Source organism: Nonomuraea antri (genome assembly GCF_013283785.1).
Lineage (GTDB): Bacteria > Actinomycetota > Actinomycetes > Streptosporangiales > Streptosporangiaceae > Nonomuraea > Nonomuraea antri.
Genome location: NZ_JABCPZ010000021.1, coordinates 1 through 56,435 on the forward strand (window position 1 = coordinate 1; position 56,435 = coordinate 56,435).

General features: G+C 72.9%; 49 protein-coding genes (1 of these 49 running past the window's edge). 17 read left to right on the top strand and 32 right to left on the bottom strand.

Annotation, left to right across the window (positions count from 1 at the left end):
* Positions 1–133: 133 nt before the first annotated feature.
* The 3 genes from HII36_RS56465 to HII36_RS09905 all read right to left on the bottom strand — a co-directional run bounded on the left by HII36_RS56465 (position 134) and on the right by HII36_RS09905 (position 5,015).
* Entirely contained in the window at positions 134–1,990 is a 1,857-nt protein-coding gene (locus tag HII36_RS56465; protein WP_328807665.1) for a peptidoglycan-binding protein, read from the bottom strand.
* 91 nt (positions 1,991–2,081) lie between these two features.
* Positions 2,082–3,125: an S-methyl-5-thioribose-1-phosphate isomerase gene (locus HII36_RS09900; RefSeq protein WP_173522796.1), complete on the bottom strand. Its 1,044-nt coding sequence runs from the start codon at positions 3,123–3,125 to the stop codon at positions 2,082–2,084.
* 24 nt (positions 3,126–3,149) lie between these two features.
* Positions 3,150–5,015: a CASTOR/POLLUX-related putative ion channel gene (locus tag HII36_RS09905; protein ID WP_173522797.1), complete on the bottom strand. Its 1,866-nt coding sequence runs from the start codon at positions 5,013–5,015 to the stop codon at positions 3,150–3,152.
* 91 nt (positions 5,016–5,106) lie between these two features.
* Between HII36_RS09905 and HII36_RS09910 the strand changes: the two genes are divergently transcribed.
* Both HII36_RS09910 and HII36_RS09915 read left to right on the top strand, forming a co-directional pair.
* A complete protein-coding gene (locus tag HII36_RS09910; RefSeq protein ID WP_173522798.1) occupies positions 5,107–6,693 on the top strand; it encodes a serine/threonine-protein kinase in 1,587 nt (528 codons plus the stop codon).
* Between the two features lie 69 nt (positions 6,694–6,762).
* The gene (locus tag HII36_RS09915) at positions 6,763–7,872 is read left to right on the top strand and encodes a DUF5925 domain-containing protein (protein WP_173522799.1); all 1,110 of its coding nucleotides are present in this window, start codon (positions 6,763–6,765) and stop codon (positions 7,870–7,872) included.
* A gap of 94 nt (positions 7,873–7,966) precedes the next feature.
* Here the strand turns inward: HII36_RS09915 and HII36_RS09920 are convergent, their stop codons facing one another.
* Together HII36_RS09920 and HII36_RS09925 are read right to left on the bottom strand one after the other, a co-directional pair.
* A complete protein-coding gene (locus tag HII36_RS09920) occupies positions 7,967–11,020 on the bottom strand; it encodes a DUF6493 family protein (protein ID WP_173522800.1) in 3,054 nt (1,017 codons plus the stop codon).
* The gene (locus HII36_RS09925; protein ID WP_173522801.1) at positions 11,017–12,348 is read right to left on the bottom strand and encodes an SWIM zinc finger family protein; all 1,332 of its coding nucleotides are present in this window, start codon (positions 12,346–12,348) and stop codon (positions 11,017–11,019) included. Before HII36_RS09925 ends, HII36_RS09920 begins: the two co-directional genes overlap by 4 nt.
* Before the next feature lie 305 nt (positions 12,349–12,653).
* Here HII36_RS09925 and HII36_RS56470 point away from each other — a divergent pair, with 305 nt between their 5' ends.
* The 3 genes from HII36_RS56470 (at position 12,654) to HII36_RS09935 (ending at position 16,441) form a co-directional block, all read left to right on the top strand.
* Positions 12,654–14,516, top strand: a complete 1,863-nt coding sequence (locus HII36_RS56470) for a S9 family peptidase (RefSeq protein WP_236003356.1) — start codon at positions 12,654–12,656, stop codon at positions 14,514–14,516.
* On the top strand, positions 14,513–15,778 hold the full coding sequence (locus HII36_RS09930) for a M20/M25/M40 family metallo-hydrolase (RefSeq protein WP_328807666.1): 1,266 nt from the start codon (positions 14,513–14,515) through the stop codon (positions 15,776–15,778). The genes HII36_RS56470 and HII36_RS09930 overlap by 4 nt, the downstream gene beginning before the upstream one ends.
* Before the next feature lie 66 nt (positions 15,779–15,844).
* Entirely contained in the window at positions 15,845–16,441 is a 597-nt protein-coding gene (locus tag HII36_RS09935; protein WP_173522803.1) for a TIGR03086 family metal-binding protein, read from the top strand.
* Positions 16,442–16,529: 88 nt separating this feature from the next.
* Here the strand turns inward: HII36_RS09935 and HII36_RS09940 are convergent, their stop codons facing one another.
* From HII36_RS09940 to HII36_RS09950, 3 genes are all read right to left on the bottom strand, one after another.
* Positions 16,530–17,273 carry a DUF427 domain-containing protein gene (locus HII36_RS09940; RefSeq protein WP_173522804.1) on the bottom strand — a complete coding sequence of 248 codons (744 nt, stop codon included), beginning with the start codon at positions 17,271–17,273 and terminating at the stop codon, positions 16,530–16,532.
* 77 nt (positions 17,274–17,350) lie between these two features.
* On the bottom strand, positions 17,351–17,938 hold the full coding sequence (locus HII36_RS09945; protein WP_173522805.1) for a hypothetical protein: 588 nt from the start codon (positions 17,936–17,938) through the stop codon (positions 17,351–17,353).
* 89 nt (positions 17,939–18,027) lie between these two features.
* Positions 18,028–18,495, bottom strand: a complete 468-nt coding sequence (locus tag HII36_RS09950) for an adenylyltransferase/cytidyltransferase family protein (protein WP_173522806.1) — start codon at positions 18,493–18,495, stop codon at positions 18,028–18,030.
* Between the two features lie 218 nt (positions 18,496–18,713).
* Between HII36_RS09950 and HII36_RS09955 the strand changes: the two genes are divergently transcribed.
* Entirely contained in the window at positions 18,714–19,184 is a 471-nt protein-coding gene (locus HII36_RS09955) for an ATP-binding protein (RefSeq protein ID WP_328807667.1), read from the top strand.
* A gap of 28 nt (positions 19,185–19,212) precedes the next feature.
* Here the strand turns inward: HII36_RS09955 and HII36_RS09960 are convergent, their stop codons facing one another.
* From HII36_RS09960 to HII36_RS09970, 3 genes are all read right to left on the bottom strand, one after another.
* Positions 19,213–19,791 (bottom strand): GNAT family N-acetyltransferase, encoded by a 579-nt coding sequence (locus tag HII36_RS09960; RefSeq protein WP_173522807.1) that lies wholly within the window; start codon positions 19,789–19,791, stop codon positions 19,213–19,215.
* Between the two features lies 1 nt (position 19,792).
* Complete coding sequence (locus HII36_RS09965) at positions 19,793–20,368, bottom strand: GntR family transcriptional regulator (RefSeq protein WP_173522808.1); 576 nt, start codon at positions 20,366–20,368, stop codon at positions 19,793–19,795.
* A gap of 82 nt (positions 20,369–20,450) precedes the next feature.
* Positions 20,451–21,422 (bottom strand): helix-turn-helix transcriptional regulator, encoded by a 972-nt coding sequence (locus HII36_RS09970; protein WP_173522809.1) that lies wholly within the window; start codon positions 21,420–21,422, stop codon positions 20,451–20,453.
* 193 nt (positions 21,423–21,615) lie between these two features.
* Between HII36_RS09970 and thrS the strand changes: the two genes are divergently transcribed.
* The 4 genes from thrS to HII36_RS09990 all read left to right on the top strand — a co-directional run bounded on the left by thrS (position 21,616) and on the right by HII36_RS09990 (position 26,408).
* Positions 21,616–22,797, top strand: coding sequence for a threonine--tRNA ligase (thrS, locus tag HII36_RS09975; protein WP_173522810.1), 1,182 nt, complete (start codon positions 21,616–21,618; stop codon positions 22,795–22,797).
* Between the two features lie 94 nt (positions 22,798–22,891).
* Positions 22,892–24,964: a TRAP transporter permease gene (locus HII36_RS09980; RefSeq protein WP_173522811.1), complete on the top strand. Its 2,073-nt coding sequence runs from the start codon at positions 22,892–22,894 to the stop codon at positions 24,962–24,964.
* Positions 24,961–25,926 (top strand): TAXI family TRAP transporter solute-binding subunit, encoded by a 966-nt coding sequence (locus tag HII36_RS09985; protein WP_173522812.1) that lies wholly within the window; start codon positions 24,961–24,963, stop codon positions 25,924–25,926. The genes HII36_RS09980 and HII36_RS09985 overlap by 4 nt, the downstream gene beginning before the upstream one ends.
* 26 nt (positions 25,927–25,952) lie before the next feature.
* Positions 25,953–26,408, top strand: a complete 456-nt coding sequence (locus HII36_RS09990; protein WP_173522813.1) for a DUF1850 domain-containing protein — start codon at positions 25,953–25,955, stop codon at positions 26,406–26,408.
* Here HII36_RS09990 and HII36_RS09995 read toward each other — a convergent pair.
* Positions 26,386–27,042 (bottom strand): CorA family divalent cation transporter, encoded by a 657-nt coding sequence (locus HII36_RS09995; protein ID WP_328807668.1) that lies wholly within the window; start codon positions 27,040–27,042, stop codon positions 26,386–26,388. The genes HII36_RS09990 and HII36_RS09995 overlap by 23 nt on opposite strands.
* The gene (locus HII36_RS10000; RefSeq protein ID WP_173522814.1) at positions 27,042–27,755 is read right to left on the bottom strand and encodes a DUF72 domain-containing protein; all 714 of its coding nucleotides are present in this window, start codon (positions 27,753–27,755) and stop codon (positions 27,042–27,044) included. The genes HII36_RS09995 and HII36_RS10000 overlap by 1 nt, the downstream gene beginning before the upstream one ends.
* A 67-nt stretch (positions 27,756–27,822) precedes the next feature.
* Between HII36_RS10000 and HII36_RS10005 the strand changes: the two genes are divergently transcribed.
* Positions 27,823–29,088, top strand: a complete 1,266-nt coding sequence (locus HII36_RS10005; protein ID WP_173522815.1) for a YibE/F family protein — start codon at positions 27,823–27,825, stop codon at positions 29,086–29,088.
* Here the strand turns inward: HII36_RS10005 and HII36_RS10010 are convergent.
* From HII36_RS10010 to HII36_RS10050, 9 genes are all read right to left on the bottom strand, one after another.
* Positions 29,034–29,891 carry an NAD(+)/NADH kinase gene (locus HII36_RS10010; protein WP_217369350.1) on the bottom strand — a complete coding sequence of 286 codons (858 nt, stop codon included), beginning with the start codon at positions 29,889–29,891 and terminating at the stop codon, positions 29,034–29,036. The genes HII36_RS10005 and HII36_RS10010 overlap by 55 nt on opposite strands.
* Positions 29,892–29,908: 17 nt before the next feature.
* Complete coding sequence (locus HII36_RS10015; protein ID WP_173522816.1) at positions 29,909–31,189, bottom strand: hypothetical protein; 1,281 nt, start codon at positions 31,187–31,189, stop codon at positions 29,909–29,911.
* A 40-nt stretch (positions 31,190–31,229) separates the two neighbouring features.
* Complete coding sequence (locus HII36_RS10020; protein WP_173522817.1) at positions 31,230–32,765, bottom strand: S8 family peptidase; 1,536 nt, start codon at positions 32,763–32,765, stop codon at positions 31,230–31,232.
* A 167-nt stretch (positions 32,766–32,932) separates the two neighbouring features.
* Positions 32,933–34,510, bottom strand: a complete 1,578-nt coding sequence (locus HII36_RS10025; protein WP_173522818.1) for a bifunctional 3-(3-hydroxy-phenyl)propionate/3-hydroxycinnamic acid hydroxylase — start codon at positions 34,508–34,510, stop codon at positions 32,933–32,935.
* Entirely contained in the window at positions 34,507–35,202 is a 696-nt protein-coding gene (locus HII36_RS10030) for a dienelactone hydrolase family protein (protein WP_173522819.1), read from the bottom strand. The genes HII36_RS10025 and HII36_RS10030 overlap by 4 nt, the downstream gene beginning before the upstream one ends.
* On the bottom strand, positions 35,199–35,879 hold the full coding sequence (locus HII36_RS10035) for a class II aldolase/adducin family protein (RefSeq protein WP_328807669.1): 681 nt from the start codon (positions 35,877–35,879) through the stop codon (positions 35,199–35,201). Before HII36_RS10035 ends, HII36_RS10030 begins: the two co-directional genes overlap by 4 nt.
* On the bottom strand, positions 35,876–36,814 hold the full coding sequence (locus tag HII36_RS10040) for a hypothetical protein (protein ID WP_173522820.1): 939 nt from the start codon (positions 36,812–36,814) through the stop codon (positions 35,876–35,878). Before HII36_RS10040 ends, HII36_RS10035 begins: the two co-directional genes overlap by 4 nt.
* Complete coding sequence (locus tag HII36_RS10045; RefSeq protein WP_328807670.1) at positions 36,811–37,680, bottom strand: TAXI family TRAP transporter solute-binding subunit; 870 nt, start codon at positions 37,678–37,680, stop codon at positions 36,811–36,813. Before HII36_RS10045 ends, HII36_RS10040 begins: the two co-directional genes overlap by 4 nt.
* Positions 37,677–38,324: a fumarylacetoacetate hydrolase family protein gene (locus HII36_RS10050; RefSeq protein WP_173522821.1), complete on the bottom strand. Its 648-nt coding sequence runs from the start codon at positions 38,322–38,324 to the stop codon at positions 37,677–37,679. The genes HII36_RS10045 and HII36_RS10050 overlap by 4 nt, the downstream gene beginning before the upstream one ends.
* A gap of 71 nt (positions 38,325–38,395) precedes the next feature.
* On the opposite strand from HII36_RS10050, the gene HII36_RS10055 reads away from it, so the two are divergent.
* The gene (locus HII36_RS10055) at positions 38,396–38,890 is read left to right on the top strand and encodes a VOC family protein (RefSeq protein ID WP_173522822.1); all 495 of its coding nucleotides are present in this window, start codon (positions 38,396–38,398) and stop codon (positions 38,888–38,890) included.
* A gap of 64 nt (positions 38,891–38,954) precedes the next feature.
* Here the strand turns inward: HII36_RS10055 and HII36_RS10060 are convergent, their stop codons facing one another.
* The 4 genes from HII36_RS10060 to HII36_RS10075 form a co-directional block, all read right to left on the bottom strand.
* Entirely contained in the window at positions 38,955–40,001 is a 1,047-nt protein-coding gene (locus HII36_RS10060) for an ABC transporter ATP-binding protein (RefSeq protein ID WP_173522823.1), read from the bottom strand.
* On the bottom strand, positions 39,998–41,641 hold the full coding sequence (locus tag HII36_RS10065) for an ABC transporter permease (protein ID WP_173522824.1): 1,644 nt from the start codon (positions 41,639–41,641) through the stop codon (positions 39,998–40,000). The genes HII36_RS10060 and HII36_RS10065 overlap by 4 nt, the downstream gene beginning before the upstream one ends.
* Positions 41,638–42,726 carry an ABC transporter substrate-binding protein gene (locus HII36_RS10070; protein WP_173522825.1) on the bottom strand — a complete coding sequence of 363 codons (1,089 nt, stop codon included), beginning with the start codon at positions 42,724–42,726 and terminating at the stop codon, positions 41,638–41,640. The genes HII36_RS10065 and HII36_RS10070 overlap by 4 nt, the downstream gene beginning before the upstream one ends.
* A gap of 63 nt (positions 42,727–42,789) precedes the next feature.
* A complete protein-coding gene (locus HII36_RS10075) occupies positions 42,790–43,563 on the bottom strand; it encodes an IclR family transcriptional regulator (protein WP_173522826.1) in 774 nt (257 codons plus the stop codon).
* A gap of 49 nt (positions 43,564–43,612) precedes the next feature.
* Here HII36_RS10075 and HII36_RS10080 point away from each other — a divergent pair, with 49 nt between their 5' ends.
* Positions 43,613–44,668 (top strand): quinone oxidoreductase family protein, encoded by a 1,056-nt coding sequence (locus tag HII36_RS10080; protein ID WP_173522827.1) that lies wholly within the window; start codon positions 43,613–43,615, stop codon positions 44,666–44,668.
* A gap of 40 nt (positions 44,669–44,708) precedes the next feature.
* Here the strand turns inward: HII36_RS10080 and HII36_RS10085 are convergent, their stop codons facing one another.
* On the bottom strand, positions 44,709–45,083 hold the full coding sequence (locus HII36_RS10085) for a DUF2255 family protein (RefSeq protein WP_173522828.1): 375 nt from the start codon (positions 45,081–45,083) through the stop codon (positions 44,709–44,711).
* A gap of 172 nt (positions 45,084–45,255) precedes the next feature.
* Here HII36_RS10085 and rph point away from each other — a divergent pair, with 172 nt between their 5' ends.
* A complete protein-coding gene (gene rph / locus HII36_RS10090; protein ID WP_173522829.1) occupies positions 45,256–47,901 on the top strand; it encodes a rifamycin-inactivating phosphotransferase in 2,646 nt (881 codons plus the stop codon).
* A 20-nt stretch (positions 47,902–47,921) separates the two neighbouring features.
* Here rph and HII36_RS10095 read toward each other — a convergent pair whose 3' ends face one another.
* From HII36_RS10095 to HII36_RS10105, 3 genes are all read right to left on the bottom strand, one after another.
* Positions 47,922–48,845, bottom strand: a complete 924-nt coding sequence (locus HII36_RS10095; RefSeq protein ID WP_173522830.1) for an NAD-dependent epimerase/dehydratase family protein — start codon at positions 48,843–48,845, stop codon at positions 47,922–47,924.
* Positions 48,846–48,939: 94 nt separating this feature from the next.
* Entirely contained in the window at positions 48,940–50,070 is a 1,131-nt protein-coding gene (locus HII36_RS10100; RefSeq protein ID WP_173522831.1) for an acyl-CoA dehydrogenase family protein, read from the bottom strand.
* A gap of 56 nt (positions 50,071–50,126) precedes the next feature.
* On the bottom strand, positions 50,127–52,877 hold the full coding sequence (locus HII36_RS10105; RefSeq protein WP_217369351.1) for an AfsR/SARP family transcriptional regulator: 2,751 nt from the start codon (positions 52,875–52,877) through the stop codon (positions 50,127–50,129).
* A gap of 112 nt (positions 52,878–52,989) precedes the next feature.
* On the opposite strand from HII36_RS10105, the gene HII36_RS10110 reads away from it, so the two are divergent.
* Positions 52,990–53,451, top strand: a complete 462-nt coding sequence (locus HII36_RS10110) for a carboxymuconolactone decarboxylase family protein (protein WP_173522833.1) — start codon at positions 52,990–52,992, stop codon at positions 53,449–53,451.
* Between the two features lie 19 nt (positions 53,452–53,470).
* Here the strand turns inward: HII36_RS10110 and HII36_RS55600 are convergent, their stop codons facing one another.
* Both HII36_RS55600 and HII36_RS55605 read right to left on the bottom strand, forming a co-directional pair.
* Positions 53,471–54,283 (bottom strand): vanadium-dependent haloperoxidase, encoded by an 813-nt coding sequence (locus HII36_RS55600; protein ID WP_217369352.1) that lies wholly within the window; start codon positions 54,281–54,283, stop codon positions 53,471–53,473.
* Complete coding sequence (locus HII36_RS55605) at positions 54,280–54,723, bottom strand: hypothetical protein (RefSeq protein WP_217369353.1); 444 nt, start codon at positions 54,721–54,723, stop codon at positions 54,280–54,282. The genes HII36_RS55600 and HII36_RS55605 overlap by 4 nt, the downstream gene beginning before the upstream one ends.
* Positions 54,724–54,883: 160 nt before the next feature.
* On the opposite strand from HII36_RS55605, the gene HII36_RS10120 reads away from it, so the two are divergent.
* Together HII36_RS10120 and HII36_RS10125 are read left to right on the top strand one after the other, a co-directional pair.
* Positions 54,884–55,966: an NAD(P)H-dependent amine dehydrogenase family protein gene (locus HII36_RS10120; protein ID WP_173522834.1), complete on the top strand. Its 1,083-nt coding sequence runs from the start codon at positions 54,884–54,886 to the stop codon at positions 55,964–55,966.
* Positions 55,963–56,435: the 5' portion of a carboxymuconolactone decarboxylase family protein gene (locus HII36_RS10125; protein WP_173522835.1), read on the top strand. The gene runs 22 nt beyond the window's last position; 473 of the gene's 495 nt are visible here — the first part of the coding sequence; it begins with the start codon at positions 55,963–55,965; the stop codon falls past the right edge of the window. The genes HII36_RS10120 and HII36_RS10125 overlap by 4 nt, the downstream gene beginning before the upstream one ends.

Here is a 56,435-nt window from a genome sequence, read left to right on the forward strand (position 1 = left end):
GGACAACGCCCCGCCCGGACAACGCCCCGCCCGGACGACTCCCCTGGCCGGACGACCCTTGCCATCGGTCGGCGGCGCCATCCGGAGTCAGGTGAGTGGCACCGTCCGAGTCGGGCCGGTGGCGCCGTAGTGGTCAGGTCTGTGGCGCCGTCCAGGCCAGGCGCCACGTCACCGGGCCCACGATCCCGTCGTCGTCGACGCCCTGCTGCCGCTGGAAGCGCCGGCACACGTCCTTGGAGTCGCTGCCGTAGGCGCCGTCCACGTCGATCTCCCAGCCGCGTTTGCTCATCTGGCGCTGCCACGTCCGCACGTCCTCGCCGCGCATCACCGGCGGGTACTTCAGCAGCCTGCCGGGGAACGGCGGCACCGTCGGCTGGCCGTCACCGCCGCCGGGCCGCGGCGCGCCCCGCTTGACCCACGCGTACAGCGGCTCGCCAGGGCAGTCGGTGCTGTAGCCGTCGCGGTGCCCCTTGATCTCCTTGCCCGCGCGCCCGCGCTCGCGCAGGTGCGCGACGGCGTCCAGGATGCCGTGCAGCAGCCCGTCGGGCGGCTGCACCAGCCCGGCGTTGCCCACCAGCCCGAGCACCGCGTAGTGCCCGGCGTTCAGCCCAGGCCCGTTGGCGGCCGGCAGATGATGCAACCCGCGCCCCTCGAACACCTTCCGATGCGGACAGGCGATGTAGGTGTTGCCGGTGAAGTACACGGTGCCGTCACGGCGGGCCAGCCAGCTCTGGTTCTCGGTCCTGGGGCACCAGATCTCGCCGTGATACGTCTCTCGGCGGATCTCGAAGCCCGCTTTCCGCTGCGCGGCTTCCCGGGGTCCCACGTATTGTTGCCGCCGGATGTTCACCAGCCACATCTCGCTCTTGCAGGTGTTCGTCGGCGGCTTCCGGCGCAGGGACGCCGATCCGCCCGTCAGCAGCACGGCGAACATGAACGCCTCGGCAGCCGCGCGATCCTTCTGGGCCAGCTTGTCCTTGCCCGCGTTGTCGGCCGCCAGAGACGTCTCGATGAACAGCGAGAGCTGCGCTCGCGTCAGCGACAGCAAGAACTCGTGGCTGGGCACCCGCGCCGGCGCCACCTCGAGGAGCCGCCGGCCGGCGTCCGCCGACAGGTGGAACTCGATGAGATGCCTGTTCGTGGTCTCCCTCCATCGAGGGATGCCGTCCGTCGCCCTGCCCAGTCGCGGAAACCCGGCCACGGGAGGCCCGAAGACCGACATCAAGGCCGCGCGGATCCGGGCCGCGTACATGTGATTCTTCATGGATTGATACAGGGCGACATTGGTCGTACGGTCCCCGTTCCGCAGCGACATGACGTGGCCCTCCGTCCAGAACCAGGCCACGAGTTCGACGAAGGCGTCGGACCACTTGGCCTCGGTCGGCAGGTCCAAGCGGGGAGCCGCGATGGGGATGCGGTCCCAGTACCCCAGCGTCTCCGTGGTCGCCCACAGACGCTCGAACTCGGTGACGGAACGCGGAGACCTGCCCGTGGGCAGCCAGTGCCCCTTGGGACCCTTCTGCCGCGTGGTTCCCGTTCTGCGGCGTCGGCGCTCGACCGGCCATCGATGCTGCGGGGTGGTGAGCGACGAGTGAGAGGTGCCCTCCATCCGCACCATTTCCCTGGGCATCGCAGGGAAGACGCAGACCTCGAGCACGGGCTGCCACTCCGACATGCCCAGGTCGTGGTTGAGGGTGAGGGCCATGTCTCCTTCGCGCAGGTCGCGATACGACTTCCAGCCCTGCTGCGTGAGGATCTCGGTTTCCTCGTCCACGCAATAGCCGATGTCCATCCAGCCGTTGCCGTCCATGTGGTGGCGTTGGATGGACTGGACCAGCGCGACGCAGCCGGCGTGGTCGGTGACGATGCCCGGGTCGACTCTGCCGCCCGTGTAGTGGACCTTCACTCCCTTCGTGGAGTCGAGCTGCGTGTAGTCGCCGCGGGGCGCTCGGGCCCGCCAGTCGCGACGTAACACCAGGTCAATGGCCACGGTGTGCTCCGGAGGTCGATGAGGGGTCGGACACGACGACCGAGCGTAACGCGGGATGTGCGGACAGGTCCTGGAGATGCGATTTTTCGGGTCAGGGCCTGATCACCCGCTGGTCCGTCACGATCGCGGTGATCAGATCGTGCGGTGTCACGTCGAACGCCGGGTTCAACGCCCGAGTTCCCTCCGGGGCGAGGCGTACACCTCTGACGGTGACGATCTCGTCGGCGCCCCGGTCCTCGATCTCGATGTGCTCCCCTGACGGGGTCGCCGGGTCGATGGTGGTCTCGGGGGCGACGACGATGAACGGGACCCCGGCGCGGGCGGCGCCGAGTGCGAGGGCGTACGAGCCGATCTTGTTGGCGGTGTCGCCGTTGGCGGCGATGCGGTCGGCGCCGATGAGTACGGCGTCCGCCGCGCCCCTGGCCAGCAGGTACGGCCCGGCGGAGTCGGTGACGAGGCGGTGCGGCGCGCCCATCCTGGCCAGTTCCCAGGTGGTGAGCCTGGCGCCCTGCAGCAGCGGGCGGGTCTCGAGTGCGAGCACCTCGGCCAGGCGGCCGCGTTCGTGCAGGGTCTGGACGACGCCGAGCGCGGTGCCGCGTTCGACGGCGGCCAGGCCGCCGGTGTTGCAGACGGTCATGACGCGCAACCCGCCGGCCCGGCCGCCGACCCCCTCGCGGCTTCCGGCGCCCTCGCGACTTGTGAGTCCTTCGCGGCTTCCGGCATCTTCGCGGCTTGCGAGGCCTCCGGGGCTGCCGAGGGTTTCGAGGAGGTCGGCGCCGCGTTCGCCCATGGCCAGGCAGGCGGCGATGTCGTCGTCGCGCACCCGCAGGGCCGCCGCCAGCACGGCGTCCGGCCCTTCCGGCAGGTGGGCGGCGGCCCGGTCGACGCCCCAGGCCAGGTTGACCGCGGTGGGACGGGCGGCGCGCAGCCGGGCGACGGCGTCGCGGTCGCCGTGGGCCAGGACGACGCCGAGCGCGCCCGCGACCCCGAGCGCCGGCGCGCCGCGTACGGCCAGCCGCCCGATGGCCTCGATCAGCTCGTCGACGGTGGTCAGCCGGAGCATGACGCACTCGTCGGGCAGCCGGGTCTGGTCCACGAGCTCGACGGCGCCGTCGACCCAGTCAATCGTCCGCATGTGTCCCATTGTTCCGGGTCAGGGTCAGCGCTCGGCCAGGACGATCACCGAGTCGGTCTGGCCCAGCGTGACCGTCCCCGACTTGGACGGGTTCAGCACGATCCCGTAGTGCGGCGGCACGTTCCTGGCCGACGCGTCGCGGTAGCCGATGGCCGTCTCGCCGCGCCTGCGGGCCGCCTCGATGATGGTGGAGAACGTGACAGGCGTGCCCGTCCTGACGTAGTTGGCGGCCGGCCGCGGGTAGATCTCCGAGCCGTGCGAGTCGAACAGGTAGCCGAAGACGTCCGCCAGGTGGCGGTTCTCGGCGAGCTGGGCCAGCAGCAGGCCGATGACGGTGTCGCTGATGACGATGTCGTCGGCCTCGGTCACCTCGGCCAGCGCGCGGTTGTTCTCGTCGTGCATCTCGCTGACGATCGAGTACTGCTCGCCGAGCACGCTCTGCATGTCGCGCAGCTGCAGCAGCGTCATGAGCGTCCTGGTGTCGGCGTGGTGCACGTTGAACCGGTCGTCGGACAGGACGATCACGTGCTGGAACAGCCCGACGCCCAGCGACTCCAGCGCGAACCTGTCGGTGGTGTCGCACTCCTTGACGTTCACCGTGAGGTTCCGCAGCCCGGTCAGGTTCGTGCCGGCCTTGGGGTGGTCGGCGGCGACCTCCAGCACCGAGCCGGGCGCGACGTAGCCGTCGAGGTAGCGGATGATCTGCTCGGCCCGGCCGTTCCAGTTGAGCAGCAGGGTGCGCTCGGGCTGGAGCTTGGCGCGGGCCGCGGCGACGACGGCGGACTCGTCCACGGCGGGCTTGCCGCCGGCCAGGCGGATGTGGGAGTCGTCGTGCGCGATGACGATGACCTGGTCGTCGGCGCCGACGACGGTGTCCATGGCCGGGTTGAGCACGATGCCGGCCGGCCGGCGCAGGCCGATGACGGCGGCGGTCTGGTAGGCGTGCAGCACCTCGCCGTACGTGCGGCCGGTCAGCGCGGCGTCGGAACGCAGGTAGATCTCGCCGTCGTCGAAGTTGAGCAGGTCCATGCAGACCACGGACATGCCTGACTGGCGCGAGGACTGCACGATCAGCCGGGAGGCGGTGTCGTCGGAGTCCACCAGGTGCACGTCGGGCCCGCCGGCCAGGCGCGCGGCGGCGATGTTCCTGCTGGAGGCGAGCGCGGCCACGACCGGCGGGTGCGCGCCCTCGCGCTTGGCGAGCGCCAGCAGGATCTTGATGACGTGCGCGTCGGGGTCCTCGCCCTCCGGCGAGAGGACCACGATGGACCTGGCCGTCTCCAGGTTGAGCAGCGCCAGGTCGTGCGGCTCGGTGGGCCGCCCGGTGCGGCAGACCAGGCGGGTCTTGCCGAGGTCGCCCACGTGCTCGCGGATCTCCTCCTCCATGGCCAGCTTGTCACGTTCCGCCATGACGGCGATGACCGACCTGGGACGGCTGGCCTGCGCCTTGACCAGTTCGGCGACGATCGTGAACACCTGGTCCGACCAGCCGAGCACCACCGTGTGACCGGACTCGACAATCCTGGACCGGCCCCGGCGCAGCAGGTCGACCTGCTGCTTCAGCCCGTTGGAGATCAGTCCGACGAGCATGCTGACGATGAAGAGCCCGCCGAGCGACCCGGCGAACATCACGATCATGTAGCCCAGCGATCCCTTGTCGCTGGCGAGCTTGCTCGGGGTGAGCGCGTGCATGAGTGAGATCCACAGCACCTCGCCCGGCGCCGAGGCGCCTTCCGGCTCATTGGGCGCGAACAGCAGCGTCATCGCGGCGATCACCACGATGAGCGCCACCGACACTACGGCCAGCCAGCCGATCAGCGACGCCGTCCCTTTCGACATGGTGTTGTCGAACCAATAACGAGCACGCTCCCGCAACGTGACTCTCGACACCCCGATACCTCCGCGTAAGGAGTGATTTAACCAACAGCACAAGGTACAGGTGGATCATCCGAAATGCAGGAAGACCGGTAACGTATCGGCCATGGTGACCCCCCTGACACCGGACGACCCGGTCGCGCTGGGCGGCTACCGCCTGGCCGGCCGTCTGGGCGAGGGCGGTCAGGGCGTGGTCTACCTGGCGCATGCCGAGTCCGGCGAGCCGGTGGCGGTCAAGCTGCTGAGCACCGGCGACAAGGAGACCAGGGCGCGGCTGGCCCGCGAGCTGGAGGCGCTGGAGGGCATCGCCTCGTTCTGCACCGCCCGGGTGCTCGACGTGGCCACCGGCGGGCCGCGGCCGTACGTGGTGAGCGAGTTCGTCGACGGCCCCTCGCTGGCCGACCGGGTGGGCGAGCGCGGCCCGCTGCGGGGCGGCGACCTGGAGCGGCTGGCGGTCGGCACGGCCACCGCGCTGGCGGCCATCCACGCCGCCGGGATCGTGCACCGCGACTTCAAGCCGGCCAACGTGCTGCTCGGACCGGACGGCCCGCGCGTGGTCGACTTCGGCATCGCGCGGGCCGAGGGCGCGGCCACGCTGACGTCTGGCCTGATCGGCACGCCCGCCTATCTGGCGCCCGAGCAGATCAACGGCTCGCCCGCGACCGCCGCGTCCGACGTGTTCGCGTGGGCCGCCACCATCCTGTACGCGGCCACGGGGACGAGCCCGTTCGGCGCCGACACCGTGCCTGCCGTGCTGCAGCGGGTGCTGTACGCCGAGCCGGACCTGGGGGTGCTGCCCGGGCGGCTGCGGGGGCTGATCGGGGCGGCGCTGTCGAAGGACCCGGCGCGGCGGCCCGCGGCACGCGACCTCATGGTCGCCCTGGTCAACCCGAACCACCCGGTCCCACCGCCGCCGCCACCGCCTCCCGCCCGGGGACCGATGCCGGGACCAGGGCAGCCACACGTTCCGTCCGGGCCGCGGTACGGGCCGGGTTCCCAGCGCGTCCCGGCCGACGGCGGCCCGCCCACCGGGCCCGGCGGCGTCGCGCGGACCGCCGAGGGCGGGCGGCGCGGCTCGCGTGCCCTGCTGGCCGGGGTCGTGGCGGCGGCGCTGGCGATCGGCGTGGCGGGCGGCACGGTGTTGTGGCTGAACTCCAGGACCCCGCCGCCGAAGACCGGCGACACGGCCTCCACCGCGACCACCGGCGAACCGTCAGACCAGACCTCCGGCCAGCCGTCCGATCCGGCTTCCCAGGCGCCCCACTCCGATCCCCTGGCCGACCTGCTCGGCGCGCTCTCCACCGACTCCCTGTCCACGGCGACGATCTCCGCCGATCCGTCGCTCAAGATCCCGGCCGCCTTCGCGGGCACCTGGTCGGGCACCGCGGACGGCGTCGTCATGCGCAAGCAGTTCAAGGATGACAAGGTCACGATCGTGCTCAAGGCCGGCCAGAACACGGGCACCTGGGAGTCGCCGGGCGAAGACCCGGGCTGCGCCAAGGGCGTCCTGAGGCTGACCGCGGTCACCGGCGAGCGGCTCACGTTCTCCCTGGGCGGCCTGAGCGGGCGGTGCGCCGCGATCGACATGGTGGGCGGCGTCCCTGTCACGCTGGACAGGAAGCCGGGCGACAAGCTCGCCTACGAGCTGACCCTGCTGGGCTCGTCCAAGGGCGAGCTGAGCAGGACCGGCTAGTTTCAGCCGTGCGCGATTTCGCCGGGAAATCCTTCGACATCCGCACCCCGGAAGTGGATCATTGACGGTATGTCTGTGATCAGGGAGGTGCCGTTCCCGGGGCCGGACGAGTCCGAGCTGCCGATGAACATCTGGGTCGACGACACCGACTCCGCCATCGACGTCATCGACGCGCTGGCGCTGTCGCCGTTCGCGACCGGTGTGCAGCCCTGGTCCCGGCTGGCGAACCTGGAACGGGTGCGGCCCGAGGCGACGCTGAGCCCGGCAGGCGCCCGCGTGGTGCGCACCGCGCAGGTCGAGGACGGTTCGGAGTCGCGGCTCATCTGCGGCGACGGCTGGACCCTGCGCGTCGTACGCCATCGCAACCGCTCCGCCACGGTCAGCGTCACGGCCGTGAGCGAGGAGCTGGCCCGCAGCGTGCTCAAGGAGAGCATCGACGGGGCCGAGGAGCCCGCACCCGACACCGACCACGTGGAGATGGGCTTCTGGTGGCGCGGCACGCACGGCGGCGTCCGCTCGGAGAAGCCGATCACGGCCCAGCCGTGGGAGGAGATCAGCAAGAACTACTCGGCGAAGGTCCGGCCCGCGCTCGACCGGCTCATGGCGGTCGACCCGGCCGAGGTGAACGGCCGGCTGATCCTGCTGCACGGGCAGCCGGGCACCGGCAAGACCACGCTGCTGCGGTCGCTGGCCAGGCAGTGGCGCGAGTGGTGCCAGGTCGACTGCGTGCTCGACCCCGAGCGGCTGTTCAACGAGCCCGGCTACCTGATGGAGGTGGCGGTCGGCTACGACAGCGACGAAGACCAGCAGCGCTGGCGGCTGCTGGTGCTCGAGGACTGCGACGAGCTGATCAGCGCGGGCGCCAAGGCGATGGCCGGGCAGGGCCTGTCGCGGCTGCTGAACCTCACCGACGGCCTGCTCGGCCAGGGCCGCGACGTGCTGGTGGCGATCACCACGAACGAGGACCTGACCAGGCTCCACCCGGCGGTGATCCGTCCGGGGCGGTGCCTGGCGCAGGTGGAGGTCGGACCGCTGAGCAGGGACGAGGCGGCGCGCTGGCTGGGCAGCCCCGACGGGGTGGGCCCGGCGGGCGCGACGCTGGCCGAGCTGTACGCGCTGCGCGCCGGCCGCGACCTGCCCCAGGCCCCCGGCGACGACTCCACCGGCCTGTATCTCTGACCGGTCTTCGCCCGGCGGCCCGGAACCCAGGGGTGCGGAACCCGGCGACGCGGGACCCGCGGGCGCGGGTCCCGCGGGCGCGGGTCCCGGGGCCTCACATCAGGCTGGTGTGCAGCCGGCGGGCCGCCCGCACGAAGTTGCTCGACGCCTTGCGCCCGGCGATCTCCGCCACGCACGGCACCGGCCGCGCGGCCCCGGCCCAGCGGGCGGCGCGCAGCGCGAAGTCCAGCGCCCGGGTGTGCCCGGGGATCGGCCGCTCCCCCGGCCCGGGCAGGTACGCCGCCAGCAGCCCGCACATGATCCGCCAGACCTCCAGGTGCGCCCCGTGCTCGGCCGCGCTCTCCAGGGACTCCAGCACCGGCCCGAGCTTGAACCAGGTCCTGCGCAGCAGCAGCGCCAGGTTGCGTCCCACCTCCTCGGCGGGCAGCTCGCCCCTGGCGGCCAGGTCGAGCAGCAGCCGCACCGCCTCGCCCGGCGGCTGCTCCCACGAGCGCCGCGTGGCCAGGAAGTAGGCCAGCATGAGCGCGTACGCCTCGCCCGTGGGACCGTCGGCCGGCGCCAGCGCCGCACCGTACGACGGGTGGATGCCGGCGTGGTCCCACTGGTGGAGCAGGTACGGCAGGTAGTGCTGGGCGACGACCTCCCGGTCTGATGGCAGCACGGCGTGCCACCAGCCCATCGGCCCGTGCTCGTCATGCCGGTGGGCGGGCGCGCCGGACAGCAGGGCGTCGATCAGCTCCAGCCCGGTCGGCTCGACGCTGACGTGCGGCGTCAGCCGCGGGCTCTCGGCCACGCCCGGCTCCTGGTCGTGGACGTAGACGTGCGATTCGTCCGACCACTCGACCCGGGTGACCGGTTCCGGGCGGCCGCCGTTCAGCCAGGACGCCAGCGCGCGTCCGGCGGCGGAGGTCAGCGTGCCCGCGCGGGCGGCGGCCTCGGGCGGGATCGTGCGCGGCAGCCGGAGCAGGGCCTGCTGCAGGTCGGCGGGCATGGCCTCGACACCGGCCCGCTCGTAGCCCGCCAGCCTGGCGACCAGCTCGCCCGGGTCCACGTGCCCGGTGCCGCTGGTGGGCTCGGCCAGCAGGTACGGCGGCAGCGTGCCCGCCTTCAGCCCGGCGTAGACCTCCTGCCAGCGGCGCAGCAGGAACAGGTGCGGCGGCGCGGCCGACCGCCGCCTGGGCAGCCGGTCGGCCGGGGGTCGTTCCGGCTCGGGCGCCGGGTAGGGGACGAAGGTCAGGGTGTGGTCGGCGTGGTGCTCGGCCGGGTTGACGTCCGTCAGGCCCTTCCGCAGCGTGCGGAGCCGGACCGGCCGGCTCACGCGCACCCCTGCCTCGGCGGGCGAGGCGGCCGGGATCTCAGCGCTCTCCCCCGGCGCCGCCCCCGTCGTCTCGTCCGGCGCGCGGGTGCCCGCGGCGGTCGCGGGCTCGGGTTCGCCGCCCGGCTGGACGATCTCCCGCCTGATCGCCTCCGCCCAGTGGCGCGGGTCGGTCCACGTGTCGAGCAGGTAGAGCCGTTCGGCGGTCGCGGCCTGGTACCTGTTCAGCGGAACGATCTCCGCCATCCTGGCCCTGAGCCCGTCGCGGTCGCCGGCGCAGGCCCGGACGACCGCCGCCAGCCAGCGTTCCGCCACGTCCCAGCCGCCGTCGTCAGGGAGGCGGCCGACCAGGCGCGGCACCGGCGCCATCGGCTCCGCGCGGCGCGGCGCGGGCAGCGGCACGGGCGTGAAGTCGTCGGGCGCGGGACGTTCCTCCCGCGCCGCCTCCCCGCCGAACACCGCCGCCAGCGCGGCGCCCAGGTCGGGCGGCAGCAGGCCGATGGCCTCGCGTACGGCCTGCGCGCCCACCGGCGTGAACCGCCTGGCGTGCTTGATGGCCAGCCGCACGGCCCGGCCCTGCACGTCGGGGGACTCGCCGGCGAAGGCGAAGCCGAGTGCCGGGGCCAGCTCGTCGAGGTCGTCGCCGGCCGCGCCGGCCGCCTGGTCGAGCCAGGACAGGCCGGCGCTGACCAGTTTGCGCTCCGGCCGGTACAGCAGTGCCTGGACGGCCTCCACCACCTCGGCGGGTTCCAGGCCGCCGTGCGCGCGCAGGTGTCTCAGCGCCAGGTCGGCGACCGGGCCTGGCGCGGCGGGCAGCAGCCGCAGGTAGTCGCGCTGGCGTGCGGCCACCTCGTCGGCGGTGGGTTCGAGCAGGTCGTGCAGGCGGGCGAAGAAGCGCAGCGTGGTGGCGGTGCCGCCGCGCAGGAACCGGCGGACGCAGCCGTCGAGCAGCAGGTCGCGGGCGATCCTGCCGTCGCGTTCCAGGGTGCGCAGCGCGGCCAGCCAGGGGCCGGACGCGGGCGAGCCCGCCTGTTCCGCGCGCAGCTCGTGGCCGACGCCCTCGGCCTCGAACAGGCGGGTCAGCAGGTGGTCGAGCAGCGGGTCGGCGCGTAACGAGGCGGCGGTCGGCGGCCGGCGGACCCAGGCCACCGTGAGCGGGTCGTGCCCGGGCGGGGTGGCGCCGCTGCGGCGCAGCATGGCCAGGGCGAGCGTGGGCAGCGGGTCGGGCCGCGCGGCCCGCTGCACGCGCAGCCGCAGTGCGGCCCTGACGGCGAAGTCGGCCTGCCACTCCGGCGACCGGCCGGCCAGGACGCGTTCCAGCACGTCGCCGTCGTCGACCGGCGGCCACCACGACCGCACCAGGTCGCGGCGGGTGAGCCAGGCGAGGACGGCCGCGGCCCCGCCGATGGTGGCGGCTCCGGCGACCCGCATCGGGGTGACCCAGTCGTCGGGGCCCGGCACCTTCCAGCCGGGATCCCACTTCACCGACCACAGCCACTTGTCGTCGGCGAACAGGTGCCGGTCTCTGGCCCAGGCCGCCTCGCGTTCCCGGTCGAGCCTGAGCTCGGCCAGCCTGGCCTGTTCGGACGCCCACGCCCTGACCTCGGGGATCCGGGTGGGCAGGTCCCTGGCCACCGCGCGCCTGGCCGCGGGATCGAGCGCGGCCACCCGATCGGCCACGGCCGTCGCGTCACCCGCGCGCACGGCCTCCCGCACGAACTCCCACGCGTCCACCTCCCGCAGGGCCGCGCGGCCGCGTCCAGCCCCCGACGCGCCGTCGCCGTCACGCTCCGGCCCGTCCGCGCCGTCGGGCGCGGGCTCCTCCGGGTTCACGTGGTCACCTCGACCGCCACGCGGGCGGTGATCCTGGCGGCCAGGACGTGCTTGCACGGCCCGCGCGAGCCCCGGTGGTCGAACCACCACGGGCAGGTGCACTCGCCCGACTCGACGCGCACCCGGCGCACCCCGCCGGAGGTGGTGACCTCGGCCGTGTCGCCGTGCAGCCGGACCGCGCCGGCGGCCGCCAGCGCCCTGGCCGCCGTGAGCCGCGGGTTGAGCTCGGCCACCTGTTCCCTGTCGTAGGGCAGCTCGCGGTGGAAGTGCCCGGCCTGGTGCAGGTCGTAGCCGACCCTGCCGGAGGTGCCGAGCTGGGTGAGCGCGGCGCGGACGCGGTCGATGGGCAGGCCGGCGCGGTCGGCGAGGAGGCCGAGTTCCACGGTGGGCTCGAAGTTGAGCAGCATGCCGACCACGTCGGCGTCGCCGGCGGCCTCGTCGGTGGCCAGGTCTTCGAGCACCTGGCCCTCGCCGGAGAAGCCGCGCCACGGCTGGGGTGAGACGGCCAGGGTGTAGCGCATGCCGGGCAGCTCCAGCTCCCAGGCGCTGGCCGCGAACTGGTCGCCGTCGGCGGGGCCGTACAGGCGCAGGGCCTTGGCGAACCTGAGCAGCGGCAGCAGCGTGGCGACGCGCCCGGCGCCCGCCAGGCAGACCGCGCCGCGCGTGTGGGTGGCGGACACGCGCAGGTCGCGGCCGGTGGGCACGGCCCAGACGTTCGCGGCGGCCCGGCGCGGCAGCGAGCGCAGGAAGCGCACCGCCTGCGGCCCCTTGAGCTCGGCGCGCAGGTCGAAGCCGGAGGCGATGACCTGGACCTCGGCGAAGCCGCGCAGCCAGCGGGTGGGCAGCGGCACCTTCTTCTCCACGACCGCGCCGTCGAGGGTGGTGACGGTCAGCTCGTCGGGGCCGACGCCCAGGTGGAGCGGGTCGCGGCCGCCGACCCTGGCCAGCGACTCGCGCAGCGGGCCGTTGACGTCGACGTTCGTGGTGCCCCGGTCGAGCACCTCGCCGTCGATCGCGTCGACGTCGAGGCGGGCGTAGACGCCGCCGCAGGCGGAGAACGACTCGAACCTGAGCCGGTCGCCGTCGCACGTCACGACCGGGTCGCGGGTCCAGCCCGGCCTGGGCTGGTGGTAGCGGGTGAGCGCCACGTCGGCCACGGCCAGCAGCCCGGCCGCGGCCGGGGCGGCCTGGGTGAGCAGCCCGCTGAAGAACCTGGGGTGCGCCTGGGGGCCGGACAGCGCCCGGCCGCCGGAGGTGGACAGGCCGAGGCGCCCGTCGGAGAGCGTGGAGAGCCCGGCGTAGGAGTACGCCTGAACCGCTTGAGTCATGCCCGGAACGATAGAGATGATCACTGACACAATCGGGCCGGTACGTAAACCGTCCGATGCGCGACACCGGGCACGAAACCACAATGTGGCTGGTGCTCAACGCCGATCCGGCCGGCTTCGCCGTGCCGTGACGCACGCGCACCCGCCGGGCGAGGGGGAGGTTCGCCGTGGCCGTTCGGGGGCAGCGTCCGACGACGCGCGGCTCGGCGGCTCCGGGAACGGCGGCGGCGTCGCGCGCGTCCCCGATCCGCCCGGCCGCTCCCCGCCCCGATTCTCCGTTTCTCCCTATGGCAACTGGTGACTGTATGAGCATTCGACCGATCGATGTGGCGCGTACCGATGGCGGCCCGCAGTGGGTGGAGGCCGTGGAGACGCCGTCCGGCGTCGAGGTCTGGTGGGACGAGCCGCGCCCGCACGAGGGCGGCCGGCGCTGCGTGGTGCGCCGGCTGCCGGACGGCTCGCGCACCGACGCGCTGCCCGCGGGATGGAACGCTCGAAACCGGGTGATCGAGTACGGCGGGCGCTCGTGGCGTCCGCTGCCGGGCGGCGGCCTGGTGTTCACGAACTGGGCCGATCAGCGCCTGTACGTGACCGCCGGCGACGCCGAGCCGGTGGCGATCACGCCCGCGGGCCCGGCCAGGTACGCCGACCTCTATCTGCCCCCGGGCCGCGGCGAGGTGTGGGCGGTCCGTGAGGTCGACGACGTGCGCGACCTGGTCGCGGTGCCGCTGGACGGCGGCCCGGTCAAGGTCATCGCCCGGGCCCAACATTTTCTGATGAACCCGAGAATTTCTCCCAACGGACGATACGTCGCGTGGATCGGGTGGAATCACCCGAACATGCCTTGGGACGGCACCGAGTTGTGCGTGGCCCCGCTGGCCGCCGACGGCACGGCGGGTCCGCACCGCGTGGTGGCGGGCGGGCCGGAGGAGTCCGTCACGCAGGCCGAGTGGCGCGACGACGACGCGCTCTACGCGGTCACCGACCCGACGGGCTGGTGGAACCTGCACCTGGTCCACCTGGACGGCTCCCCCGCGGTGAACCTCACCCCGATGGAGCTGGAGTTCGGCGCGGCGGCGTGGAAGCCGGGCATGGCCTGCTTCGCGGTCGGCGAGGATCGCCTGGCCGTGGTGTACGGCACCGCGGACCGCCGCCGGCTGGGCGTGCTCGACCCGGCGACCGGCGAGCTGACGGAGATCGGCGGCGAGTCGGCGACGTACTGGAGCTCGACGGTCTCGACGGCCGGCGGCCGGGTGGCGGCGGTCGGCGCGACGCCGTACACGCCGCTGGAGGTGACGCTGGTCGGCCTGGACGGCGGCGGCCGCGAGGTGGTGTCGGCGCCCAAGCCGCTGCCGGCGCGCGAGCTGCTGCCCACGCCGGAGCCGGTCACGATCGAGGACGTGCACGCCCACCTGTACGCCCCGGCCGGCGCCCAGGGCGCGCCCGCCCCCTACGTGATCTTCGTGCACGGCGGGCCGACCGGCAGCTACCCGGTCATGCTCGACCTGGAGATCGCCTACTTCACCAGCAGGGGCATCGGCGTGGCCGTGGTCAACTACGGCGGCTCGACCGGCTACGGCCGGGCCTACCGCGAGCGGCTGCGGCACCAGTGGGGCGTGGTGGACGTCCAGGACTGCGCCAAGGTGGCGCGCGGCCTGGTCACGCTGGGCCGGGCCGACGCGGCGCGCATCGCGGTGCGCGGCGGCAGCGCGGGCGGCTGGACGACGGTCGCCGCGCTGGTGCACAGCGACGTGTTCGCGGGCGGCGTGGCGCACTACGCGATCACCGACCCGGCGAGCTGGGCCGCCGAGACGCACGACTTCGAGTCGCGCTACCTGGACGGCCTGGTGGGCCCGCTGCCCGAGACCCGGCAGAGGTACACCGAGCGTTCACCGCTCCTCCACGCCGCCCGGGCGTCGGGCCCATGCCTCATGCTGCACGGCCTGGAGGACGCGATCGTGGACGTCGGCCAGGCCGAGCGATTCGTCGCCGAACTGGACAAGCACGGCAAACAGTGGGCCATGCTGACCTTTCCCGGCGAGCAGCACGGCTGGCGCCGGGAGGAGACCATCGTCGCGGTACTGGAGGCCGAGCTGGCCTTCTACGGGCTGATCTTCGACCTGGAGACGCCCGAGGTGCCGCCACTGACCCTGAAGGGGAGAGCGTGAAGAGCGTCGCCGAGATCTGCTCGGATCTGATCAGGTTCGACACCACCAACCCGGGCGCGGGTGAGCGCCCGGCCGCGGAGTACGTGGCCACGCTGCTGGCCGACGCCGGGATCGAGCCGGTGGTGTTCGAGTCCGCGCCGAAGCGGACCACCGTCGTGGCCAGGATCGACGGCGACTCGCCCGACGCGCTGCTCATCCACGGCCACCTGGACGTGGTCCCGGCCGACCCGGCCGAGTGGGAGCTGCACCCGTTCTCCGGCGAGATCGTGGACGACTGCGTCTACGGCAGGGGCGCGGTGGACATGAAGGGCTCGTGCGCGATGACGCTGGCCACCGTGCTCGGCATGGCGGCGGCCGGCGTGCGGCCCAGGCGGGACCTGGTGCTGGCGTTCCTGGCCGACGAGGAGGCGACGGGCGACTACGGCTCGCGGCACGCGGTGACCGAGCACCGCCACCTGTTCGACGGGGTGACGCAGGCGATCAGCGAGTCCGGCGGGTTCAGCGTGACCTCGGGCGGCACCCGCGTGTACCCGATCGCGGTGGGCGAGCGCGGCACCTCCTGGATGAAGCTCACCGCGCACGGCGTGGCCGGGCACGGCTCGCGCCCTGCGGTGGACAACCCGGTGGCCACGCTGGTGCACGCGCTGTCGCGGGTGGCCTCCTACCAGTGGCCGGTGCGGCTGACGCCGTCGGTCGCGGCGCTCATCGAGAGCCTGTCGCAGATCACCGGGCAGCGCATCGACCTGGACCGGCTCGACGCGGAGGCGGCCCGGCTGGGCCCGCTGGGCAGTCTGTTCAAGGGGCAGATCCGCAACTCGGCCAACCCGACCATGCTGGACGCCGGCTACAAGGTGAACGTGGTGCCGTCCACGGCCGAGGCGCACGTGGACGGGCGGTACCTGCCCGGGCTGCAGGAGGAGTTCCTGGCCACGATCGACGAGCTGCTCGGGCCGAAGATCACCCGGGAGTTCGTCAACCTGGAGGACGCGCCGGCGGCGCCTTACCCGTCGCCGTTCTTCGACCTGCTGGCGGGCTCGATCACGGCCGAGGACCCGGCGGCGCGGCCGGTGCCGTACGTGATGAGCGGCGGCACGGACGCCAAGTCGTTCGCCAGGATCGGCATCGAGGGCTACGGTTTCGCGCCGCTGATGCTCCGGCCCGACCTCGACTACTTCGGCATGTTCCACGGCAAGGACGAGCGGGTGCCGGTGGAGGGGCTGGAGTTCGGCACGCGGGTGCTCACCAGGTTGCTCACCTCATAGTGGAACAAATCATTCCGTTCTGGTAGAGTGGAGCCATCGCGACAGGGTCTTCGAAAGGACGCCACGATGAGCTCCACCACCGGTTTCCCCGTGCTCGACTTCTCGCTCCGGGCGCTGCGCGACGTCGTGGGCCGGGTGCCCGCCACCGGCTGGGACCTGCCCACGCCGTGCGCCGACTGGACCGTCACCCAGGTGCTCCAGCACGCCGCGGGCGACCAGCTCGGCTTCGCCGCCTTCCTGACCGGGGAGCCCGGCCCCGAGGAGAACCCGTTCGCGCCGTCCGGCGTGCGTCCCGCCGACCCGGTGGCCTACCTGGAGTCGGCGCTGGCGCGCTCGGCCGCCGCGTGGGCGGGTGTCAGTCCGGACGCCGGCGAGGTCGCCGTGCCGGTCCCGCCGAACAAGCTGCCCGCGCGGGTCGGCGCGGGCGCCTGCGCGCTGGACGCGGCCGTGCACGCCTGGGACATCGCCCTGGCCACCGGGCAGCCCTCGCCGCTCACCCCGCAGATCGCGGCGGAGCTGCTCGCGGTGGCCAGGGAGATCGTGGAACCGCTGCGCGCGTACGGCGCCTACGCGCCGGCACTGGCCGGTCAGGACGGCGACGACGCGGCCGCGGCGCTCCTGCGCCACCTCGGCCGCGACCCGCGCTGGACCCCGGCCACCTGACCCCCCGCGCCCATCCCATGGCCGCCCCGGTCTCCCGGCTCGCCCCTTTGGAGCCGGGTACACCGGCGGCGCGCGTCGAGCGGCGTGGTCAGCTGAACGGGGTCTTCGGCCGCTCCTGCAGCTCGCCGTCCACGTAGATGTCGAGCTTCTCGTTGTAGAACGCGATCAGCCCGGCGACCTTCTGGCTCTCCGGCAGCGGCGTGCGGTACGACCAGGCCAGGTCGGGCCGCCCGTTGACCGACCAGTACTCCGCCGTGCCCTTGTACGGGCAGTGCGTGGCGGTGTCGGTGGGTTCGAGCAGGTCGAGCCGGACGTCCGGCTTGGGCAGGTAGTACCGGGCGGGCAGGCCGGTCTCGAACAGCACCCGGGCGTTGCGCGAGTCGGCCACCGTCACGCCGTCGACCTCCACCCGCACGTGACGGGAACTGGCCAGGATGTCGATCCTGGTGTAGGGGTCGCGGGCGTGGAAGAACACCTCCTCGTCCTCCTCGAACCAGGCGTCCATGGCGTCCCACTCGAAGCGGACGTGGTCGCGCAGCTCGTCGATCGGCGAGTCGCGGTACACCAGGGCCGCGTCGACGGCTTCCGCGCCGCCGTGGGTCACCGTGTGCACCACGCCGTCGCCCCGGCTGGGCGAGTGCTTGGCGGTGCCGGTGGGCTTCAGCGCCGACTCGTCGACGTCCGCCAGGGGGAAGTAGTAGGTGGGATAGTAGGGGGACTCCCAGACCAGGAGCGCGCGGGTGGTGTCGGCCACCGCCCGGCCGCCGAGGTAGGTCCGCACCCGCTTGCCGGAGCGTTCGACGCGCACCCGGCCGCGTTTCGTGGCATCCATGAACGCGGCAACCGCCGCACGCCCGCCGCTATTCCGCCCCGTGCCGCGCCACCCCGGGACCCGCTCCGGGCCGCGCACTACTCCAGGCCGAAGGCGGCCAGGGTCCCCCACGTCACCGCCGCGCCGACCACCGCGCCCGCCGCCACCTGCGGCCAGGTGTGGTGGGTGAGGCGTACGCGGGCCCAGCACACCAGCGCCACCACGCCCGTGCCGGCCACCGCGACGGGCAGCGCGGGCAGGACGTGCGCCAGCACCACCACCGTGCCCGCGCAGACGGCCGCGTGAAAGGAGATCTTCCACCGGGTCGTGATCGGGACGGTCACCCCCAGCGCGATCAGCATCGCCGTCACCGTGGCCACCAGCAGCCGCGGCGCCCCGGTCAGCACGAGCAGCACCAGCGCCGCGATCACCGCCGCCACGGCGGCCAGCAGCGGCCCGGTGCGGCGGGCCCGGTCGACGATGTGGTGCGAGTCGAGCCGTCCGGAACGCACGCCCATCGCGATCACGGCGGCGGGCACGCCGCCGCACAGCGCCGAGGCCAGCAGGCCCCACGCGGCGCCGCCCCACCCCTGGGCGACCAGCCCGACGAACGGCGGCATGGCGATCACGAGCACCTGCGGTGCCAGCAGGTTCGTGACCCGTTCCGCCAACAGGTCAGCCGTCATGCGACCAAGACTACGAGATCATGCGCATCTGATCGTTTTCAGGGTGCGGTTTCCCCTACCTGCGCTTTTCCCGTGATACGGGGCAGCGGTCAGCTCTTGCCGGCCGCGTTCACGATGCGCGTGGTGGACCGGTCGGGGATCGCCTCCAGCTCCCAGCAGTGCGCGCCGAGCAGCGCCGCCGCCGCGCACCTGGCCCCCGCGTGCGGATCGCCGGCCGTGTGCGCGAGCGCGCCGGGACGCATCGGCGCGAGCAGGTCGATGTAATCTTCGGGACCGTGCGCCTCCGGCGGCCCGGTCACGATGAACACGCCCGCCACGAAGCGCAGCGCGGCCAGCACCTCGGCGCGTTCCGCCGCCGGGTTGAACGGCCGGGTCGGCCCCTTCCACGCGCGTACCCGCGGATCGTCCTCCACGCCGACGACCAGCGGCAGCCCGCGTGCCGCCACCGCGCCGAGATAGCGCACGTGGCCGACGTGCAGGATGTCGAAGACGCCGGTGACCACCGCGGCCCCCTGCTGGTCGTACGGCTGCACCCAGACGGCCTCCAGGCTGCTCACGCGACCTCCTCGGCCGCCCGGGCAGGCACGCCGCGACGCACGCTGCTCTCCCCCACGGGCAGGCACCCCTCGTAAGACGACTCGTCGATCGCAGCGTACTCGGTCGGCCCCGGCGACCGCGCAGGCGACCATGGGAAAGGACATTCCTACCTTTTCGCGATAATCTATGGGATCGCCGGGAGCGTCTTCTCTCCGTCACCGGAATCGGGGAGGTAACCGTGGCGCCGCCGGACTTTCACCTCGACGGGGACGGCCCGGCCGATCCCCACGATCTCATGGTCCGGTTTCCCGGAGTGCCCTCACAGGTCTCCAGGGCCAGGGGACTCGTCACGGCCGCGCTCGGCCGCGACCACCCGCTCTACGACGACTGCGTCCTGCTGACCAGCGAACTGGCCACCAACGCCATCCTGCACAGCCGCTCGGGGTCCGGCGGCTCGTTCACGGTGGCCGTACGCAGCTCCGACACCCTGGTCAGGGTGGCGGTGGTGGACGGCGGCTCGGACGGCCCGCCCTGCGTCTGCCGGACGGGCTCCGACGCCGGCCAGGCCACCAGCGGCCGGGGGCTGCCGCTGATCGAGGCGCTCAGCCACCGCTGGGGTTTCACCAGGGAGAACGGCTCGACGGCGGTCTGGTTCGAGCTGGTGCAGGTGCGGGTCCCCTCGGAGTGGACGGCCGCGGAAGCCGTCTGACCACGACCACTCCACCCGGGAATCGGGCTCAGGCCGCCGGGTTGATCAGGGCGTGCAGGTGCACGTCGTGCCAGCCGTCGGTGTGCTGGTGGGCGCTGCGCTTGGTGCCTTCGAGCTCGAACCCGGTCTTCGCGGCGACCCGGCACGACGCCGGGTTCGCCGTAGAGTGCTCCAGGAACAGCCGGTGCATCCCGGCGCCGAACGCCCAGGCGCTGATCGCGCGGACGCCGGCCGGGGCCGCGCCCCTGCCCCGCGCCGCGGCCCGCATCCAGTAGGCCACCTCGGCCTCGCCCTGCCACAGGTCGAGGTGCCGCAGCGCGACCCGGCCGAGCACGTCGTCCGCCGGCGTGACGAGCGCCCAGCTCGCGCTGCGCTCGGTACGCCAGCCCTCGGTGTAGCCGTCGATGAGCGCCGCGGCCTCGGCGAGGGTGTCGACGGCGCGCACGTGCCAGTGCCGGGTGGCCGGGTCGCGGAAGGCGTCGACGACGGCCGGGGCGTCGGCGGGCGTCCACGGGCGCAGGCGCAGGCCGTCCGCCGCCGTGAGCACGGGCTGCGGGCCCGCGTTCAGCGTGCCTGGCGCGATGACCGGGGGGATGGTCAGCGGCATGTCAGAACTCGTCGTATCCGGAGACCTGGCGGATCGGGAACACGTGCCTGCTGCCCGCGCAGACGGTCTCCAGCACGTGGACGGGCGTGTCGTCGGCCGAGTAGCCGGCCCTGAGCACCCGCACCACCCACTCGCCGGGGTCGAGCTCCAGCGTCTCCCGCTCGAAGCCGGTGGGCGGCCGGGCGACCAGGTTCTCCTCGGCGTGGCCGAACACGTACCCCAGGGCGATCAGCGCCGACTGCAGCGACGGCCGCACGAACCCCGGCTCGGCCAGCCGGGTGCCGCCGAACAGGTCGGCGCGGAAGTAGCTGGTGGCGATGCGGACCGGCACGCCGTCGGCGGTCATCATCTTGCGTCTGGCCACGACGTCGGTGCCGGGCGCGACGCGCAGGCACGACGCCACCTCCTCACCGGCCGGTTCGAGCCCGACGTAGAGCATGCGGCGGTCGGCCTCGACCCCCTGGCGCCCCGCCTCGGCGAGGAACAGCGACGCCGAGCCGCGCACGGCGGGCTCGGTGGGCAGCGCCCGGCTCACCAGCACCCGGGGCCTGGCCGTGCTGGGCGTCTTGTCGTCCATTCCGGACCTGGTCTCCTTCCGCGGCGGACGTCCGCAACATTCTACGGCCGGGGCCGATCGCGGCCCCTGGGCGGCCCCGGGTTCAGAGCTCCAGCCTGCACAGCCCTTCGGCCAGCGCCTTGGTGGTCAGCCTGGTCCTGCTGTCGCAGCCCAGCTTGGCGAAGATGTGCTCCAGGTGGGTGGTGACCGTGCGCACGCTGAGCACCAGCGCCGCGGCGATCTGCGGGTTCGAGTCGCCGGCCGCCACCCTGGTCAGGACGTCGACCTCGCGGCCGGTCAGCTCGTACGGCAGCGCGCACGACCGCTCGGCCACGATCGCGCCCTGCAGGCTGCCCTGGAAGCCGACCCCGGCGCGCAGCAGCCGCACCTCGTGCCAGCGCCCGTCGCGGTCGAGCCAGAGCCCGTGCCTGCTCAGCTCGCGCGAGTCGATGAACGCCCGGGCGAAGGCGGCCACCGCCGGGTCGTCGCGCAGCGCGGGCGAGGACTCGCGGCCGGGCATCTCGCGGCGGATGCCGATGCGGTCGAAGGCGATGGCGCGGAAGTCGGGCGGCAGGCCGACGGGGTCGATGACGCACCGGGTCAGGTCGGTGACGTGCGCGAGCATCGGGCTGACGGCGGCCAGCAGCGGGCCGGTCAGCTCGGGGAAGGCGCTCTTGGAGGCCAGGTGCAGCAGGCCGGTGTAGCGGCCGTCGGCCAGGAACAGCGGGGCGGTCAGCCCGGTGCGCCAGCCGTAGGGCGCCAGGTGGCGGCGGAAGTAGCGTTCGGTGCCCGGCTGCGGCATGCGCACCGGGGTTCTGGTGGCCCGGGCGTGGCGGTAGACCTCGAGCGTGGCGTATTCCTCCGCGGCGTCGCCGTCGATGCGCCGGTGGCCGTGGGAGAGCACGCTGCGGTGGCGGCCGGTGGCGGGGTCGTAGGCCACGAACTCGTAGGCGTCGAGCGCCACCACCCGCCGCAGCGCGCTCATCGCGCCGTGCGCGCCGCCGCCGCCCGCGACCTGGTAGCCGACATCCGCGAACGCCTGCAGCTGCCGGACGTCCAAGGTGATCTGGGCCACGGCTCCTTTATATCATTTGCCACTCCTTGACCGTCTGATGAAACTTTTCTTCATCGGGTCCCCTGGTGCTAGGGTCGCAGGCATGCAGCGCGCTTTCGTCACGACGACGCCGGACCTCGTCCCGGCGCGCTGAATCCTGCTCCCCGGGCGAACGCCCGGGGGATCGCGGTCGTTCGCCCTTTCACCCGAAAGGATGATCATGAACGACCACCGCAGGCTCGGCCGCGAGCTGGGCATCTTCGACACCGACCCGCTGATCGGCTCCGGCCTGCCCTACTGGCTGCCCGCGGGCGCCGCCGTGCGCAAGGCCATCGAGGACTACGTGTACGAGCTGGAGCGGCGCAACGGCTACCAGCACGTCAACTCCCCGATCCTGGGCAAGCGCGAGCTGTACGAGATATCCGGCCACTGGGCCCACTACAGCGACGACATGTTCCCGCCGATGAACGTCGGCGGCGAGGAGTTCGTGCTGCGGCCGAGCCTGTGCCCGCACCACGCGCTCATCTACCGCTCCCGGCAGCGCAGCCACCGCGAGCTGCCGCTGCGCGTGGCCGAGCTGGGCGGCATGTACCGCTCGGAACTGTCGGGCGTGCTGGGCGGGCTGAGCCGGGTGCGCGCGATCCAGCTCAACGACGGCCACGTGTTCTGCCCGCCCGAGCAGGCCGCCGCCGAGGTGTCGGCCGCGCTCGACCTGATCGAGGCCGCCCACGATCAACTCGGCATCAGCGCCGCGCGCTACCGGCTGTCGCTGCGCGGCGACGGCGCCAAGTTCGTCGACGACCCGGAGATGTGGGCGCGCTCCGAGTCGATCCTGCGTGACGTGCTCAAACAGCGCGGCCGCGGCTACGACGAGGAACGCGGCGAAGGCGCCTTCTACGGCCCGAAGATCGACATCCAGATCGCCGACCCGGCCGGCCGCGAGTCGACCCTGTCGACCGTGCAGGTGGACCTCTACCAGCCCGTGCGCTTCGACCTCGGCTACGTCGGCGGCGAGCGTCCGGTGATGGTGCACCGCAGCATCGTGGGCGGCGTCGAGCGGCTGGTCGCGCACCTGATCGAGGTGCACGGCGGCGCGTTCCCCGCGTGGCTCGCCCCGGTGCAGGCGGTGGTGCTGCCGCTGTCGGACGCCGAGCTGCCGGCCGCCGGCGAGCTGCTGCGCGAGTGCGTGGCGGCCGGGCTGCGGGCCGAGCTGGCCCCGGCCGACCGCGGCAGCCTCGGGGCCAGGATCAGGGCCCATCGGCTGGTCCCGTTCCAGCTCGTGGTGGGCCCGCGCGAGGTGGAGAGCGGACGGGCGGCGCTGCGGCTGCGCGACGGCACCCAGGCCGGCCCGGTGAGCGTCGCCGAGCTGGCCGCGCAGGCCGGACCGAGGTGGTGAAATCGATAAGGGAAATCAAATGGGTAACGGCCTCTTCCCTAACCGGTTAACGGACTCGTAAAGTCCGCTGCAACGCAGTGTCGGGGAGGACGACTTGACCGAGCTCAGCGACCGCACGTCCGAGTTGGTTTCGGCCCATGAACAGGAACGACCGGCCCGGCAACTCGGCGGCGGTCTGCGGCTCGGCGTATGGATCGTCGCCGGATTGCTTTCCGTCTATTCCATCGTCGTGGTGTTCCAGCCGGTCGAGGCGCTCGAACATCGGCTGACATTCCTGGCCGTGGCGCTGCCGATGGTGTTCCTGTGTTACCGGTCGGGAATCCGGTGGCCGTTCGGCCGCGTCCGGGAGGGCGCGGCCGCCGTCCCCGACGCGCCCGCGCAGGCCCAGGCCGGGCAGGCCCCCGAGCCCGGCGGGCGTCCCGAGGACGACCCGCTGGCCGGGGTGGCCAGGGCGGTCGTGCACCCGGACGGCACCAGGAAGTCGGAGAGCCCGACGTTCATGGACTGGGTGCTGGCCGCGGCGGCCCTGGCCGTGCTGGTCTACCCGCTGCTCGACATCGACGGCTTCCGCGACCGGGGCTCCGGCGTCGGGCTGACGCGACTCGACCTGATCGCCGGGATCGGTCTGACGGTGCTGCTGCTGGAGGCGGTACGCAGGACGGTCGGCTGGGCCCTGTCCCTCATCTGCATCGCTTTCCTGATATATGACTATTTCGGTGCCTATTTGCCGATCGATTGGACGATCGGGCATCGAGGTTTCGACCTCTCCCAAATCGTGTCGCAGCTTTACACCGGCACCGAAGGCTTCTTCGGCGTCCCCATGCAGGTGGCCGCCAGCTACATCATCCTTTTCACCATTTACGGCGCCGTCCTTGATTACTCGGGCGCGAGCAAGTTCTTCATCGACCTGAGCTTCGCCGCCTTCCGCAAGTCACGCGCCGCCCCCGGGCGCACCGTCACCACGGCCGGATTCCTGCTCGGCACGGTGTCGGGCTCGGGCGTGGCCACCACGGTCAGCCTGGGCAGCGTCGCCTGGCCGGTGCTCAAGCGGGCCGGCTACCCCAGGGAACCGGCCGGCGGCATCCTGGCCGCCAGCGGCATCGGCGCGATCCTGTCGCCGCCCACGCTGGGCGCGGCGGCGTTCATCATCGCCGAGTACCTGGGGGTCGGCTACCTGGAGGTGCTGCTCTACGCGACGATCCCGACGCTGCTGTACTACCTGGGCATCTTCCTGGCCATCGAGATCGACTCGCGCCGGTTCGGCACGCACGCCGTCCCGGTCGACGCGCCCAAGGTCGGCAGGCTGCTGCTGCGCTTCGGCTACCACTTCAGCTCGCTCATCATCATCGTGGTGCTGATGGCGATGGAACGCTCGGCGTTCCAGTCCGTGGTGATCGCCACCGCGATCGCGTTCCTGCTGTCGCTGCTCGACCCGGCGCACCGCATGACCCCCAGACGCACCGGGCAGGCGCTGGCCAAGGGCACGCTGGAGGTGCTGCCCGTCACCGCGGTCTGCGCGGCGGCCGGCATCATCGTGGGCGTCATCACCCAGACCGGGCTCGGGCTGAACCTGAGCGCGATCATCGTGGACATGGCCGCGGGCAACCTGGTCCTGACCACGGTCATGGCCGCGCTGGCGGTCATGCTGCTCGGCCTGGCCGTGCCGGTGACCGCGAGCTTCATCATCGCCGCGGTGATCATCGGGCCGGCGCTGGTCGCGCTCGGCGTGGCCAAGGCCGAGGCGTACATGTTCGTCTTCTACTACGCGGTGCTGTCGGAGGTGAGCCCGCCGACCGCGCTGTCGGCGGTGGCCGCGGCCGCGATCACGGGCGGCAACACGTACAAGACGATGATGATGACCTGGCGGTACACCCTGCCCGCCTTCCTGGTGCCGTTCGCGTTCGTGCTGACGCCCAACGGCCAGGCGCTGCTGTTCCAGGGACCGATCGGCACGGTGCTGCTGATGACCGCGGTCTCGGCGGTGGCCGTGGCGGCGCTGGCGCTGGCCACCGGCGGCCTGAGCGGGTGGCCGGAGCGGCTGCTCGCGGCGGTGGCCGCGGTGCTGCTGCTGTTCCTCGACTTCGTCCCCATCGTGGCGGGACTGGCCGTGCTGGCCGTGGCCGCCGCCGTGCACTTCGTCAGATCAAGGAGAAGGAGCCCAGCGTGAAGCGGATCATTACGGTGCTCGCCGCGGCCGTCCTCGCGGTCGCGGGTTGCGGCCAGGGCGGCGGTTCCGGCGGCGACGCCGGAGGCGGCGCCGCCAACCGGCTGTCGATCGCCACCGGCGGCACCACGGGCGTCTACTACGTCTACGGCGGCGGCCTGGCCAAGCAGCTGTCGGACAACATCGCCAACACCCGGGCCACGGCCTCGGTCACCTCGGCCTCGATCGAGAACATCAAGCTGCTCGCGGAAGGCAAGGCCGACATCGGCTTCTCCCAGGTCGACACCGCGGCCGACGCGGTGACGGGCAAGGGCTCGTTCACCGCCAAGCAGCCGGTCAAGGCCATCGCCCGCATCTACGACAACTACACCCACGTGGTGGTCGCCCCCGGCGTGCAGGCGGCCACGGTGGCCGAGCTGAAGGGCAAGCGGGTCTCGCTCGGCCCGGCCAACTCCGGCACCCAGGTCGTGGCCAGGCGCATGCTGGAGGCGGCCGGGATCAACCCCGACTCCGACATCAGCAAGGTGCAGCTGTCGATCAACGAGTCGGTGCAGGCCGTCAAGGACGGCACGGTCGACGCGTTCTTCTGGGTCGGCGGCCTGCCCACCGCCGGCATCACCGACCTGGCCACCAGCAAGCCGGACATGAAGCTGCTCGACACCGCCGACGTGCTGGCCAAGATGCAGGCCACGCACGGTCCCCAGTACGTCAGCCTGGACATCGACACGAGCGTCTACAAGCTGTCCGGCACGGTCAAGACGGTCGGCGTGGCCAACGTGCTGCTGGTCCCCGACAAGATGGGCGAGCAGCTCGCCTACGACGTCACCAGGGTGCTGTTCGAGAAGAAGCCCCAGCTCGAGGCCGTGCACCCGGAGGCCAAGAACCTCGACACGAAGCTGGCCCAGCAGGTGGCCCCGGTCGAGCTGCACCCGGGCGCCGCGCGCTACTACAAGGAGAAGGGCTGATCAGGTTCCTGCTCGCGCTCGTCGCGGTGACGGCGCTCGGCTCCGCCTCGGGAGCCGGGCGCCTCACCGTGAACGGGCTGCCGGTCCCGGCGTCGGGCGCGTTCGCGATCGGCTACGTGCATTCGATCTACCGGGCGCCGTCGGCCGAGCTGTTCACGGTGACCGGGCGCGGCTTCACCATGTGGGCGGTGGTGTCGCACAGCGAGAACGTGCTGGACTACTACGCGCTCGACGGCGCCCGCACCCGCACCCCGGAAGGTCACCGGCTGCTGCGCCTGGCCGCGCCGGCTCGTTACCGCGAGCTGTCGCTGCTGACCACCGCCATCGGCCGCAGGACGCTGCTGGCCGCCGGCCGCTGCCTGCCGCTCTACCCCGAGACGGGCGCGGCCGAGGTGCGGCTGTCGCTCCGGCTCACGCTCGACCCGCGCGGCGAGCCCTGCGGGCCGCCGTTCGACACGCTCACAGCCAGTCCCGCTTCTTGAACGCCGCGTACAGCGCGACCGAGACGACCGCCACCAGCACGCTGGACGTCCAGAAGCCCCACGTCTCACCCGAGCCCGGGTAGGGCACGTTCTGCCCGTAGAAGCCGGTGATCATGGTGGGGACGGCGATGACGGCCGCCCAGCTCGTCACCCGCTTCATGATCTCGTTCAGCCGGAAACCCTGCTGGGCCAGGCGGGTCTCGCGGACGTCGGCCAGCATCTCGCGGATGGACTCCTCGGCGAACAGCGACTCCTCCAGTTCCTCGGCCTGGCCGTCGAGCTGCTCGACCAGCTCGTACTGGCCGTCGACGACGTGGTCGAGCAGCCCGTGCAGCAGGAACACGTTGACCTCGACCGGGTCGAGCCTGCCCGCCTCGACGTGGGCGCCGTAGACGCTGATGAACAGGTGGTTGTCGTACATGTCGACCTTGGGCCGCTGGTGGTCGCTGAGCACGTCCTCGACGGCCGGCTCGTGCAGCCCCAGCTCGTCGCCGATCGCGCCCAGCTCCTCGGGGGTGGGCGAGCACAGGTCGAACCAGATCGTGTTGGCGGGGTCGGTGACGTGTTCGGAGACGTCCGCGATCGGGAAGCCTTCCCGCTCCAGCACGCCGTTCCGGTACAGACGGGTACGCACTAGCAGAGTGTGGCAAACCGGGCGGCGTTCCGCACGGCCGCGCCGCCGGGGTCGTTGTTGAAGTAGACGTAGGCGTCGCGCCAGCCGGCCTCGCGCACCCGGCCGGCCCAGGTGCGCAGCGAGGTGTCGCCGTACTCGGGCCAGGGGGTGGCCCGGCCCTCGTGCAGGCGCACGTACCCCCAGTCCGTGGTGCGCCAGAGCGGCGTGCGGGGGCGGCCGAGCCGGTCGGCCCAGCACAGCGCGGCGCCGCGGGCGCGCAGCACGTGGCACACGTCGGCGTTCCACCACGATTCGTGCCGGGGCTCGACCGCCACCCGGACGCCGGCCGGGAAGCAGGCCAGGCACCGGTCGAGCTTGTCCGGGTCGGCCTTGAGCGTGGGCGGGAGCTGCAGCAGGATCGGGCCCAGCCTGCCCGCCAGCGCGGCGGCCGCGCCCATCAGGCGGGCCACCGGCTCCTCCGGGTCGGACAGCCGCTTGACGTGGGTGAGGAACCTGCTGGCCTTGACCGCCATCACGAACCCGGCCGGGGTGCGCTCGCGCCAGTTCGCGAACGACTCGGGCGTCGGCAGCCGGTAGAAGGCGTTGTTGCTCTCGACCGTGGGGAACCTGGCGGCGTACGCCTCCAGCCAGCGCCGCTGCGGCAGCCCCTCCGGGTAGAGCACGCCGCGCCAGTCCCGGTACTGCCACCCCGGGGTCCCCACCAGCGTCGCCATACCGGTCACCTACCCGCGCGCGGGTGCAGTACTGTCACTGTTCGTCTAAGGAGGGCCGGCAACGCAGATGGGCACCGATCACGGGCACGGGCACGGACATCCGTCGGCGCCAGGCTCACGGCGGGCCGTGGTGGCGGCGCTGGCCGTGCTGGTGCCGCTGGCGATCGCCACGCTGGCCGGGCTGGTGTGGCTGTGGCCGGCCGGGCAGGAGAGCGCGGCCGAGCCGTCGCCGGTCGAGCGGTACCCGGGGACGATCTCCAGCGTGGTGCTCAAGCCCTGCCCCGACCCCTCACTCGACCCGGCCACCTGCGGGAACGCCACCGTACGCGTGGGCGAAGGCCCCGAGTCCGGCCGCGAGGTGACGCTGCGCCTGCCCAGCGGGCCCGGCGCGCAGCACTTCGCGTCCGGCGACGACGTGATCCTGCTGCGCGACGCCACGGCCAAGTACCAGATCTCCGACCACGACCGGGCGACCTCGCTGTGGCTGTTCTGCGCGGCGTTCGCGCTGGCCGTGATCGCCTTCGGGCGCTGGCGCGGGGTGACCGCGCTGGTCGGGCTGGCGATCACGTTCGTGCTGCTGCTGACGTTCGTGATCCCCGGCATCCTGCAGGGCGAGCCGCCCATGCTGGTGGCCATCGTCGGCGCGGCCGCGATCATGCTGACCGTGCTGTTCCTCACCCACGGGTTCACGCTGTCCACCACCGTGGCGGTGATCGGCACGCTGACCAGCCTGGCGCTGACGGGCCTGCTGTCGTACGCCACGCTGGGCCTGGCCGAGCTCAACGGCGTCACCGACGACAGCTCGTTCACGCTGGGCATGTCGCTCGACCTCGACACCCGGGGGCTGCTGCTGGCCAGCATCATCATCGGGGCGCTCGGCGTGCTCGACGACGTCACCGTCACCCAGGCCGTCACCGTCACCGAGCTGGCCGCGGCCAACCCGTCGTACGGCTTCGCCCGCCTGTACCGGGCGGGCGGCCGGGTCGGGCGGGCGCACATCGCCTCGGTCATCAACACGATCATCCTGGCGTACGCGGGGGCGTCGCTGCCGCTGCTGCTGCTGTTCAGCATCGGCGACCAGCCGCTGGGCGACGTGCTGACCACGCCGGTCATCGCCCAGGAGATCGTCAGGTCGGTGGTGGGCACGCTGGGTCTCATCGCCGCGGTGCCGATCACCACGGCCCTGGCCGCGCTGGTCGCCGCCCGCCACGACCCCGAGGGCCCGGGGGACGACGTGCCGGCCGCGCGGCACCGGCGGGCCGCCCAGAGCAATCCGGCTCAGAACACCTCGACGCTGCCGTCGACGCGGAGCTTGCGCCGGGCCCGCTCGTAGAACGTGGTGCCCAGGCGCACCACCTTGGCCGCGCCGGGCAGCGCGGTGATCGTGATCTGCTCGCCGGGGCTCAGGTGGCCGACCACCGTGCCGTCGACCTCGACCGCCAGGCGGCCGCTGGTGGGCAGCACCTCCAGCGTCACCTCCTCGTCGGCGGGCAGCACCAGCGCCCGGTTGAACGACGAGTGCGCCGCGGCGGGCACCACCAGGATCGCCTCGACCCGCGGCGAGACCACCGGCCCGCCGGCGGAGAAGCTGTAGGCGGTCGAGCCCGTGGTGGTGGCGACGATGACGGCGTCGGCCGCGTACGACACGAACGGGCTGCCCGACGGGGTCACGGTCACCGCGGCGAGCCCGTGTCCGGGCGTGCGGACCAGCGCGATGTCGTTGAACGCGCGCACCCGGGTCTCGCCCACCGTGCCGGAGACGGCCATGCGCGACTCGATCGTGTAGCGGTGGTTGTCGATGGCCGACAGCGCGCCGCCCAGCTCGGACACGTCGACCTCGGCCAGGAAGCCGAGCCGGCCCAGGTTGACGCCGAGCACCGGCGTGGGCCGGCCGGCGATGAGCCGCATGGTGCGCAGCATCGTGCCGTCGCCGCCCAGGCTGACCACCAGGTCGGCGCGTTCGACCAGGGCGTTGGCGTCGACGGCGACCGCGCTGCAGTCGATGCGGCCGACTTCCTCCGGCAGCCCGAGCACGGTCACGCCGCGGCCGGCCGCCCAGCTCAGGATGGTGTCCATCGCCTCCTTGGAGTCGCGCTGCGGATGCAGCACCAGCCCGACCGTCCCCACCATGCCCATGGGGCAACTGTACGGTGTCACCCGGCGCGGATCGCGTGCAGGAGCGCGTTGGCCACCTCCCTGCCCGTCACGTCGCTGTGCCCGGTGATGAAGGCGTCCGCCAGCAGGTTGTGCACCCGTCCAGGGGCGAAGGCGTAGCCGCCGCCGGCCGGGAGCAGGCGGCCGGGCGGCTGGGCGACCTGCGGGGTCCTGATCGCGCCGTTGCGCCCGATGCCGCCGTAGCGGTCGTCGGGGCCGCCGGGCAGGCCGGCCGCCTGCTGCCTGGCCAGCCTGGAGATGATCGCGTACGCGACGCCGACCGCGAGGTCGCGGCCGGTGTGCGTGACCACCACCGGCCCACGCACCCGGCCGGGATCGAGCACGGCGCGGAAGAAGCCGTTGCCGCCCTTGCTGTCGTAGTCGGTGGCGAACCCGTGATGGCTGAACGCCCCCTGCAGCAGGGTGATCGACTGGATCGGGGCGTGCCGCAGGGCCGCGGCGCTGACCAGCCGGGCGCCGAAGGAGTGCCCGGCCAGGTGCCTGCGCACGCCGGGCGCGGCGGCGGCGAGCGCGTCGAGCAGCTTGGCCACGCCGTTCATGCCGACGTCGCCCGACCTGGACTTCATCGTGAAGTAGGTGACGGTGTTGAGCAGCAGGCGGGCCGCGCCTAGCGGGTCGGGGAGGCCGAGCGCCTGCGCGCCACCGGGCGCCGGTACCGGCCCGGGGGCGGGTTCTGACAGGTGGGCCGCGCCGCCCGGCTGCTGTCCCTGGAGGAGGATCACCGGCTGGCCGAGCCGGCCGAACACCTCGGCGGGCTCGCCCGTCATGAGCGCGTCCGGTGGCCGTTCCTCGTCGTCCGAGCCCGGGACGAGGCCGCGCAGCAGGTTGAGGAAGTCCGCCCGGGCCGCCGCGGACGTCTCCAGCCCGCCGACCAGGTCCTCCAGCCGGGCGGCCAGGCCGGGATCGGCGATGCTGTCCCTGATCTCCACCCGCAGCAGCTCGCCCGGGTCGGCCAGGCCGGCGCCGCCGCCCGCGATCACGTCGGGGTCGGCCCACTTGATGGACGGCCAGAGCACGCCGACGACCGCGAGCCGCATGCCCGCGGCCGCGGGAACGGCGGGCCGGACGGCGTCCAGGCTGTCGGTGAGCCGGGTGTAGAGGTCCCTGGCCGCCGCCATGTCGTTGTTCCAGCCGTGCGAGACGACCAGGACGTCGGTGAAATCGCCGGTGCGGACCAAGTCGACGGCGCGGCGCTGCTCGCTCGGGTCGTGCACGGCCCCGCCGGACTCGAACTGGACTTCCGCGTAGGGGAATCGCATGATGTGCCTCCTCGGTCCCCGACTCGGTGGGAGCGCGCGTTCAGACGCGCTGGATGGCCCGCATGGCGTCGACCAGGCCGCTGCCCTGGAACGCCCGGTCGCGGCGCAGGTCGCTGGCCGACTCCATCAGGTGCCGCTTGACCTCCTCGGGGCGTCCGACGAACTCGCGGTGCACCGACAGGAACGCCGCGGCCACCCCCGACACGTGCGGCGCGGCCATGGAGGTGCCGGAGTCCTCGACGTAGGCGGCGTCGGGCACGGACCGCATCGCGCGTTTCAGCATCGCGCCCGCCCCGGCGCTGATGATGCGCTCCCCCGGCGCGACCAGGTCGGGTTTCTGCCGTCCGTCGCCGGTGGGGCCCTTGGAGGAGAAGTACGACACCCCGGTCACGTACGGGCGGCACGAGGTGGAGCCGACGGTGATGGCCAGGTCGGCGTTGCCCGGGTCGTTGATCGTCAGGTCCAGGCCCATGCCGACCGAGCGGCTCTCGGCGTCGACGGCGAAACCGTAGCCGGTGTTGCCCGCCGACACCACGACCACGACGCCGCTGCGGACCAGCAGGTCCACCTCGCGGCAGACCGGGGTCAGCCCGGCGGCGAACCAGCGCGGGTCGAACGGGTAGCCGACCGACAGGTTCACCCCGTGCACCCGCAGGTCGCGGCCGTGGGAGTTGAGTTCCTGCAGGTAGCGCAGCGCGTCGAGGACGGCGGCCACGTCGCCGGTGCCGTCGTCGCGCAGCACCTTGCACGACAGCAGCCGGCAGCGCGGGGCCATGCCGCTGATGGCGTCCAGTTCCAGCCGCCGCACCTCCAGGCCGCCTTCCTGGTCGTCGTCCTGGTACCAGCCGGCGGCCACGATCGGCTGGGCGGCGCGCCGCCGGCCGGATCGCGGCGCGCCGTCGCCGCGCAGCCGCTCGCCGGCGATGATCGCGGCCACGTGCGTGCCGTGCCCGTAGGCGTCGCGCAGCGCGTCGGCATCATCGGCGCCCGGCACGAAGCTGCGGTGCGGCAGGTCGTCGGCGTCGCGCCGGAGGTTGTCGTGCCGGTCGAAGTGGGGGTGGTCGCGCTCGATGCCGGAGTCGAGCACGGCCCAGACGATGTCCTGGCCGTGCGCGCCGAACGCGCGGTGCGCGGCCGCGCACTTGGTGGTGACCACGCTGCGGTAGGTGTCGGCCCGCACCTCGAAGTTGGGCCAGATCCGGTGCACGGATGACCGCGGCGCGCCGGCGGCTCCGGTGTCCTGTTCCGCCTGCCTGGCGTCGAGCCGTGCCAGGTCGCGGATCTGCGGCGCGGTCAGCGCGGCGGCTACGTACGAGCCCACCCGCCGCACCCCGTCGCCGCCGACCTCCGCGATCAGCTCCTCGACCCGGGACGCCGCCGCCCCGGCGCCCCCGGGGAACGAGGTGCGCAGCTCGATCAGGACGCCGATGGGCCGGTCGCCGGCGTCGTCCATCAGCTCGCGCAGCGGGATCGCGATCACCGAGTCGGCCACCAGGCCGGGTGAGGGCGGCACGGCCCGCCGCCGCGCCGGGTGCTCGGGCGGGATGCCGGGGGGTGGCCCATCTGCGCCTGTCATCGCCGGCCTCCGCTCTCGCAGGGTGGACCCTTGACGGTAGAACGGCGGCGCCCCGGGGCGAATCCGGGAATTCGCTCGGGAAATCCCTAGGTGTGCGGCCACCTGGGCGAGGTGACGGGCCGTGGTGGACCGGGAACACGACGCAGGGCGGCGCCGAGCGGCCCGGCTCAGGCGTAGGCGCGTAACAGGTCGCCGACCTGGCCGGAGCCGGGCGCGGCGAAGACCGCGGCGACGTAGCGGTCCGGCTTGACCAGGACGAACCGGCCGCGGGCCGGGCCGAGCGCGGACTCCAACCGGCCGTCGGCGTCGGCGACGGCCCGGCGTTCGCCGCTCGGCCTGGGCAGCCGCTCGCCGAGCACGACGTCGACGCAGGTCACCGGCCAGCCGGCGGGCAGCGCGGCGCGGGCCGCGGCCCAGTCCGTCGCCTGGACGTCCACGCCGAGCAGCGCGAACCCCTCGCCCAGCACGTCGTCGAGCGGGGCGGGGCGCAGGCTGGGCGGCACGAGCACGCGCGGTTGCGGCAGCAGCGCGCCGGAGAGCCGGTCGGCGCCGGGACGGGCGGGCAGCACCAGGCCGCCGCGGTGCACGGCGCGCGGGCGGAAGCGCATCTGCTCCAGGTAGCGCCGCCCGCGCCCGGTCAGGCGCACGGCCCGGACGGCGGTGTCCCTGGCCAGCGCGCGCCACGGGCTGGTGGTCATGACGACCCGGCCGAGCCGTTCGGAGAACGCGACGACGGCGGTGGCGTGCGGGCGGCGCTCCGGCTCGTAGGTGTCGAGCAGCCGGGGGGAGCAGCGGCCGTGCCAGACCTCGGCCAGTTTCCAGGCCAGGTTGGCGGCGTCCCTGACGCCGGAGTTCAGCCCCTGGCCGGCGAACGGCGGCATCATGTGGGCCGCGTCGCCGAGCAGGAAGCAGCGGCCGTCGCGCCAGCGGTCGGCGACCACGGCGTTGAAGGTGTAGTTCACCGCCCGTTCCACCTGATCCGCCGATATTTCGCGGTACGGGGCGAGGAGTCGCCGGATGAGGTCGAACGGGGGCCGCTCCCCCGCCGCGCCCTCGCCGTCGCGCAGCCGGAACTCGTACCGGCAGCGGCCGTCGCGCCCGGGGACGATGACCGTGGGCCGCGACGGCAGCCCGAGATGCATGCCGTAACGCTCGTCGTGGGCGTCGCCGACGGTGTCGGCCACCAGCCAGACCTCGCGGTGGCTGGTGCCGGTCATGTCGATCTTCTTCAGCTCGCGCACGCCGCTGCGGCCGCCGTCGCAGCCGAGCACCCAGCTCACCTCCGCACGCGTGGCGTTCGCGCCGTCGCCGAGCAGCGCGGTGACCGTCTCGCCGTTCTCGCGCAGCCCGGTGAGCGCGGTGCCGAAGCGCACCTCGGCCTCGGGCCGCCGCTTGAGCGCGTGCAGCAGCGTGCGTTCCAGCTCCGGCTGGGCGAACTGGTTCTTGAACGGGAACCCGTGCAGGTACGGCTCGGGCCCGCGGGCGTGGAAGAGCACCCGGCCGGTACGGCCGAAGTAGCGGGTGCCGGTGCCCGGCACGACGATCTCCAGCACCGCCTCGGCCAGCCCGGCCATCTGCATGGTGCGCAGCGACTCGTCGTCCAGGCTGATCGCCTTGGCCTCGTCGCTGGTGCCGGCGTTGCGTTCGACCAGCAGCACCGGCACGTCGCGGGCGGCCAGCAGGTTGGCGGCGGTCAGGCCGACCGGGCCCGCCCCCACGACGAGCACGGGCGGACGGCTGCTCATGCCGGGAGGTGCTTGTCGAGGAAGTCCCAGGTCCGCTGCCAGGCCGTGGCGGCGGGATCGGGGCGGTACATGTGCGGGCGGGCGTCGCAGGCGAAGGCGTGCCCGGCGGCGACGTAGACGTGCTGCTCGAACTGGATGCCGGCGGCGGTGAGCGCGGCCTCGATGGCCTCGACCTGGTCGGCGGGGATGGTCGGGTCGTCCGCGCCGACGTGCAGCAGCATCGGGGCGGTGATCGAGCCGGCCCGGTCCAGCACGGCGTGCGGCCCGGCGGCAATGCCGGGGCCGTAGAAGACGACGGTGGCGCCCAGGCCGGGGACGGCGGTGGCGGCGGTGAAGGCGGCGCGCCCGCCGAAGCAGAAGCCGACGACGGCGACCCTGTCACGCGCGATCCCGTGCTCCGCCGACTCGTCCAGCGCCGCGCGCACGTCGGTGACGATCTGCTCCGGGCCGATGGCGCCGATCAGCGGCATGGCCTCGGCGTGCTGGTCGTAGGCCAGTTCGCGGACGCCGGTGCGATGGAACAGATCGGGCGCCAGGGCCAGGAATCCGCGTGCGGCGAAGCGCCGGGCGATGTCCTGGATGTGGTCGTTGACGCCGAACGCCTCCTGCAGCACGATGACCGCCCTGGTGGCGGGTTCCTGCGGCTCGGCGACGTAGATCCGCATACCGCCGGACGTTTCCCTCCACGTCATGAAATTTCAGCCTTTCTGAGCAAGTAGTGGTAGCCGGCCGCGAGCTGGCTCTCCGGCCAGCACTCCGCCTGCTTGGCCCGCGCCTCGTCGGCGTCGGAGAAGTCGTGGATCGTCCCGGCGGCCATGGCCGTGAGCTGGGCCCGGCAGGCCCGCTCCAGCAGGACGGCGTGCATCACGGCGGCGGCCGGGCCGCGGCCCGCGGCCACCAGCCCGTGCCTGGCCAGCAGCGCGGCCGGGGCCGCGCCGAGTGCCGTGGCCAGCGCGGCGCCGAGTTCCGGCGTCCTGATCAGGGCGCCGGTCGCGGTGAACCTGGGCACGTCCGCGCCGCCGAACAGGGCGCCGTCGTGCGAGATCGGCAGCAGCGGCGTGCCGAGCGCGGCGAAGGCGACGGCGGCCTGCGCGTGGGTGTGCGCCGAGCAGGTCAGCGCCGGGTCCGCGCGCAGGACCTCCAGGTGGATGTGCACCTCGACGTGCGGTTTCCCCTCTCCTGCCAGCACCTCGGCGTCCCAGGAGACGAGCTGGACGCGTTCCGCGGTGACCTCGTCGAGCCCCCAGCCCGGCGCCTTGATCCACACGCCCCGCCCGTCGGGGTCGCGCACGGCCACGTGCCCCCACACCAGGTCGCCGTGCCCGGCCTGGGCCAGCGCCCGGCTCGCCTCGACCACCTGGGTGATCACCGGGTGAACCCCTTGACCCCCTGCTTGGTGGCCTTGGCGAGCTGCGGGATCGCCCGCGCGGAGGCGAGCCTGAGGTATTCGTTGCGGGTGTCGTGGATGCTGGTGAACGCCACGCCGACCGGGATGCGCACGAAGTCGCCCGGCTCCAGCTCCAGCGTGCCGCGCTGGGTGACGAGCGTGCGGTGGCCGCTGATCTGGTAGTGGACCTCGTCGGCGTCACGGTTGCGGGTGTAGACGAGGCCGTCGGAGGAGTCGGCGACGACCTTGCCCAGCAGGATGTCCGCGGAGCGGTAGAGCCAGGCGGTCCGGTCGGCCCGCTGGACGCGGATCCTGTCGCTCTCGCGGTGCACCTGTTCCAGCAGGACCCTTTCGTCCGTGGGCGCCATGACGACGTGGTGCTCCGGGCCGCCCAGGCACTCGGTGGTCAGCTCGTTGGTGATCACCGGCTCCCAGCCGGGAAACGGCGGGAAGGCGGCCTGCGACTCGCGCACCGCCTCACCCAGCTCCGTCACCGGCGCGGGGACGTAGAAGAGCAGGTGGATGTCCTCGCGGCCGAAGTTGTCGTGGGCCACGCTGACCGGGATGCGGGAGAAGTCGCCCGGCCGGTGCTCGACGCTGCCCAGCTCGGTGATCAGCGTCCGCTCGCCGCAGACCTGGTAGGACATCTCGTCCACGTCGCAGTTGCGGTGGTAGAAGCCCTGCCGGTTGTTCATGGTCTGCCACTCGACGCGGATGAAGTCGCTCTCGTAGACGCCGCGCGGCGGGCCGAACGGCCCCGGCACGTACGACGGCTCGAAGTGCACGGCCTCGATCAGCGGGAAGTCGAAGGTGCGGCCGGGCCGGGGCAGCGGGTCGGCGAGCAGCAGTTCCTCCTGCCGGTGCAGCACCCGCGGCGGCCGGTCGAAGGGGAAGGCGTGGATGTGTTCCTCGATCACAGGTATCCCTTTTCCGCGTAGTAGGCCCGCGCGCCCGGGTGGAGGGGCAGCGGCGTGTCGCCGGGCAGGTCGATGGGTCCGGTCAGCGGCGGCAGCGGCTGCGGGAACCTCTCCCCGATGGCGTGCCTGCGCTGGTCGAGGGCCTGTACGGCAGCGTACGCGAGCTCGTCGGCCAGGCCGCGGGCGCAGTAGAGGTACCAGCCGGAGAAGTCGATCGTCGGCACGTCGCGCTCGACCCCGCGCAGCCGGCCGGCGCGCAGCACGCCGGGCGTCATGCCCAGGTCCGCGCACGCCTCGAGGACGCCGGGGTCGAGCGGCAGGAAGTCCAGGTCGTACTGCTCGGTCAGGTTCTTCCAGCGCATGGTCATCAGCGCCTCGTCGAAGACCGCGTCGAACGCCGGGTCGGCGGGCGGCAGGTCGGGCGCGTGCAGGGAGCGCGGCCGGTCGCGCAGGATCTCCAGGTCGCCGATCTCCACGCCGTACATGGGCAGGATCCTGGCCAGCGCCCAGTGGGCCGGGTGCCCGGAGTCCGGCCCGGGCATCGACACCTTCAGGCCCTTGACCTGGCTGAGGCTGGTGATCCCGAGTTCCCTGCGGACGGCCAGGGCGAGCTGGTCGTCGTGCGGGAAGGCGGCCAGGCAGGCCAGGGGCAGCTCGGGCGTCAGCGTGAGGTGCCAGCCCGGGGTGGTGATGGCCAGGTCGTAGTGGCCGGCGGCGACGAGGCGGGGGCCGTCCCAGGCGAGCGCGGCGGGGGCGCGGCCGGTGACGGTGGCGACGGTCGCGCCGGGCGGCAGCAGCTCGGCCACGCCCAGGGCGAGCTCGCCGGCCAGGGTCATCCAGTTGCCGCCGGGGCTGAGGATCTTCACGACGCCTCGCTCCGCACCGTGTTGCGCAGCACGCCCAGTCCCTCGATCTCGACCTCGACCACGTCGCCGTCGCTCAGGAACACCTGCGGGTCGCGGCGGTAGCCGACGCCGCCCGGGGTGCCGGTGAGGATGAGGTCGCCGCGCTCCACCCGGGTGAACTCCGAGGCCAGGCTGATCAGCGTGGGAATGTCGAAGATCAGCAGCGAGGTGTTCGACGCCTGCATGGTGGCGCCGTTGAGCCGCAGGGAGATGTCCAGCTTGTGCGGGTCGACCGCGTCGGCGGGGACGAGTTCGGGGCCGATCGGGGTGGAGCGGTCCCAGGCCTTGCCCTGAAGCCACTGGTGGGTCTTGTACTGGTAGTCGCGCATGGTCACATCGTTGGCCACGGTGTAGCCGAGCACGTGGTCGAGCGCGTCGGCGCGGGCGATGCGCCGCCCGGGCTCGCCGATGACCACGGCCAGCTCGGCCTCGTAGTCCACCTGCCGCGATTCCGGCGGCAGCAGGATGTCGTCCTCGTGGCCGATCAGCGCCGAGGGGAACTTGGTGAACCAGACGGGGTAGGCCGGCAGCTCGCGCCCGGTCTCGTCGACGTGCTCGCGGTAGTTGAGACCGACACAGAGGATCTTGCCCGCAGGTGGGAACATGGGTGCTCCTTCGTTGACGTGTATCAGAATACAGGAATATCATCCTGAAAAACAGAACACAGGAGGATGCAATGGCGATCACCGGGCTGGGTCACACCGGACTGTGGGTCTACGACCTGCCGAAGATGCGCGACTTCTACGAGCGCCTGCTCGGCTTGACCGTCACCGACTCCGACGACGAACTGGGCATCGTCTTCTTCAGTGCCCGTCCGGAGGAGGAGCACCACGAGTTCGTGTTGCAGACCGGCCGCACCGCGGCCATCGGAGACAAGCAGCAGCACCAGATCTCCTGGCGGGTGGCGGCGCTGGACGACCTCATCGCCTTCCACCACCGCTTCCGCGCCGAGGGCATCGAGGTGCAGCAGGAGGTGACGCACGGCAACGCCTTCGGCATCTACTTCTTCGACCCCGAGGGCAACCGCAACGAGGTCTACCTGCGCGTCGAGCGGGACGTGCGCCAGCCCTTCCGCAAGACGCTCAACCTCGACCAGGCCCCCGAGGCGATCTACGCCGAGGCCGAGCGGCTGCTGGCTGACGGCGGCGCGGCCTACCAGCCGGCCCAGTAGCCGGCCCGACAAAACGATCTCGGGGAGTGCGGCGAGCCCGCCGCACTCCCCGAGATCGGGCCGGTCAGGCGGGGTCGAGCACGGAGACCGCGTCGGCCGGCACCCGCAGCCAGACCTTGTCCCCGGCCGCGACCGGCGACTCGGGCGGCTGCCGGGTGATCCAGACGTCCTCGCCCACGCGTACGTGGCATTCCACGCACTCGCCGACGAACATGATCCGGTCGATCTCGCCGGCCACGACGTTCTCCGCGGCCGGCTCCTCCCGGTGCAGCGCCAGGGACTCCGGCCGGATCGCCACCAGCACCCGCGCGCCGGCCGGCGCCCGGCACGACGCGGCGGCCAGCTCGCCGGCCCCGGTCCTGACCCGTCCCTCACCGACCGCCGTGCCCGGCACCAGGTTGGTGGTGCCGACGAAGTCGGCCACGAACCTGGAGGCGGGCCGCTGGTAGATCTCGCGCGGGCTGCCCTCCTGCACGATCCGGCCGGCCGACATGACCGCGATCCTGCTCGACAGGCTCAGCGCCTCGGCCTGGTCGTGCGTCACGTACAGTGCGGTGATCCCGAGTTCCTTCTGCAGGGACGACAGCTCGGCCCGCATCGCCTGGCGGAGCTTGGCGTCCAGGTTGGACAGCGGCTCGTCGAGCAGCAGCAGCTTCGGCCGGCGCACCAGGGCGCGGGCCAGCGCCAGGCGCTGCTGCTGGCCGCCGGACAGCTGGGTGCCCATCCGGCTCTCGGTGCCGTCGAGGTGCACCGCGGCCAGCGCGCGTTCCACCCGTTCGGCGATCTCCCGCTTGGGCACCCGGGCCACCTGGAGGGGGAAGGCGGCGTTGGCGAAGACGGTCATGTGCGGCCAGATGCCGTAGCTCTGGAAGACCATCCCGATGTCGCGCCGGTGCGGCGGCGTGGCGGTGACGTCCACCCCGTCGATCGTGATCCGGCCGGCGTCGGGCTGTTCCAGCCCGGCCACCGCGCGCAGCGTGGTCGTCTTGCCGCAGCCGGACGGCCCGAGCAGGGTGTACAGCTCGCCCTCGCGGACCTCGAAGCCGACCTCGTCGACCGCCTGGAAGTCGCCGAAGGCCTTGCGCAGGCCCGCCACGGCCAGCGGTGTCATACCGTCACCTCTCGCTTGTTGAGTGCCAGGAAGAGCCCGACCAGCGGCGCCATGAAGACGATGGTCAGCAGGGTCAGCGCGGAGGAGGCGCCGACCTGGGCGGTGTTGTAGAGCGTCCATGAGGCGACCGAGAGCGTCACCGTGTCCTGGCCGCCGACCAGGCCGGGCACGGTCAGGTCGCGCAGGCTGAGCAGCGCCAGCCACAGCCAGGTGTAGGTGGCGACCGGCTTGAGCAGGGGCAGCGTCACGCGGCGGACGGCCTCCCAGGTGGCCGCGCCGGACATCGCGGCGGCCTCCTCCAGCTCGGTGTGGATCTGCAGCAGCCCGGCGTTGAACATGCGGGTGCCGAACGACACGTGCATCAGCGTCATCACCACGACGAGCAGCGCCAGCGTGCCGTACAGGCCCTGGGCCAGGTAGAGGGAGGCGACCACGGCGGCGAAGGCGAAGATCGTGTGCGGCACCGCCTGCGGGAGGAAGGCGACGAAGTCGTAGAGGTAGCGGCGGCGCAGCCGGGAGCGGACCACGACGAACGAGAAGGCCAGGCTGAGCAGCACGGCCAGCGTCGGCACCAGCACGACGAGCGCGAGCGAGGTACGCAGGCCGCGCAGCACCAGGTCCCAGTCGAGCCCGGTGTAGTTGGCCAGGGAGACCTCCTGGAGCGCCTGCATCGAGGGGACCCGCACGTACGGCAGCAGCGACACCCACAGCACCATGACCATGGGCAGCACGGTCGACCAGGCGAAGTAGCCGCCGACCAGCAGCCAGGCCGCCCACCGCCAGCGGCCGAGCGCGATGGTGACCGGCCGGTAGCCCTTGCCCGTGACCACCTGGTACTTGCGGCCGGCCTTGAGCGTGCGGGTGTACCAGGCGCTCAGGCCGACGGCCACCAGGATCATCACCACGCTGAAGGCCGCCGGGATGCCGTGCTCGACGACGTTGTCGGTGGGGTTGGCGGCCACGTACAGGTAGGAGCTGAAGACGTAGACGCGGCTGGACAGGCCCATGATGAGCGGGATGTCCAGGGCCGAGAGCGCGATCGTCGCGGTGAACAGGGCCGCGCCCATGAGGCCCGGCCTGATCAGCGGGAGCGTGACCAGGCGCAGGACGGTCCACGGGCCGGCGCCGTTGGCGCGGGCGGCCTCCTCCAGTGAGCCGTCGAGCGCGCGCAGGCTGCCGGAGACCATGATGAACACCAGCGCCGACAGCCCGAGCCCCTCCACCAGGCCCATGCCGGCCAGCGAGGTGATGTTGAGCGAGGTGCCGAGCAGCTGGTTGACCGCGCCGATCCTGGGATGGAACAGGAAGATCCACCCCATCGCGGTGAAGAAGCCGGGGATGAGGACGCGGATCATCATCGCGGTGTTGATCAGCCGGGAGTGGCCGAAGTCGGTCCGCTCGACCAGCACCGCCAGCGCCGTGCCCAGCACCAGCGCCACGACCAGCGTGACGGCCAGGTAGACCACGGTGCTGAGCACCACGTCCCAGACGGCCGGGTCGGCCAGCAGCGCGGCGTAGTTGGCGAGCGTGAACTCCTCGTACGGCGCGCCGTGCACCCGGAAGGACAGGAACACCACCAGGGCCAGCAGTCCGAGCACGGCCGCCGCGGGCACGGAGACGGCCGCGGCCAGCCTCCTCATCGGGCGGTCAGGAGCTTGACCAGCTCGTCCTTGAACGCGGCGTCGTACAGGCCGGGGTTCTGGCCGACGTAGTCGTAGGTTGCCCGGGTGAAGGTGATGCCCTTGGCCTCGTACTCGGCGATCTGCTCGGCGGTGCCGCTGCCGGGGAGCTGGATGTTGTCGGCCTTCTCGTGCTCGAACAGCAGCCGCTGCGCCTCGGGGGTGACCAGCCAGGTGATCCAGAGCTTGGCCGCGTTCGGGTGCGGGGCGCGGACGGGCAGGCCCATGTAGTAGAAGCTGGCCGAGGTGGGGTTGGACAGGACGGTGGTCTCCAGCGGCGCGCCGGTGGCCTTGAACACGTCGGCCAGGTGCTTGCCGCACGACATCCACAGCCCGGCGAACTCGCCGGAGGCCAGCCGGTTCAGCTCGGCGCAGCCGATGAGCCCGGCGGGCTTGAACCGGCTCATGTAGTCCTTGATGCCGGCCTGGTCCAGGCCGCCGAGCTGGGCGAAGCCGGACGCGAACGGGGTGCTGGCCACGGGCTTGCCGAGCGTGAGCACGTCTTGCGGGGTCTTGGGCAGTTCGGCGGCGGAGATCAGCTCGGTGTTGTAGGTGAACTCGCCGAACTGGGTGAGCAGCGCGACGGCCTTGCGGTCGGCGGTGACCGCGCCTTCGGCCCAGGGCGCGATCTCCGTCCAGTCGACGGCGGCCAGCGCCTCGCTGGTGGTGCCGGTGCGGTACATCACCTCGGAGGAGGCGAGCAGCGCGTCGGTGCTGCTCGGCGCGCCCGCCTTGGTCTCCTGCACCAGCTTGGCGGCGTTGGCGTTGAAGTTCTGGACCGGGGTGACGGTGATCTTCAGGTCGGTCAGCCCGTAGGCCTGTTTGAAGGCGTCGAAGAGGTAGTCGCTGTTGGGCCGGGCGTGCAGGCCCCAGTTCAGGTTGAGCGCGCCTTCCTTCCTGGCGCCTTCGACCAGGGCGCGCAGCGCGGGACTTGCGGAAAGGCGCTGCCCGGCCGCCGCGGCGGCGGCCGGATCCGCCGCTTGATCGGTGCCTGCGCAGCCGGTCAGCGCGAGGGTCACGGCCGCGGCCAGAACAATCTTCTTCATGTGAGCCTCCTGTTTGCCGGGACTGTAGTCCTGTGTTTCACGACAAGCAAGGGCTCATCGTGGTCAGGAGGCGAGCAAGGCGAGAGCGCCGCTGATGCGGCCGGCGGCCTCGCGTACCGCGGCGGCCACCTCGGGCACCCGGTCGTCGGGGACGCGATGCGACAGCGCCGCGACGCTCACCGCGGCCACCACCTCGCCGTGCTCGTCGCGGATCGGCGCGGCCACGCCGAGCACGTCCGGGTCCAGCTCGCCCCTGGTCACCGCCAGCTCTTCGGACCTGATGGCGGCCAGCCGGCGCTGCAGCGCGCCCGGCTCGGTGACGGTGGCGCCGGTGAAGCGCGGCAGCCCGCCCGCGGTCACCAGCTCGGCGACCTCCTCCTCCGGGACCCAGGCCAGCAGCACCAGCGCCGCCGCGCCCGCGTTGATGGGCAGCACGTGCCCGCGCTCGTACGACAGGCGCACCGGATGGTCGCTCTCCTCGCGTTCCAGGCAGATCACCGCACTGCCCGCCCGCCTGGTCAGCAGCACCGTCTCGCCGACGCGGGCCAGCAGCTCGCGCATCACCGGCCTGGCCACCTCCGACAGGCCCAGCCCCTTACGGGCAAGCCTGGCCAGCTCGAACACCCGCGGCCCGAGCCGGTAGCCGGCCGGCCTGGCCTCCTCCACGAACCCGGAGCCGGCCAGGCTCTGCAGGTAGCGGTAGGCGGTGGAGCGGGCCACGCCGAGCTGCTCGGCGACCTCCTGGCCGCCGAGCACCAGCCGGTCGTCGCCGAAGAGGGCGAGGATGTCCAGGGCACGGTCCGCGGTGGAGTTGCGCCCTCGATATTGTCCTGTCATGCGGAACATAGTATTGAAAAAACAGGACATCGTGTGATGTCCTTCCGCCATGACCCAGACGATGACGGCGGTCCGCATCCACGCGCACGGCGGCCCCGAGGTTTTGACGGTCGAGCAGGTCCCGATCCCCCGGCCCGGGCCGGGCGAGGTGCTGGTACGGGTCCGCGCGACCTCGGTGAGCTGGTTCGACGCCGGCTACCGCAAGGGCGTCATCAGGCCCAGGCCAGGACAGCGCGAGCTGGTCCTGCCGTTCCAGCTCGGCAGGGAGGCGGCCGGCGAGGTGGCCGCGCTCGGCGCCGGGGTCACCGGCTTCGCCGAGGGCGACCGGGTGGTGGTGATGACCTGCCCGGCCTGCGGCAGGTGCGCGGCCTGCCTGCGCGGCGAGGACAACCTGTGCCTGGACACCGAGCTGCCCGGGCACCAGCGCTTCGGCGGCTACGCCGAGTACGTGCTCGTGCCCCGGCACGGGCTGCTGCCCGCGCCGCCGGACCTCGGGTTCGAGACGCTGGCCTGCACGCTGTGGTCCTACGGCACGGTCCTGCACATGGTCAACGCCCGCGCCAAGGTACGCCCCGGCGAATCGGTGCTGGTCACCGGCGCCTCCGGCGGCATGGGCACGGCCGCACTGCAGCTCGCCAGGCTGGCCGGGGCCGGGCCGGTGATCGGCCTGACCGGCTCGAAGGAGAAGTACGACGCGGTGCTCGCGGCCGGCGCCGATCTCGCGCTCAACTATCGCGATCCCGACCTGGCCGAGCAGATCCGCGAGCACGTGCCCGGCGGCGTGGACGTCGTGCTCGACAACGTGGGCGGCCCGATGCTGCCGCTGGCGATCGAGGCGGCGCGGACGGGCGGGCGCATCGTGCTGGCCGCCGTGATGGGCGGCAGGACCGCCGAGGTGGAGATCGGCGACATCTTCCGTAAGCACCTCGACATCCTGGGCACCCGCGCGGCCACCCGGCAGGAGCAGGAGCTGTGCCTGCGCCTGGCCGCGGCCGGGCGGATCTCCCCGGTGATCGCCGCCCGCTACCCGCTGGCCGAGGCGGCCGAGGCGCACCGGGCGCTGGACGAGCGGCGGTTCACCGGCAAGATCGTCCTGCTGCCCTGACGGCGGCGGTTCATCGGCAAGGCCGCCCTGACGGTGACGGTCAGCGGGGCACGAGCTTGAGCGTGGTCTCCCGCGCGCCCGAGGCCACCATCGGGTCGACGTAGTCGCTGCTGAAGCGGCCGTACTTGGTGCGGTAGGCGTCGTCGATCGCCTCGTTGACGGCCGGGTCGCGTTCCTCGGCGAGCGTGACGTCCCTGTCGACGCCGCCGGCGCTGATGTGGCCCTCATGGCTGGCCTGGGCGGCGCGGAACCAGCCGCCGTCGCGCCCCTTGAAGGAGCGGACGAACAGGTCGTCGCCCCGCCGGACCACCCAGATCGTCACCGGCCTGCCCGGCGCGCCGCCGTCGGCCGGGGTGATCCGCAGTTCGTCGGCCGCCTCGATCCGGTTGAGCTCGTCACTCGTCCACGTGGCCATGTTCCGGTCTCCTTCATCGCATTCCCGCACGGAACGGTAGCCAGCGGGCCCGCGGCGGCGGCCGGTCCGCGCGCGCCGCCTGCCGAGTCCGCACGAAGTCAACGCCATGGCATTACCCTCGCTGATTACAATACAGTACAGAGTTGTATTGTAATGAGAGACGGGAGCGGCCATGAGCGCCTACGTGCTCGGGTTCCACCACATCGACAAGAGCCACCTCCCCCTGGTCGGCGGCAAGGGCGCCAACCTCGGCGAGCTGTCGGCCATCCCCGGCGTGCGCGTGCCGGCCGGGTTCTGCGTCACCACCGAGGCGTACGAGCAGGTCGTGGCCGGCGACCCGGCGATCGGCGAGCTGATCGACGGGCTGGCCGGGCTGCGCGCCGACGACCGGGCCGGCATCGCCGCCGCCTGCGGCCGGTTGCGTGCCGCCATCGAGGCGCTGGCCGTGCCCGCGGAGATCCGCGACGACGTCGTCCGGCTGCTGGCCGAGCCGGGCGGCCAGGACGCCGCCTGGGCGGTGCGCTCCAGCGCCACCGCCGAGGACCTGCCGTCCAGCTCCTTCGCCGGGCAGCAGGACACCTACCTGAACGTGCGCGGCGCCGAGGCGGTGATCGACGCCGTGCGCCGCTGCTGGGCGTCGCTGTTCACCGACCGGGCGACCGCCTACCGGGTGCGCAACGGCTTCGGCCACCGCGCGGTGCGGCTGTCGGTGGTGGTGCAGCGGATGGTCTTCCCCGACGCGGCGGGCATCATGTTCACCGCCGACCCGGTCTCGGGCAACCGCCGGGTGGTCTCCATCGACGCCGGGTTCGGTCTCGGCGAGGCGTTCGTCTCCGGGCTGGTCGACGCCGACAACTACCGCGTCAGGGCCGGGCGGATCATCGGCAGGCGCGTCGCCACGCAGACCGTCGAGCTGCGCGCCCTGCCCTCCGGCGGCACCCGCGAGCAGCCCGTCGAGCCGGCGCGGCAGCACGCGCAGACGCTCACCGACGAGCAGATCGTGCACCTGGAGAGCCTGGGACGGCAGATCGAGGCGCACTTCGGCCGCCCCCAGGACATCGAGTGGGCGCTGCACGAGGGCGTCTTCCACGTCCTGCAGAGCCGTCCCGTCACCACGCTCTACCCGGTGCCGCCCGCGCCCGACGACAAGAACCGCGTCTACGTCTCCTACGGGCACCGGCAGATGATGACCGACGCCTTCGCCCCGCTGGGCCTGTCGTTCTTCGCCCTGCTGCACGAGCGGCTCGGCCGCACCGCGGGCGTGGTGGCGGGCAACCGCTTCTACAAGGACGTCTCGGCCGAGCTGTCGTCCACCTGGGCCAGGCCGGCCACGCTCAAGAGCCTCGACCAGGTCGACGCCCTGATGGCGGCCGCGCTGCGCGCGGTGCTGAAGCGCAAGGACTTCACCGCCTCCCTGGCCCACGGCAGGACGTCGATGCTGGACTTCGGCGAGGGCGGACCGCTGCCGATCGCCCGCCAGTACCTCAAGCTGGCCCGCGAGGACGATCCCCGCGTCGTCCCCGAGCTCATCGCGCACACCGAGGCGACGGTCGAGCGGCTGCGCGCGGACATCGCCGGCGTCTCGGGCGACGAGTTGTTCGCCCTCATCCTCGACGACCACAAGGTGCTGGCCGAGCTCACCTTCGACCCGCGCAGCGTGGCCGCCGCCTTCCTCGGCATCCAGTCGGTGAACTGGGTCAACAAGCACCTGGCCACCTGGCTGGGGGTGCGGAACGCCGCCGACGCCGTCGCCCAGTCCGCCGACCACAACGTGGTGGCCGCCATGGGGCTCGACCTGCTGGACGTGGCCGATGTCGTACGCGAGCGCCCCGAGGTGGTGCGGTACCTGCGCACGGCCGCGCGCGACACCTTCTTCACCGGCCTGAGCGCGCTGCCCGGCGGCCCGGCCGCCGCCGACGCGATCCGCGGCTACCTGCGCACCTACGGCATGCACTGCGCCGGTGACATCGACATCACCAGGACCCGGTGGAGCGAGGACCCGACGCTGCTCGTCCCGCTGCTGCTGAGCAACGTCGACAACTTCCCGCCCGGCGAGCGCGGCCGCCGCGCCGAGCGGGGCCGCGCGGAGGCGGAACGCGCCATGGACGACCTGCTCGCCCGCCTGGCGGAACTGCCCGGCGGCGCGGCCAAGGCCAGGAAGGCGGCCAAGAAGATGAGCCTGATCAGGCACTTCATCGGCTACCGCGAATACTCCAAGCACGCGCTGCTGCTGCGCTACGAGATCTACAAGCGGGCGCTCATGGCCGAGGCCGCCCGGCTGGCCGAGCGCGGCGTGATCGAGACGCCCGAGGACGTGTACTACCTGTCCATCGAGGAGTTCAGGCAGGTGGTGCGCACCGGGAAGCTGGATGCCGGGCTCGTGGCCGCCCGCCGCGAGGAGCACGAGACGTACCAGAAGCTCACCCCGCCCCGGGTGATCACCTCGGAGGGCGAGGTGATCTCCGGCGAGTACGACGCGGGCCACCTGCCCGCGGGCGCGCTGGCCGGCATCGCCGTGTCGTCGGGCGTGGTGACGGGCCGGGCGCGGGTGGTGCGCGACATGTCCGAGGCCGACGTGCGTGAGGGTGACATCCTCGTCACGGTCTTCACCGACCCGAGCTGGTCGCCGCTGTTCGTGTCGGTCAAGGGCGTCGTCATGGAGGTCGGCGGGGTGATGACGCACGGCGCGGTGGTGGCCCGCGAGTACGGGCTGCCCGCGGTCGTCGGCGTGGAGGGCGCCACCCGGCGGATCGAGGACGGGCAGCTCATCCGGGTGAACGGCGCCGAGGGATACGTGGAGATCCTGAAGGACTCGTGACCCCCCGGCGCCGTCCCCGGTCAGCGGGCCCTGAGCCCGTCGCGGACGCCCCGGTGCGCCGGGGTCCAGCCCAGCTCGCGGGTGGCCTTGGCGTGGGAGATCCGCATCGTCGTGTCGATCATCAGGCAGCCCAGGTAGGGCACGGCGGCGCGGATCAGCCACCGGGGCATCGCGACGGGCCGCGGCGTGCCGTGCGCCCGCGCCACCTCGGTCATGAAGTCGCGCCAGCTCATCGGCTCGTCGTCGACGACGTTGTACGCCTGACCGGCCCGGCCGCGCTCCATCGCGGCCACGGCGGCCACGGCCGCGTCGTGCACGTGGACGAACGACGTGGTCCCCGTCGCGCCCCTGGGCAGGACCGGGATCCGCCTGCGCATCATGCCGGCGAACATGTCGCTGAAGGCGTTGCGGCCGTAGAACATGCCGTAACGCAGGGCGACGCCCTCGATCCCGGCCGCGGCGAACACCTGGCGCTCGGTCGCCACGCTGGAGTCGGTCACCAGGTCGGCCACGGTGCCGACGTGCACGCCGAAGTCGTCGTCCTCGGTCAGGATCCGCGTGCCGTGGTCGCGGTAGCCGTAGCCGGTGATGAGCGACTGGGTGACGAAACGGCGCGCGCCGACCTCACGGGCGGCGCGCAGGAGGTGCGCGGTGCCCCGGTCGCGCAGGGCGAGGGTCGGGTCGTCCGGGCCCAGCCTGCGCGGGGCGTCGCGCAGCGCCGTCGCCTGGTGCATGACCACGTCGGCGCTCTGTCCCTCGACCGCGCGGAGCAGGCCGTCGCCGTCCAGCACGTCGGCGACCAGCGCGTGCGCGCCGCGCTCGGTGACCAGCCGCTCCTTGGCCGGGTCGCGGACCAGGGCGATCACCTCGTGGCCCGCCGCGGCCAGCGCCGACAGCAGCGGGATCCCTATCGCGCCGGTCGCCCCGGCCAGCAGCACCCTCATCGCGCCCGCTCCGCATCCGTCATGATCTGACCCCCTTGTCGTCGGTTGAGCACGGCACTACGACGGGGCAGCCGGTCGCGGTGTGACAGTTCGCTCAGCGGAACGCCGGGACGGTGGGCGGACGGCCCATGAGCACCGCGCCGGCCGCGTCGTACATGGCCGGGCTCAGGAAGGCGTGTTCCTGCGGCACCAGCGCGTCGCCGAGCAGGTCGAGCAGCGGGTGACCGCGGTGGATCGCGGCCGAGCCGGACAGCGAGACGACCTTGCCGACCACCTCTGCCGCGGTCCTGGCCAGGTGGGCGGCCGACAGCCGCAGGTGTGCGTTCTGCTCGTCGCCGACCTGGCCGCCGGCCGCGACCGCCTGCCAGGCCTCGCCGACGGCCTCGTAGAAGTAGGCGCGGGCCGAGCGCAGCGCGGCCTCTGCCTCGGCGATGCCCGCCCGGTAGTAGGGCCGGTCGGCCAGTTGCGGCGCGCCGGTGATGCCGGCCTGGCCGGCGCCTGCCCGCTCGGCGAAGTCGAGGGCGGCGCGGGCGACGCCGGCCGAGACGACCGACAGCGCCTGGGCCGCGTACGTGATCGCCGGGTAGCGGTAGAGCGGCTCGTCGATCACCGGTGGCCCGCCGCGGATGAACGACCACTCCCTGCCGACCTCGACGTCCTTGGCCACCAGGTCGAACGAGCCGGTCGCGCGCATGCCGACCACGTCCCAGTCCGGCACGATCTCCAGCCGGTCGGGGCGGACCAGCACGCCGCGCGGCTTGCCGGAGGTGGAGTCGTCGCCGGGGATGCCGACGCAGACGATGTCGGCGGCCATGCAGCCGCTGGCGTACTTCCACCGGCCGTTGAGCAGGAAGCCGCGCTCGGTCGGCGTGGCTTGCTGGACCGGGAACAGCCCGCCGGCCAGCACCACGTCGGGGCCGCCCGCGTACAGCTCGGCCTGGGTCTCCAGCGGCAGCGGGCCCAGGTAGACGAGCTGGGCGCCGAAACTGGCGACCCAGCCGGTGGAGCCGTCGACGGCGGAGATCCGCTCGATCTTGGCGAGGAATTCCGCCGGTGGCATCGTCCGGCCGCCGAAGCGTTCCGGGGTGGCCGACCGGTACAGGCCGAGCTCCTTGAGCCTGGCGACGAAGTCCGCGGGGACGTAGCGCAGCTCGTGGAACTCCGCGCGGCGCCTGGCCAGTTCGGCGAGCAGGTCGCCGAACGCGTCCGATCCTTGCTGTGTCATCTCGACTCCCGGTGGGTTCGGTCGCTCTGCGGCTACCTTCCCCCTCCCGGCGCCGGTCAGCCCAGTTCGGCCAGCAGGGACTCGACGCCGGCCGCGTCGGGCACGCCCAGCTCGGTGTAGCGCTCCAGGGCGCGTTTGGCGTGGTCGCGGGCTTCGTCCACGGCGCCGCCGTCGCGGCAGGCGTGCGCCAGCCCCTCGTGGGCGCGGGCCTCTTCGAGCCTGTCGCCCAGTTCGCGGGCCAGCTCCAGCGCCTGCCGGTGCTGCTCGCCCGCCTGCTCGGGCCGGCCCTGCCGCCGGTAGACCTGGCCGATGAGGTCGAGCACGCGGGCCTCGCCGTTCCTGCTGCCCACCCGGCGGTGCAGCTCCAGCGCGCGGAGCTGGTGGTCGAGCGCTTCGTCGTGGCGGCCCTGCCGCTCGTGGCTGATGCCCAGGCTGCTCAGTGAGTGCGCCTCGCCGACCGGGTTGCCCAGCTCGCGGCTGAGTTCCAGCGCCCGCGTGAGGTGGTGGTCGGCCTGCTCGTAGTCGCGCTGCCGCAGGCACACGTTGCCGAGCGTGTTGTGCGCCCGCGACTGGCCGAGCCGGTCGCCGCTCTCCCGGCACAGCTCCAGGGCCGGCCGGCAGGTCTCGTACGCCTCCGCGAACCGGCCCTGCCGCCAGTGCACCCAGGCCAGGTCGAGCAGCGCCAGCGCCTCGGCGGCCCGGTCGCCGCCCCGGCGGGCGGCGGCCAGCGCCTTGCCGTGCAGGGTGATCGCGTCGGCGTGGTGCGCGTGGTCGTCGAAGTACGGGTGCAGCAGCGTGGCCAGGTGGGCGGCGTGCGCCGGCCAGTCGCCGTCGGCCGCGCACCCGCCCGCGGCCACCAGGTCGGCCCGCTCGGCGTCCAGCCAGGCGAGCGCGGCGGCCTGGTCGCGCAGGGGCACGGGCTCGGAGTCCGGCTCGGGCACGGCGGGCCTGCGGAGTTTCCCGAACGGGTAGAGCAGGCCGACCGCCGTGGCGGCGGTGTGCCGGTAGTGGTCGAGCAGCCGGGTGAGCGCGTCATGCCTGGCCGCGTCGTCCTCCTCGGCGGCGGCGGTGGCCCTGGCGTGCTCGCGCAGCAGGTCGTGGAAGGTGTAGCGGCCGGGCTCGTGCTGGGCCAGGACGTGCGCGTCGAGCAGGTCCTCCAGCAGCGTCTCCGCCTCGTCCACGGTGACGCCGGCCAGCGCGGCGGCGGCGTAGGCGTCGACGTCGCGGCCGGGGTGCACGCCGAGCAGCCGGAACATGCGCTGGTGCGGGGCGTCCAGGTGCACGTACGACAGCGCGAACGCGGCGGCCACGCCCCGGTCGGGCGTGGACAGCTCGGCCAGCCGCCTGCGCTCGTCGCGCAGCCGCCCGGCCAGGTACTCGACCGTCCAGCGGGGGCGGTGGCGGAGCCTGGCGGCGGCGATGCGCACGGCCAGCGGCAGGAACCCGCACAGTTGCAGCACGTCGAGCACCGCGCTCGGACCGGCCGTGGCCCGTTCGCCGACGATCGAGGTGAACAGGCCGACGCCGTCCTTGGCCGGCAGCACGTCCATGGACAGGGCGTGCGCGCCGTCGAGGTCGATCAGCCGGCGGCGGCTGGTGACCAGGACCAGGCTGCCCGCGGCCCCGGGCAGCAGGGGCAGCACGTGCGCGGTGTCGGCCACGTTGTCCAGCACGACGACGGCGCGGCGATCGGCCAGCTCGGCCCGCCACAGCGCGGCCCGCTCGGCGAGCGTGGCGGGGACGCGTTCGGCCGGCACCCCGAGCTGGCGCAGCAGGGTCTCCAGCGCGGCGGCCGGCTCGACCGGTTCGTGCCCGGCGGTGTGCGCCTGCAGGTCGACGAAGAGCTGCCCGTCGGGGTAGTGCTCGGCCAGGCGGTGCGCGGCGTGGATGACCAGGGTCGTCTTGCCGATTCCGGCCATGCCGTCGATGGCCAGGATGGGGACGTCCGGGCGGTGGGTGGCGATCCGCTCGATCTCGCCGGTCCGTCCGGCGAAGTCCGGGATGTCGTAGGGCAGGAAGTTGGCCCGCCGGCCGGGTTCGCGGGCCGGCTCGGCCTGTTCGCGCCGGTGCTGCAGCTCCGGGTCGTCGCGCAGGATGCCCTGCTCCAGCGCGGTGAACGCGCGGCCGGGGTCGAGCCCCTGCTGCTCGGCCAGCGATTCGCGCAGCGACCTGGCCACGGCCAGCGCGTCGGCCTGCCGTCCCGCGCGGTGCAGGGCGAGCATCAGGTGGCCGGCCAGCTTCTCGCGCAGCGGGTACGCGGCCACGTGCGCGGACAGCTCGTCGATCAGCTCCTCGTGCCGGCCCAGGGCGAGTTCGAGTTCGGCCAGACGCTCGATCGCCGACAGCCGCCGCTGGTCGAGCCGGGACCTGGCGCTCTCGACGTAGTCGGCGTGCACGTCGGCGAGCGGCTGGCCGCGCCACAGGGCCAGGGCCTCGCGCACGCGCGCCGCGGCGGCGGCCGGTTCGGCGTCCGCGGGCACGTCGGACACCTGGGCGGCGAACTCCTGGGCATCGAGCCAGGCCGGCTCGATCACGTAGCCGCCGGCCCTGGTGGCCAGCAGCGTGTCGGCCTCCGCCTCGCGCAGGACGCGGCGGATCGCCGTGATGGCGGCCTGGACCTGCGCGCGGGCGGTGTCGGGCGGCGTGAGCCCCCACACCGCGTCGATCAGCTGGTCGGGGCTGAGCACGGCGCCGGCGTGCAGCAGCAGGTACGCCAGCACCGCCCGATGCCGGGGCGCCAGGCCGGTCAGCTCCCGGCCACCGGCGGTGACCTGAACGGGCCCCAGGACGGCGAACCGTACCTCCAACCTCGCCTCCTCGGGACGTATGGGGACAGCCATAGCGAACGCATCGAGAATCTATCAACCCCGCCTTCCATCATGAATTCACCAGGTCAGCAACGGTGAAGGGAATCAGACCATGGAAGCTCGGATGAAGAACCCGGCGTTCGTCCTGCCCGGCACGACGAAGGGTATCCAGGCCATCTACCAGGCCATCTACCAGGGCGGCGTGCCGCAGGAGCTGCTGGAGATCGTCGCCCTGCGCACCAGCCAGATCAACGGGTGCAGCGCCTGCGTGTACTCGCACGTGGCGAACCTCAAGAAGTCCGGCGAGTCGGACGAGCGCGTGGGCAACGTGGCCGCCTGGCGGGAGGCGCCGTTCTACAGCGACGTCGAGCGCGCCGCGCTGGAGCTCACCGAGGCCGTGACCCGGGTGGCGGACCGGTCGGGCGACGCGGTGCCCGACCAGCTGTGGGACGAGGTCGCCGACCACTTCGACGAGAAGCAGCTCTCCGCGATCATCCTGACGATCTCGATCACGAACTTCTTCAACCGGATCAACGCCACCATCAAGGAGCCCGCCGGCGCGTCCTGGGGCTGATCGCGCGGCGGGCCCGGCATCACTTCCGCGGCTTGAAGTAGTGACGGATCATGTAGGCGGTGACCTGGGCGCCGATCTTGGCGCCCCGCACGTCGGCGGTGCGCGTGTGGATGCCGCCCCACACGCGGGCCTCGATCACCTCGGCCAGCGCGTGCGAGAAGCCGCGGAAGTGGCGCGTGGTGCCCGAGTCCGCGCTGTATCCGCTGAACGGGATGTCGTCCCTGCCGTAGAAGTGGGCCAGCGCCGACATGCTGGCCGCGGTGAAGCAGGTGTGCCCGGAGGTGTAGTCGGGGTGCGGCGGTGTGACGAGCAGCGGGGTCCAGTCCGGGTCGGCCTCGGTCTTCGGGTTGCCGTCGGTGTCGGCCAGCCTGATCGCGGTGATCGGACGCCAGAGGCTCCAGGCCGCCTTCTCGTTGTAGCAGGCGGTGGTGGCGTCGGCCTCGGCCAGGTCGACCATGGCGAACATGCGTGAGGTCTGCAGCGGGTTCAGCCGCCGGCTGGTGGCGAGCTGGCGCTTGATCTCCCATTCGGCCAGGTGCCTGTCGTGCCACCAGATCGCGGCCTGCGTCTGGTCGGCGGTCCTGATCGTGCTGTTCGCCGCGCCGATCGCCTTGACCTCGGCGAAGTCGCGGGCGTAGCGGGCGCTGGTGAGCGCGGGCGGGCCGGAGGTGCGGAACATGGACGCGCTGGGCAGCAGGAACGGCTTGAGCTTGCCGACCCAGGCCCCGTCGTTGGCGAACGCGGGCGGCGCCGGGCGCCACTGCCCCGGCCGGGTGCCGACCGGCCAGGCCGGGTCGCCGAACGCGCCGTCGTCCTTCCTGGCGGCGATCATGGCGGCGGCCGCCTGGGCGCCGACGGCGATGCCGCGCTGCTCGGGGCCGCCGTCGGGGACGGTGGCCAGGTAGGCGTCGTACTGCGTCCGCAGGCGCGCTTGCTGGGCGGGAACAGCTCGTCCAGGACGTGGTAGGCGGCGCTGGCCACGGCCGCGTCCGTGGATTCCGTGCCGTCGGCGGCCGGCGCGGTCAGGTAGGGCTGGTAGGGGGTGCCGGCGATCGCGTTGACCGCGTCGTAGACGGCGCCGTGCACCATGGCGAAGCTGCGGGCCTGGACCTGCGGCTGCTGGCGGGCGACGTCCCAGATGGCGGCCTCGGCGTTCCTGTCCCAGACGATGACGGCGTTGTCGGGCCGGTGCGTGTCCGACGCGTACGCGTGCGGGACGCCGAGGCCGGCCGTGGTGACGGCGGTGACGACGGCGGCCGCGACCGGCCACACGACTGTTCGACGTGGGCCTGTACCAGGTGTTTTGGGCATTGGAGCAAATTACTATGCGGCCCCGCGCGTATTACAGCGTGGTAAACGACGAAAAGTCGATATGGGCCGGGCCGAAAAAAGGCCACTATACGCCGAACCAAGCGCTTGCTACGCTCCGCCCATGACGTCCACGATCGTCTGGGGCACCGGCAACGTGGGCCGCGCGGCCATCCGCGCCGTCGAGGCCCACCCCGCACTCGAACTCACCGGCGTTCTCGTCCACGACCCGGCCAAGGCCGGCCGCGACGCGGGCGAGCTGGCCGGACTCGGCCACACTCTGGGAATCACCGCGACCGGCGACGTCGAGGCGGCGCTCGCCGCCGCGCCCCGCGCCGTGGTGTACGCCGCCTCCGGCGACCTGCGTCCCGACGAGGCGCTCGGCGACGTCGTCCGGGCGATCAGGGCCGGCGCGGTGGTCGTCACGCCGTCGCTGTATCCGCTCTACGACCCCCGCAACGCGCCGCCCGAGCTGCGCGAACCGGTGCTGGCCGCCATCGCGGCCGGCGGCGGCTCGCTGTTCGTCTCCGGCGTGGACCCCGGCTGGGGCAACGACGTGCTGCCGCTGCTGATCAGCGGGCTCGGCGGCGTCGTGGACGTGATCCGCTGCCAGGAGATCTTCGACTACTCCGCCTACGACCAGGAGGACTCGGTCCGCCACCTGGTCGGCATGGGGCACCCGATGGACTACCAGCCGCCGATGCTCGCGCCGTCCGTGCCGGCCATGGTGTGGGGCGGGCAGGTGCGCCTGATGGCCAGGGCGCTCGGCGTCGAGCTGGACGAGATCCGCGAGACCCTGGAGCGCCGGCCGCTCGGCACGACGGTACGCACCGCGTCGATGGGCGCGTTCGAGTCCGGCACGCAGGGCGCGGTGCGGTTCGAGGTGCAGGGCATCGTCGAGGGCGAACCGCGCATCGTGGTCGAGCACGTCACGCGCATCCACCCGTCCTGCGCGCCGGACTGGCCGGCGCCGCCCGGCGGGGGCGCGGGGGCGCACCGGGTGATCATCGAGGGCCGGCCGCGCATCGAGGTCACCGTCGAGGCCACCGACGAGGACGGCAACCGCGCCGCGGGCGGCAACGCCACCGCCGCCGGCCGGCTGGTGAACGCCATCGACTGGCTCGTCGAGGCCGAGCCGGGGCTCTACGACGCCCTCGACGTCCCGCTGCGCCCGGCGACCGGCAGACTCGGAAGGAAACGCCCATGATCATCGACGTGCCGGCGGGCAAGGACCCGATCGCCTACGTGTGGGGCGAGCTGGTGCCCGGCATCGGCCCGGCCGCCTCGGCGTTCTCGCTGGCCGTGTACGCGCACACCACGCTGGGGCTGCGCGAGTTCGAGGCCGCCCGGCTGCGGATCGCGCAGATCAACGGCTGCGTCTTCTGCCTCGACTGGCGTACCGAACGCGACGGTCGGAAGGTCGAGGACGGCTTCGCCGACGCGGTGACCGACTGGCGCACCACCGACGCCTTCGACGAGCGCACCCGGCTGGCCGCCGAGTACGCCGAGCGCTACGCCCTCGACCACCACGGGCTGGACGAGGAGTTCTGGACCAGGATGACCGCGCACTACAGCCGGCTCGAGATCGTGGAGCTGAGCATGAGCATCGGCTCCTGGCTGGCCTTCGGCCGGCTCAACCGCGTGCTGGGCCTCGACACCGCCTGCACGCTGCCCAG

What these genes read in the sequence shown, in the direction of transcription:
- HII36_RS09900 (WP_173522796.1), bottom strand. Translation starts at nt 3,125, where the DNA reads ATGCGGACGATTGACTGGGTCGACGGCGCCGTCGAGCTCGTGGACCAG.
- HII36_RS09910 (WP_173522798.1), top strand. Translation starts at nt 5,107, where the DNA reads ATGGTGACCCCCCTGACACCGGACGACCCGGTCGCGCTGGGCGGCTAC.
- HII36_RS09915 (WP_173522799.1), top strand. Translation starts at nt 6,763, where the DNA reads ATGTCTGTGATCAGGGAGGTGCCGTTCCCGGGGCCGGACGAGTCCGAG.
- HII36_RS09925 (WP_173522801.1), bottom strand. Translation starts at nt 12,348, where the DNA reads ATGACTCAAGCGGTTCAGGCGTACTCCTACGCCGGGCTCTCCACGCTC.
- HII36_RS56470 (WP_236003356.1), top strand. Translation starts at nt 12,654, where the DNA reads ATGAGCATTCGACCGATCGATGTGGCGCGTACCGATGGCGGCCCGCAG.
- HII36_RS09935 (WP_173522803.1), top strand. Translation starts at nt 15,845, where the DNA reads ATGAGCTCCACCACCGGTTTCCCCGTGCTCGACTTCTCGCTCCGGGCG.
- HII36_RS09940 (WP_173522804.1), bottom strand. Translation starts at nt 17,273, where the DNA reads ATGGATGCCACGAAACGCGGCCGGGTGCGCGTCGAACGCTCCGGCAAG.
- HII36_RS09945 (WP_173522805.1), bottom strand. Translation starts at nt 17,938, where the DNA reads ATGACGGCTGACCTGTTGGCGGAACGGGTCACGAACCTGCTGGCACCG.
- HII36_RS09960 (WP_173522807.1), bottom strand. Translation starts at nt 19,791, where the DNA reads ATGCCGCTGACCATCCCCCCGGTCATCGCGCCAGGCACGCTGAACGCG.
- HII36_RS09965 (WP_173522808.1), bottom strand. Translation starts at nt 20,368, where the DNA reads ATGGACGACAAGACGCCCAGCACGGCCAGGCCCCGGGTGCTGGTGAGC.
- thrS (WP_173522810.1), top strand. Translation starts at nt 21,616, where the DNA reads ATGATCATGAACGACCACCGCAGGCTCGGCCGCGAGCTGGGCATCTTC.
- HII36_RS10000 (WP_173522814.1), bottom strand. Translation starts at nt 27,755, where the DNA reads ATGGCGACGCTGGTGGGGACCCCGGGGTGGCAGTACCGGGACTGGCGC.
- HII36_RS10005 (WP_173522815.1), top strand. Translation starts at nt 27,823, where the DNA reads ATGGGCACCGATCACGGGCACGGGCACGGACATCCGTCGGCGCCAGGC.
- HII36_RS10010 (WP_217369350.1), bottom strand. Translation starts at nt 29,891, where the DNA reads ATGGGCATGGTGGGGACGGTCGGGCTGGTGCTGCATCCGCAGCGCGAC.
- HII36_RS10015 (WP_173522816.1), bottom strand. Translation starts at nt 31,189, where the DNA reads ATGCGATTCCCCTACGCGGAAGTCCAGTTCGAGTCCGGCGGGGCCGTG.
- HII36_RS10020 (WP_173522817.1), bottom strand. Translation starts at nt 32,765, where the DNA reads ATGACAGGCGCAGATGGGCCACCCCCCGGCATCCCGCCCGAGCACCCG.
- HII36_RS10025 (WP_173522818.1), bottom strand. Translation starts at nt 34,510, where the DNA reads ATGAGCAGCCGTCCGCCCGTGCTCGTCGTGGGGGCGGGCCCGGTCGGC.
- HII36_RS10030 (WP_173522819.1), bottom strand. Translation starts at nt 35,202, where the DNA reads ATGACGTGGAGGGAAACGTCCGGCGGTATGCGGATCTACGTCGCCGAG.
- HII36_RS10050 (WP_173522821.1), bottom strand. Translation starts at nt 38,324, where the DNA reads ATGTTCCCACCTGCGGGCAAGATCCTCTGTGTCGGTCTCAACTACCGC.
- HII36_RS10055 (WP_173522822.1), top strand. Translation starts at nt 38,396, where the DNA reads ATGGCGATCACCGGGCTGGGTCACACCGGACTGTGGGTCTACGACCTG.
- HII36_RS10060 (WP_173522823.1), bottom strand. Translation starts at nt 40,001, where the DNA reads ATGACACCGCTGGCCGTGGCGGGCCTGCGCAAGGCCTTCGGCGACTTC.
- HII36_RS10065 (WP_173522824.1), bottom strand. Translation starts at nt 41,641, where the DNA reads ATGAGGAGGCTGGCCGCGGCCGTCTCCGTGCCCGCGGCGGCCGTGCTC.
- HII36_RS10070 (WP_173522825.1), bottom strand. Translation starts at nt 42,726, where the DNA reads ATGAAGAAGATTGTTCTGGCCGCGGCCGTGACCCTCGCGCTGACCGGC.
- HII36_RS10075 (WP_173522826.1), bottom strand. Translation starts at nt 43,563, where the DNA reads ATGACAGGACAATATCGAGGGCGCAACTCCACCGCGGACCGTGCCCTG.
- HII36_RS10080 (WP_173522827.1), top strand. Translation starts at nt 43,613, where the DNA reads ATGACCCAGACGATGACGGCGGTCCGCATCCACGCGCACGGCGGCCCC.
- HII36_RS10085 (WP_173522828.1), bottom strand. Translation starts at nt 45,083, where the DNA reads ATGGCCACGTGGACGAGTGACGAGCTCAACCGGATCGAGGCGGCCGAC.
- rph (WP_173522829.1), top strand. Translation starts at nt 45,256, where the DNA reads ATGAGCGCCTACGTGCTCGGGTTCCACCACATCGACAAGAGCCACCTC.
- HII36_RS10095 (WP_173522830.1), bottom strand. Translation starts at nt 48,845, where the DNA reads ATGAGGGTGCTGCTGGCCGGGGCGACCGGCGCGATAGGGATCCCGCTG.
- HII36_RS10100 (WP_173522831.1), bottom strand. Translation starts at nt 50,070, where the DNA reads ATGACACAGCAAGGATCGGACGCGTTCGGCGACCTGCTCGCCGAACTG.
- HII36_RS10110 (WP_173522833.1), top strand. Translation starts at nt 52,990, where the DNA reads ATGGAAGCTCGGATGAAGAACCCGGCGTTCGTCCTGCCCGGCACGACG.
- HII36_RS55600 (WP_217369352.1), bottom strand. Translation starts at nt 54,283, where the DNA reads ATGATCGCCGCCAGGAAGGACGACGGCGCGTTCGGCGACCCGGCCTGG.
- HII36_RS10120 (WP_173522834.1), top strand. Translation starts at nt 54,884, where the DNA reads ATGACGTCCACGATCGTCTGGGGCACCGGCAACGTGGGCCGCGCGGCC.